The organism is Streptomyces sp. NPDC086519 (assembly GCF_040686075.1).
In the GTDB taxonomy this organism is placed as follows: domain Bacteria; phylum Actinomycetota; class Actinomycetes; order Streptomycetales; family Streptomycetaceae; genus Streptomyces; species Streptomyces shenzhenensis.
Genome location: NZ_JBFBJL010000003.1, coordinates 57,672 through 115,342, shown reverse-complemented (window position 1 = coordinate 115,342; position 57,671 = coordinate 57,672). Strand labels below are relative to the sequence as shown.

Here is a 57,671-nt window from a genome sequence, read left to right as displayed (position 1 = left end):
TGTGTGGCCGTGTGGTTCCGCGACATCGGGGAGCTGTACCGCTTCCTCACCGAGGACCTGAGCGGACGCTCCATCGCCGGCACGGACACCGTGCTGGTCGGACAGTGGATCAAGCGGGCCGGAATCCACCGGTGACCCGAGCTGTGAGGCACAATCCGCTCTGATCACCCGGCTGATGTGCAGGTTCCGCTCGGCAACGGGGGTCTTTGACCGCAACCGCAGCCACATCTGTCGATGATCGTAGACATGCCCGTCCCATCAGCCAGGGAGAGACACATGTCGGACATCGATCTGCTCGCGCCCATGACGGAGGCCGCCCATGAGGTCGGAGACTTCCTGCGGGCCGCCCCCGTCCCGGCGCCGGCCGCCACGTGGGCGGAGTTCGCGCACAACTTCGAGGCGCTCGACAGGCCCGCCGCCGACCAGCTGCGCGCCCGCCTTTCCGGGCTGCGTCCCGGCGCCGCCTGGGGCGAGGAACTGGGCGACGCCGTCCCCGCGGACGGCGAGGTCTGGGTCGTCGACGCCGTGGACGGGGCCGTGCAACTCCTGCAGGACCTGCCGTACTGGTCCGTCAGCGTCACGCTCGTGCGCGACCTGCGGCCGGTGGCGACGGTTCTGCACTCGCCCGTGCGAGGTGAGACCTACACCGCTGCCTGCGGGTACGGCGCCCGGCGCAACGGCCGGCTGGTCGAGCCCTCCCGCAAGACCGATCTCGAGCTCGCTCTGCTGGCGACCAGTCAACCGCCCACCGTGGCCGCCCAGCCGGACGCCGTTCACGCCGCGGGCCGCTCACTCTCGGCACTCCTGCCCCATGCCGGGGCGGTGCGCAACCTCGGACCCACCTCCTGGCAGATCGCGGACGCCGCCGGGGGCCGCATCGACGCCTTCTGGGAGTACGGACGCGACGACGTCAACCTCCTCGGCGGCTCTCTCGTGGCCACCGAGGCCGGCCTGCGGGTGACCGACATCGAGGGCAACCCCTGGCAAGCAGGCGCCGCGAGCTTCGTCACCGCCCCGGCCGCGCTCCACGACCAGCTCCTGAAGCTCCTCTCCTGATCCGGCCCGCAGGGGTTGCCGACGGTCGAGTCCGGGGCTTCGTACATCCGGGGCTTGGCACGGGCGTGCGCGATGCCAAGCGCGAGGCGCGGATCACCGCGCGAGTCCGGCACCCGCGGATCCGGCGTCCATGGATCCGGCGTCCACGGATCCGGCGTCCACGGATCCGGCGTCCACGGATCCGGCGTCCACGGTTGCGGTGGACGCGGAACTCCCCTGGTCCGCGCCCACCGCGGTGTGTGTCAGGCCGCCCGGCGGGCCTGTCCCCGGTGGTCGCGGATGATGTCCGCGTACCGGCGGCCGCTGCCCTTGATCGTGCGGACCTGGGTGCGGTAGTCGACGTGGACCAGTCCGAAGCGCTTGTCGTAGCCGTACGCCCACTCGAAGTTGTCCAGCAGCGACCAGGCGAAGTAGCCGGCCAGCGGGGCCCCCTTGCGGACCGCCGAGGCGCAGGCCGCGAGGTGGCCGACCAGGTACTCCTGGCGCTCGGGGTCGTCGACCGTGCCGTCGGGGCGGACCACGTCCGGGTACGCGGAGCCGTTCTCGGTCACGTAGAGCTTGCGGGCGCCGTACTCCTCGGTGAGGCGCAGCAGCAGCGTCTCGATGCCGCTCGCGTCGATCTCCCAGTCCATGCCGGTGCGCGGGACGCCGGGGCGGTGGACCGAGCGGGCGTAGGGCGCGGGGCCGCCCGGGTCGTCCTCCACGTACGCCGGGAAGTAGTAGTTCAGGCCCAGCCAGTCGAGCGGAGTGGCGATGGTCTCCAGGTCTCCCGGCCGCTCCGGGAGTTCGACGCCGTAGGTCTCGACCATGTCGGCCGGGAAGCCGCGGCCGTGCACCGGGTCGAGCCACCAGCGGTTGACGTGCCCGTCGTGACGGCGGACGGCCGCCGCGTCCTCGGGGCGGTCCGAGGCGGCGAACACGGTGGAGAGGTTGTTCACGATGCCGACCTCGGCACCGGGCGCGGCGGCGCGGATCGCCTGGGCGGCCAGGCCGTGGCCGAGGAGCAGGTGGTAGGAGGCGCGGACGGCGGCCGTGAGGTCGGTCAGGCCCGGGGCCATCTTGCCCTCCAGGTGGCCGATCCAGGCCGAGCAGGAGGGCTCGTTGAGAGTGGTCCAGTGCCGGACGCGGTCACCGAGGCGCCCGGCGACGACGGAGGCGTACGCGGCGAAGTGCTCGGCGGTCGGCCGCTCGGTCCAGCCGCCCCGGTCCTGGAGGGCCTGCGGCAGGTCCCAGTGGTAGAGGGTGAGCGACGGGGTGATGCCGGCCGCCAGCAGCACGTCGATCAACTCGTCGTAGAAGTCGAGGCCCCTGGCGTTGACCGGGCCGTCGCCGCCGGGCCGCACGCGCGGCCAGGCGATCGACAACCGGTAGGCGTTGGTACCCAGTTGACGCATCAGCTCGATGTCCTCGCGCCAGCGGTGGTAGTGGTCGCACGCGACGTCGCCGTTGTCGTCGCCTGCGATCTTCCCCGGGGTGTGCGAGAAGGTGTCCCAGATGGAGGGTCCACGGCCGTCCTCGGTGACGGCTCCCTCGATCTGGTACGCCGCGGTTGCCGTGCCCCACAGGAAGTCGTGCGGGAGGGCGGCGAGGTCGATGGTCACGAAAGTCCCTTCGGAACTGGAGGGTTCACTTGACGGCGCCGGCGGTCAGCCCGGCGACCAGGTAGCGCTGGAGGAGCAGGAAGCCGGCCACGACGGGGACGCTCACCACCAGCGAGGCGGCCATGATCTGGTTCCAGTACACGTCGTTGAGCGTGGAGTAGCCCTGGAGGCCGACGGCCAGGGTGCGGGTGGTGTCGTTGGTCATCACGGACGCGAAGAGCACCTCGCCCCAGGCGGTCATGAAGGCGTAGACGGCGACCGCGACGATGCCGGGGATCGCGGCGGGTACGACGATCCGCAGCAGCGCGCCGAGCGGCCCGCAGCCGTCCACCAGGGCCGCCTCGTCCAGGTCCCTCGGCACCGAGTCGAAGTACCCGATCAGCATCCAGATCGAGAACGGCAGCGAGAAGGTCAGATAGGTGAGGATCAGGCCGCCGCGGGAGCCGAACAGGGCGATGCCGGTGGCGTTGCCGATGTTGACGTACAGGAGGAACAGCGGGAGCAGGAAGAGGATGCCCGGGAACATCTGCGTGGACAGCACGGTGACCGTGAAGACCCTCTTGCCGCGGAACTCGTAGCGGCTGACCGCGTACGCGGCGAACACCGCGACGACGACCGAGCAGATGGTCGCCGCGACCGACACGATCAGCGAGTTCACGAAGTACTTGGCGAGCGGGACCGTCGACCAGATGTCGATGTACGGGCGGATGGTCAGCCCGCTCGGCAGCCAGCGGAACTTGCCGGTGACGTCCGCGAGGGGCTTGAGCGAGCTGGAGATCATCACGTACACGGGGATCAGCACGAACCCGGTGAGCAGCGTGAGGAAGATCCGCCGGGACCAGAGGAAGGAGCGCGGCGGGGCCATCGGCGAGCTGGGGCTAGACATCCGCGGTCCTCCGTCCGCGCGAGGTGAAGACCAGGTACCCGCCGGTCACCACCAGCAGGAAGAGCAGCAGGAGCACGGACATGGCCGAGCCGGTGCCGAAGTTCCAGGTGACGAAGGAGGCCTGGTAGATGTGGACGGAGACGAGGTCGGCGGCCTCCGGGGCGGACCTGCCGAACAGGACGTACGGCGTGTTGAAGTCGTTGAACGTCCAGAGGAACAGGACCAGGATCAGCACCTGGTTGACCGGGCGCAGCGACGGCAGGGTGATGCGGCGGATCTGCTGCCACATGCCGGCGCCGTCCAGGGCGGCCGCCTCGTACAGCTCCCGCGGGATGTTCTGGAGTCCGGCCATCACGATCAGGAAGGCGAACGGCCAGCCTTTCCACACCGACACGGTGAGCAGGGCGTAGAAGCTGTTGTCGCCGATCAGCCAGAAGGACGGCTTGTCGGTGAGGTGCAGCTGGTCGTGCAGGACGTGGTTCACCAGGCCGTTGTCGTGCTGGAACATGAACACCCAGGTGATGACGGCCGCGTAGACCGGCAGCGCGTACGGCACCAGGAACAGGGCGCGCAGCAGGCCCCGGCCGCGGAAGGTGTCCTGCATGAACACCGCGGCCGCGGTGCCGATCAGCCAGCACAGGCCGACCGAGAGCAGGGTGAAGCCGACGGTGACGAAGAAGGAGTGCAACAGGGCTTTGCCGACCGGCGCGTCGAAGTCGACGGACATCCTGTAGTTGCCGAACCCGGCCCAGGGGGCGGTGGTCCAGTCCCGGATGTAGAACTGGGTGAGCTCCTTGAAGCTCATCACGACGCCGATGACCATCGGGATGAGATGGACGAGGAGTTCGAGCAGCAGGGCGGGCAGGAGCAGCAGGTAGGGCAGCCCGATCCGGCGGATCCGCCCGGGGCGGCGGCCTGAACCGTCCGCCGCCCGGGAGGAGTTCGCACGCACCGGCTCTTTTACGGCGGTGGTGGTGGTCGTCATGGTGCTCAGGCCGCCGGCATCTGCTGCTGGGCCTTCTCCAGCTCGGCCTTCACGGAGTCGGTGGTGATGGCGCGCCCGGCGGCCGCGTCGGCGAACAGGTTCTTCACGGCCGTACCGACGGTCGTCTCGAACTGGGACTCCGAGGCCACCTGGGGCAGGGCCGCGGCGCTGGTGGCGAGGGTGTTCTTCAGGACGGAGTTGGCGGGGGTGTTGAAGGCCGCGTCCTGCTGGGCGGTCTTGACCGGCGGGATGGAGCTGTAGGCGGTGTTGAGGATCTTCTGCTCGTCGTCGCTGGTCATGAACTTCACGAACTTCGCGGCGCCGTCGAGGTTCTTGGTGTTCTTGAAGACCGCCATGTTGATGCCGGCGACCATCGAGTTGACCTGGGTGCCGGTGCCGGGGGTGCCGGACTGTACGGGCACCGGCGCGATGCCGTAGTCGCTGTCGCTCATGCCCTGCGACTTGAGGTTGGCGGACGCCGACTGCCACAGCAGCATGGCCTGCTTGCCCTTGGCGAAGTCGCTGACCGACTGGTTCTGCGCGTACTCGGCGTCACCGGTGGGGATGACCTTGTCCTTGGCCATCAGGTCGATGTACTGCTTCACCGCGGTGACGATGTTGTCGTTGGTGAAGTCCGGCTTGCCGTCGGAGGTGAAGAAGTCGGCGCCGTGCTGCTTGGCGAAGACGAAGACGTGGTGGATGTTCTCCGAGACGTTGCCGCCCTCGGCGCCCAGCACCGACTTGCCCTTCGCCGATATCTTCTTGCCGTCGGCGATCAGCTCGTCCCAGGTGGCGGGGGGCTGGGAGATGCCGGCGTCGGCGAAGATCTTCTTGTTGTAGTAGAGCGCGTACGCCATCGAGTACAGCGGTACGGCCGCCGGGTCCTTGCCCGCGGCGCCGGTGGAGCCGAGCGCGGAGTCGACGAACCGGTCCTTGCCGCCGATCTTGGCGAGGTTCTTGGAATCCCAGGGCAGCAGCGCGCCGGTCGCCTGCAGCGAGGCGCTCCAGGTGTTGCCGATGTTCAGCACGTCGGGGCCCTGGCCCGAGGTGGTCGCGGTCAGGATCCGGTTGAGCAGGTCCGACCAGGGCACGACCTCGAGCTTGACCTTGATGCCGGTCTGCTTCTGGAACTTGTCGAGCTCCGGCTGGAGCACCTTCTTGTCGACCTCGATGCTGGCACCCTGGTTGGAGGCCCAGTAGGTCAGCGTCTTCGGGGAGTCGTTGGACCCGCCGCCGGTGGACGAACCGCCACCGCAGGCCGTGGCCGCGAGGGCGAGAGACATGGTGACGGCGCCTACGGCCGCGGCTCGGATGCTGCGCATGGCTCCAGCTGTGCCTTTCCGGGAGTCGAGAACCCCGAGAGGGCTTCGCGAAGGCCGTCGCCCGCGAGTGCGGACGCCTGGGCCGACGTTCGGCTTCAAAGCCCCTCATGGCTTAATTTAGGACGTGAGTTAATCCCCCGGAGGGTAGCTCGTCAAGGGATCCGGCACGGGTGTCGGCGCAGGCGGGCCGGGGAGCAGCCGGTTCCGGAGCGGCGGTACGCCCACGCCCGACGGCGTGACCTGGGCCGAAGCCGGACGGCCTGCGCGGAGAGGGGCCGGCCGCCGTTCCACAACGGTTGTGTTTCGACGGGCGATTGCGGGCGGCCGGAGGACGGTTGGGGGGTGGGGGTGGGAGATGGGGGGCGGGGTATGGCGGTGGGGATCGGTACGGCGATGAGGACCGGGGACGGCACGGGGACCCAGGACAGCGATGACGGCCGGGAACGGCACGAGGACCCAGGACAGCAATGACGGCCGGGAACGGCACGAGGACCCAGGACAGCAATGACGGCCGGAAACGGCGATGACGGCCGGAAACGGCGATGACGGGCCGGGACGGCGATGACGGGCGGGGACGGCGATGACGGGCGGGGACGGCACGAGGGCCGGGGAGGTTGTCCCCGGCCCCTGCCCGGTGTCAGTGGGCGGGTGCCGCGGCCGGCGCGGGTGCGTGGCCGGACGGGCGGCTGGTGAAGGTGCCGCGGCCCTGGGTGCGGCCGCGCAGCCGGGTCGCGTAGCCGAACAGTTCGGCCAGCGGCACGGTGGCGGTGAGCACCGCCGTGTCGCCCCGGGTCACGGACCCGGTGACCCGGCCGCGCCGGGCGGCCAGGTCGCCGAGCACGCCGCCCACCGCGTCCTCGGGCACGGTCACCGTGACCTCGGCGACCGGCTCCAGGAGCGTCATCGCACAGGCCCGCAGGGCCTCCCGGAGGCCGAGCCGGCCCGCGGTACGGAACGCCGTGTCGGAGGAGTCCTTCACATGCGTCGAGCCGTCGGTCAGGGTGACCCGCAGCCCGGTGACCGGATGCCCGCCGAGGGGGCCCTCGGCGAGGGCGTCCCGGCAGCCGGCCTCGACCGCCCGGACGTACTCCTGCGGCACCCTGCCGCCGACGACCGCCGACCGGAACGCGAAGCCGTCCTCGTGCCCGAGAGGTTCGACGTCCAGGACGACGTGCGCGAACTGCCCCGCGCCGCCGGTCTGGTGGACGTGCCGGTGGACGAAGCCGGTCACCCCGCGGGCCACGGTCTCCCTGAGGGCGACCCGTGGCCGCCCCACCGTGACCTCGGGGCCGCCGTCCCGCCGGATCTTCTCCACCGCGACCTCCAGGTGCAGTTCGCCCATCCCGGACAGCACGGTCTGGCCGGTCTCGGCGTCGGTGCGGACCGCCAGCGAGGGGTCCTCCTCGGCCAGCCGGGCCAGCGCCTGCGCCAGCCGGCCGGTGTCGGTACGGCGGCGGGCCTCGACCGCGACCGAGACCACCGGTTCGGCGGCGGCCGGCGGCTCCAGGAGCAACGGGGCGTCGGGAGCGCACAGCGTGGCGCCGGGACCGGCCGACTTCAGCCCGCCGACGGCGACGATGTCACCGGCCACCGCCCGGTCGAGGGGCTGGTGCCGGTCGGCCATGACGCGGAGGATGCGCGCCACGCGTTCGGTACGGCGCGTCGCCGGGTCCCACACGGTGTCTCCCTTCTCGATCGTGCCCGAGTAGACCCGGACGTGGGTGAGGCGGCCGGTGGCGGTCGCGGTCACCTTGAACGCGAGCGCCGCGAGCGGCCCCTCGGGGTCGGCGGATCGCCACTGCTCCGTGCCCTGATGGGTACCGCGCACGGCGGGGACGTCGAGCGGTGAGGGCAGATACGCCACGGCCGCGTCCAGGAGCGGTTCGACGCCCCGGTTCCGGTAGGCGGAGCCGCACAGGACGACGACACCTTCGCCGGTCAGGGTCAGGTCGCGCAGGGCACCGGCCAGGGTGGCGGAGGACAGCCGGCCGGGCGGCGCGCAGAACTCCTCCAGCGCGGCCGGGTGCAGCGCGGCCACCGTCTCCTCCAGCGCGTGCCGCCGGCGCTCCGCCTCGGCGCGCAGCTCCTCGGGCACCGGGCCGACCACCGGTCCGGCCACCGGTCCGGCCGCCGGTCCGGTCACCGCCGTACCGCCGGCGTCCGCCCAGACCAGCGCGCGCATGCGCACGAGGTCGACGACGCCGGTGAAACCGTCCTCCGTGCCGATGGGCAGCTGGACGACGAGCGGGGCCGGGTGCAGACGGCCGCGGATCGACTCGACGGCTCTGTCGAGGTCGGCGCCCGCGCGGTCCAGCTTGTTGACGAAGGCGATCCTGGGGACGCCGTACCGGTCGGCCTGCCGCCACACCGACTCGCTCTGCGGTTCGACGCCGGCGACCGCGTCGAACACGGCGATCGCGCCGTCGAGGACGCGCAGGGAGCGTTCGACCTCGTCGGCGAAGTCGACGTGGCCGGGAGTGTCGATGAGGTTGACGCGGTGGCCGTGCCAGGCGCAGCTGACGGCCGCGGCGAAGATGGTGATGCCGCGGTCGCGTTCCTGGGGATCGAAATCGGTGACGGTGGTGCCGTCGTGGACCTCGCCGCGTTTGTGGATGGTGCCGGTGGCGAAGAGGATGCGTTCGGTGACGGTGGTCTTTCCGGCGTCGACGTGGGCGAGGATGCCCAGGTTGCGAACGGCGGCAAGAGGGGTGACGGAGTTCGGGTGGAGTTCGGTGCGCATGGCCCGATGCCTTTCGAATGACGTTCCCGGAATGGCTCCGGAGGGGGCAGCGCAATTTCCCGTGCGGCGAAGTTGGCCGGCCATGGCTGACGGCACGTCAATACCGAGGCATATGCCGGTAGTTGATTGACCCGGTCGCGCGTCACGGAGTCCGGTGCCGGCCGCGCAGCGGGCACCGGGGGGACGGGGACACGAGGATCACCTCGTAGCGGGAACGGGGAGAGGCGACGGCGGTACGGTCTCGCACGGCCCTCTCCCCTCGTTCGTCCGAACTTGTCATGGAAGTGCACCTGGACCGCGTTCCGCGGCTACGGTGGGTGATATGCGGCGAGTGTAGACAGGGGATGCGGGGCGCGGCACCCGGTTTTCGACCGGCCACCTCGATCCGGCACTTCGGCGGATGCCTCGACGGCGCGGAGACCCGGCGGTCAGGCGGCAGGCCCAGGCCCAGGCCCACCGCGGGGACCCGTGTCCGGAGGGTGACCCCGGGGCCCTTTCGGGAAATACCGGTTCGTTCCTTTTTCTCCACTCCGCGGGGAATGAGAGGACTCGTTGTCCCGACATTTTCCGGACATTCATCTGGCCGGCATCGATAACTCCGCACACCGAGAAGGCGCTTTCCGGAACGGCGAACGGGGGCGGATCAGGGCCACCCGCAGAGACCGCCGCAACTCCAGCGAATGGCCAAAAACACGCTTTACGGCTCCCACACGGACATCGGCACGCCGATCTCCCGCACCGGCGCCGCCGGACCCGGAAAGGACGTCCGGAACGCCCCGGATGCACATCATCCCGGGTGACGTACGGAACGAACCTTCCGGAGTCACCGCGGCAGGAGTTGGTGTGGAACATGTGTGGACATCCGGTGAAGTGCTGCTCGTGGCTGAGAAATTGGGATCCCGCCTCGGGTTCGGGCGGGGCGCGCAATGGCCGGGAAGCAGTCCGTCCCGGTGGCCGGTGGACGCTCTATCACTGTGCGAACAGGCCTAATCTGATGCGCGAGCAGGCTGAATGGGCCCGGCAAGCAGACGGATTGGAATCGATTGGACACGGAAAAGACGCGGAGAGCGCCATTCGCCGTGCTGCGCCCGGGTGCCACGATGCCGGTCGCCGCGCAGGTGCTCATCGCGGGAACGCTCTTCTCCCGTCTCGGTGACACGCTCGCCACCCTGGGCCTGGTGCTGCACGCGGCGGACCGGGACATCCGCTTCGGGGTGACCGAGGTGATGCTCGCCGAGCTCATCCCGACGGTGCTCGCGGCACCGCTGATCGGTTCCGTGGTGGACCGGTTCAGTGCGCGTGCGGTCTGCCTGTGGGCGCTGCTGGTCCAGGCGCTGTCCCTGGGTGCGGCGACCGCGGTCGGCGGGTTCCATGTGCGGGTGGCCCTGGTCGCGCTGTCGGCGCTGGCCGGAGTGGCCTCGGTGGCCGCGGGGTTCAAGATGCTGCCTGCCGTGGCCGGTGAGCAGCACACGGGCCGGGCGAACAGCCTGCTGACGGCCGGCCTGTCCGTCGCGGGCCTGATCGGCCCTCCCATGGCGGGCTTCCTGAACTCCCTGTGGGGTACCCCCGCGCTCCTCGCCGTGGACGCCGCGTCCTTCCTGGTGCTCGCGGGCTGCACCGTGCTGGCGGTGCCCAGCACCGTGGACGTGGCGATCGGCCGCCGCCCCGCCACCAGGCTGGCGGACGGCTACCGGGCGCTGCGCGACGCGCCGGTGGTGGGCACGCTGATGCCCGCGCTGGCGGCGGCGATGGTCGCCACCAGCATCGAGAACGTCGCGGGCGTCTACTACCTGCGGGACGTCGTCAACGGCAACGACACCATGTTCGGCCTCTTCCTGGCGACCTGGGCCCTCGGGTCCGTTCCGGGCGCGTTGCTCGCGGGCCGCGTGGGCTGGTCGGACCGGCACAGCCTGCTCATCATCGGCGGTGTCCTGGGCATCGGCCTGGGGCTGCTGCTCACCGGCCTGATCCCGGTGGCCGCGGTGATCTTCCCGCTGTTCCTGATCGCGGGCTTCGGCAACGGCGCCTGCAACGTCGGCCTGCGCAACGCGGTGCACGCGCGCGTGCCGGCCGAGGTGCACGGCAGCGCCTGGGCCTGCTTCCAGGCACTGTCCCGCAGCTGCATCGGCGTCGGCTACCTGCTCGGCACGCCCAACAGCGTGGTCTCCAGCCAGGGGCAGGTGATCATCTCCGGTGTCATCCCGCTGGCGGCCATGGTGTGGGCGGCCCTGGTGACCCTCCGCCGCGGCGAGTCCACCGTGACCGAGCCCTCCTCCTGAGCGACCGACCGACTGGTCGGAAAGGAGCGGGGAGTGGGGCGGGGCCGCCGCCCCACTCCCCCGCCGCTCCGTAGCCCTCTTGAGGGCACCAGGCCGACCGTCGACGACCCCGACCGCCCGCCGCGGTCGGCCTCACCTCGCCCGGTCGGCCCCAGCCAGGGCCCCGGGCGTCCCCGGCCGGAGCCCCGAGCACCCCCAGCCGGAGCCCCGGACGTCCCCAGCCGGAGCCCCGAGCACCCCCAGCCGGAGCCCCGGACGTCCCCGGCCGGAGCCCCCGAGTACGCACGCGCCGTCGGCATCGCGTTCCACGGCAGCACTCGGCGACATCCGCGTTCCCGGATCCGAATGACAGTCAGTTGGTCTAGTCCTCTTGACGGAAGGGCCCGTCGGCGGTTTGGTATGTACCAAATCCCGGCCCACCCCCCACCGCCCCGCCCTCGATGGGCATCCCGAAAGGGCCACTGTCATGCACCTGGCAAGATTCGCGGCCTCCGCGTGTGCCCTCGCACTCGCGGCCACCGGCGTCACCGTCGCGCTGGCCCCCGCCGGCAACGCCGCGGCGAGCAGCGTCTACTCCGTGGCTCCCTACGTCGACATGTCGAACAGTCAGGAAGGACTGCTCGACACCGCCGTCACCGGACACGGCCTGAAGGCCTACACGGCGGCCTTCGTGCTCGGCGAGGGCTGCACCCAGATATGGGGCGACACGCTCCCCATAGGCAACGACTCCTACACCGACCCCGAGATCGCCAGAGCGAAGTCCGAGGGCGCCTCCGTCATCATCTCCTCCGGCGGGGCGAGCGGTGAGCCGCTCGCCTGGACCTGCTCCACCCAGAGCAGCATCGACGCCGGATACCAGGCCATCATCAACGACTACGGCGTCACCCAGCTCGACTTCGACGTCGAGGGCGCCGCCATCGCCGACACCGCCGCCGCGGCCCGCCAGATGCAGGCGATGAAGGACCTCAAGGCGTCCCACCCGAACCTGCAGTTCTCCATGACCCTGCCGGTGCTGACGAGCGGCCTCACGAACGACGGCGTCAACATCCTCAAGGCCGCCAAGACCGCGGGCATCAAGATCGACGTGGTCAACATCATGACCATGGACTACTACGCGGGCACCGGCACCGAGATGGGGCAGGCCGCCCTCTCCGCGGCCAGGGCCACACTGACGCAGATGCAGTCCGTCGACTCGGGCTACACCTACGCCAACCTCGGCATCACCCCGATGATCGGCAAGAACGACGACGGGTCCACGTTCACGCTCGCGGACGCCCAGACGGTGGAGGGCTTCGCCGCGCAGAACGGCGTCGGACGGCTGGCGTTCTGGTCGGCCAACCGGGACCAGCCGTGCAGCGGCAGCGCCAACTCGCTGTCCACCTGTAGCGAGATCAGCCAGAACAGCCTCGCCTTCACCGACGCGTTCGTGCCCTACGAGGGCAGCTCGGGCGGCGGAGGAACCACCAGCGACTTCTCCCTGTCCCTGTCGCCGGGTTCCGCCTCGGTCGCCCAGGGCGGCTCGGCGACCACGACCGTCGCCACGAACGTCACCTCCGGCGGCGCCGAGTCCGTCAGCCTCACGGCCTCCGGCGCACCCTCGGGCGTCAGCGTCTCCTTCAGCCCCGCCACCGTGAGCTCCGGCGGCAGTTCGACACTGACGGCGACGGTCGGCTCGTCCGTCGCCGCGGGCACCTACCCGATCACCGTCACCGGCACCGCGGCCGGCGGCAGCCACAGCGCGACCTACACGCTCACGGTCACGTCCTCCGGCGGCGGCGGCGGTGGCGGCGGCTCGCTGACCAACGCGGGCTTCGAGACCGGCAGTCCGAGCCCCTGGACCTGCACGGGCGGCAGCACGGTGGTCGCCGGCCCGGTGCACAGCGGCAGCCACAGCCTCCAGGTCACGCCGAGTTCCAGCAGCACCGGCGAGTGCGACCAGAGCGTCACCCTGGCCGCCAACCACAGCTACACGCTCACCGCCTGGGTGCAGGGCCCGTACGCCTACGTCGGAGTCAGCGGCGGTGCCACCGCGAGCACCTGGTCGAACAGCGGCAGCTGGAACCAGCTCACGGTCAGCTTCACCACCGGCAGCAGCGGATCGGTCACCGTCTACGTCCACGGCTGGTACGGCCAGTCCGACGTCTACGCCGACGACTTCACCCTCGCCTGACGGCACCGCGCACACCGAGGACCGGGCGGCAGGGCGGCGAACCGCATCGCCACGCCGCCCGGTCCGCGTGCCCGCGTGCCCGCGTGCCCGCCTGCCCGCCTGCCCGCCTGCCCGCCGTGGCAACGCGCGTGCAGCCATCTTGACTTGCCCTCGTCAACACTGCTTGCCTGAACCACCACACCCCATTGGTCTGCACCATTAGTGCGGCTCGTTTTTGAATCGATTCATGCCACCTCTCCCGTCTCCCGTCCCCCGCTCCACGAGGAGAAGCAGATCGCATGCGCACAGGTTCGAGATCCGGATCCGTAATCGCCGCTCCCACACCGGCCGAAGCCGCCGACACAGCCGGACCGGCCATACCGTCACCGGCGTCCGCGCCGCCCAGCCCCAACCCGCGGCCGGACCAAGACATCCCGCCTCCCATGGACACCCGGCCGGGAAATGTCACCCTGGCCGACGCCGCGAACAGCTACGGCACCAGGTTCTTCACCGTCGCCTTCGCCGACGGACCGGGCCGCCAGCGGACGGCCGACGGGCAGGCGGCACCACAGGCGCCGCGGGACGGTACGCCCACCCGGCCGTCGGCGGCCTGAAATGAAACGTTCCAATCACACCCGGGTCACTCTCGTGCCCGGCCCCTTCCCTTCGACACCGAGGAGAACCATCCCGTGAAAGCCGCGTTCCGCATCGCGCTCGTCGTCGGCCTCGGCCTGGCCTTCGGCGGCGTGGCACCCTTCGAGTCACCGCCCCCGGCGACGGCCGCCACCACGGCCGCCGCCACCCCCGGCGACCAGTACAACGTCGCGCCGACCTCCCGGACGCTGGCACCGGTGTCGGTGTACCGGACCGCCGGGTCGGTGAGCGATCCCACCCATGTGCTCTCGCACCAGGCCACCCGCCTGAACGGCAACGGCTCCGCCGTGACCCTGGACTTCGGCAAGGAGGTCGGCGGCATCGTCACCCTCAGCTTCTCCGGGGCCAGCGGCAGCGGGCAGAGCGTGGGGCTGGCCTTCAGCGAGTCGTCGGCGTACGTCGGCAACAGCAGTGACAACTCGGGCGGCGGGACGGACGGCGCGATCTACGCGACGGTGGGCGGCGCCGGCAGCTACACCATGCCCGCCGACAAGCTGCGCGGCGGCTTCCGCTATCTGACGCTCTTCCTCGACTCCGGTGGCTGGGTGGACGTCAACGGTGTCTCGCTCGCGTTCTCGGCTGCCCCCGGAGCCACGAATCCGGCCGCCTACCCGGACTACTTCTACTCCAACGACACTCTGCTCAACCGCATTTGGTACGCGGGTGCCTACACCGTCCAGATGGACACCATCGATCCGGCCCAGGGGCGGGTGTGGCCCCTGCCCTCCTCCGGGTGGGAGAACAACGGCGTGGTGGGGGTGGGCAGTGAGGTCCTCACCGACGGCGCCAAACGTGACCGCTCCGTCTGGCCCGGCGACATGGGCATCTCCCTGCCCACGGCCTATGTCAGCACCGACGACCTGACCGCCGCCCGCAACTCGCTGACCACCGTGTACCAGATGCAGCAGTCGTCGGGTGAACTGCCCTGGGCAGGACCGGAGTTCAACTTCTTCGGTTCCGACACCTACCACATGTGGACGCTGCTCGGCACCTACACCTACTACCTGGACAGCGCCGACCGGACCTGGCTCGACGGCGTCTGGGCGCGGTACAAGCGAGGCGTCGACTTCATCACCGCCAAAGTCGACGGGAACGGCCTGCTCGATGTCACCGGGACCCTGGACTGGGCCCGTACCGGCCAAGGCGGGGAGAACATCGCAGCCAACGCGATGCTCTACCGGGTCCTGACCACCGGCGCGTCCCTGGCCCGCACCGAGGGCGACAGCACGCTGGCGACCAGCTACGGCAATCAGGCCGCGGCACTCAGAACGCAGATCAACTCCCGCCTCTGGGACGCGTCCGCCGGCGCCTACCAGGACAACCCCACCAGCACCGTCCACCCGCAGGACGGGAACTCCCTCGCCGTCTGGTACGGCGTCACCTCCTCCGCCGCACAGGCCGACAGCGTGACCGCCTACCTGCGCACCCGCTGGGGCAGCCGCGGCTCGCAGACCCCGGAGTGGAACAACAACATCTCGCCGTTCACCGGCTCCATGGAGGTCTACGCCCACCTCGCCGCCGGTGACGACACCAACGCCCTGAACCTCATCAGGACCGAGTGGGGCTTCATGCTCGACTCTCCGATCGGCACCAACAGCACGTTCTGGGAGGGGTATTCGAACCAGGGGGATGTCGGCCCCTACGGCGGTGCCTACACGAGCATGGCGCACGGCTGGTCCACCGGCCCCACCGGCGCGCTCACCTCCGACGTCCTGGGCATCCAGCCGACCAGCGCGGGCGGCACCGCCTACCAGGTGGTCCCGCATCCCGGCGACCTCACCCACGTCGAGGGCACCCTGACCGTCGCCGCCGGGAAGACCGTCCACGTCAGCTACGACCACCCCGCCGCCGGCGACTTCACCATGCAGGTCGACACGGGCTCCGACACCGGCTCCACCGGGGTGATCGCCGTACCCAGGTTCGGCCAGAGCCACACCGTCACCATCAACGGCACCACCGCCTGGAACGGCACCGCCTTCACCGGCGCCGCCGGGATAGCCGGCGCGGACCAGGACGCCGACTACATATACTTCCGCGGCGTACAACCCGGCTCGTACACCGTCGCCTACCCCACCACGGGCACCGTGTCGCCCACCGAGCACTCCGCGCTGCCGGGCACCTGGGCACAGTGCGCGCTGGAGAACGGGACCTGCGCGGTCTCCGGCACGCAGACCCTGGCCTTCGGCGCCCAGGGCCGGTTCACGTACCTCACCGCCACCGGCAGCACCGCCTGCACGAACACGGCGTTCGGCGACGACCCGATCAGCGGCATGGCCAAGGCCTGCTACGTCCAGACACCGCCACCCACGACGAGCGTCTGGGCGCCGTGCGCCACCGAGGGCGGCACCTGCTCGTACGCCGGCGTGATGACCGTGGCCTACGGCGCGAACGGCACGTACGCCTACGCCACCGTGCCGAGCAGCGCCTGCAGCAACTCGGTCTTCACCGACCCCGCCCCCGGCACCGCCAAGTCCTGCTACCTGACGGCCCCGCCGCCCTCGTTCACCACGTGGACAACGTGCGCTGCGGAGAACGGCAGTTGCTCGTTCACCGGCACCCACGAGGTCGCCTACGGGGCCGACGGCCACTACTCCTACGGCAGCTTCACGGGCGGCACGCCCTGCGGCAACACGGTCTTCGGCGACCCGGCCGCCGGCACCGTCAAGGCCTGCTACGTCCAGTGACCCCACACGCCCCCCTCCGCACGCCCCCTTCGCACGCCGTCAACGAGACCCGAAAGACCGAAAGCAGGTGGAACATGGTTGGCTGGAGACCCTTGCGCATCCCCGTCCTGGCGCTGATCAGCGCCCTGCTCTGCACCCTCGCGTTCAGCACGGCCGCCGGTGCCGCCCAGCCCGGGGCGCCCTCCGGCTGGTCGACCGTTTTCGCCGACGACTTCAACGGGGCTGCCGGCACGGCTCCCTCGGCGGCGAACTGGATGTTCGACACGGGCCCCGGCTCCAGCTTCGGGACCGGTGAGATCGAGACGATGACCGCCTCCACCGCCAACACCCGCCTGGACGGCAACGGCAACCTCGCCATCACCGCCCTCAACTCCGGTGGAGCGTGGACGTCGGGCCGCATCCAGACGCCGACCGCGAGCGTGGGCGCACCGGTCGGCGGCAAGCTCATGGTCACCGCGTCGATCATGCAGCCGAACCCGGACGCCGGCTCCGGGTACTGGCCCGCGTTCTGGATGCTCGGTCCCGGCCAGTGGCCGGAGAACGGTGAGATCGACATCATGGAGGACGTCAACGCCCTGTCCCAGGTGGCCGGCACCATCCACTGCGGCGTCTATCCCGACGGACCGTGCAAGGAGGGCACCGGCATCACCAGCGGTCTGCGGGCCTGCGGCGGCTGCCAGACGGGCTACCACACGTACTCGATGATCCTCGACCGCACCGACACCTCGGCCGAGTCCATCACCTTCTACCTGGACGGCAACGCCTACTTCTCGGTCGACGAGAGCCAGGTCGGCACCGCCACCTGGCAGGCCGCCTTCGACCACAACCTGTCGATCATCCTCGACCTCGCCATGGGCGGCAGCTTCCCCAACGGCGCGTGCGGTTGCACCACTCCCTCCGGTTCCACCACCTCGGGGGCCACCATGAGCGTCGACTACGTCGCGGCGTACACGACCGGCGGCACGGGCACCACCGTCCAGGCCCTGCCGGGCACCTGGAACCCGTGTGCGGGCGAGGGCGAGACATGCCTGGTCAACGAGAGTTCGGCCGTGGCGTTCGGAGCGAACGGCAGGTTCGACTACGGCACCGAGAGCGGCCCGACCGCGTGCGGCGTCGGCGCCTTCGGCGATCCCGCGACCGGGGTGGTGAAGTCGTGCTACGCCGAACCCGCACCTCCGACGGCCGACGTGTGGGCGCGGTGCGCGGGCGAGAACGAGACCTGCTCGTACAGCGGCGTGATGACAGTGGCCTACGGCGCCAACGGCAGCTATTCCTATGCCACTTTGGGCGGCAACACGAGCTGCTCCAACGCCGTGTTCGGTGATCCGGCGGGAGGCACCGTCAAGTCGTGCTACCTCGTCGGTGCGCCGCCGTCCTTCGTCTCCTGGACGAAGTGCGGTGCGGAGAACGCGAGTTGTTCGTTCACCGGCACCCACGAGGTCGCCTACGGGGCCGACGGCCACTACTTCTACGGCAGCTTCACGGGCGGCACGCCCTGCGGCAACACGGTCTTCGGTGACCCGATCTACGGGACGGCCAAGAACTGCTGGGTCCAGTAGCGGCGGACGTGAGGAGGGCCGGTTCCCCGGGGCGTGTCCCCGGGGAACCGGCCCTCCTCCTCTTGGCGGAGTTACTGACCGAAGCCGTAGGCGAACAGGTGGTCGGTGCCCGTCGAACCGGTCACCGGCAGCGTCACCGACGCCACCTGCTTGGACGGATCCAGCGCGACCTTGGTGGCGAAGACGTAGGTCTTCACGTTGTCCCGGCCGCCGCTCCCGGTGTTCCGGTAGGCGGTGGCGACGGCCGTCGTGTCGCTCGGCAGCGGCTTGCTCGGTCCGCCGTTGAGCGTCCAGTCCGAGAAGCCGACCGTCGCCCGGGTGGTGGTGCCGTCGGTGTAGGTGACGGTCAGTGTGCCCGAGACCCCGCTGCCGTCGGTCGGCGCGTTGACCGCCGCGCCCAGCAGCCCCAGCGACGCCCCCGAGGTGCCGGCCGGCATCGGGAGGGTCTGGCCGGCCATCTCCAGGTTGTCGAGCTGACCGGACGTCACCGTCGGCCAGGTGTAGGAGATGCCGTCGACCGTGAGGGGGGCGCCGCTCGTGACACCGGCCGCCGACAGCGCGTTCTGCGAGTAGGCCCAGCCGCCGCCGTCGAAGCCGCCCGAGTAGCTGCTGCCGTCGGGGTAGATGCCCTCGTTGGTGGCGTACGGCCACAGCGCGCCGGGCTTGGCGACGGCCACGCGGAGCGCCGCCCCGGACAGTGCCGTACCGGTGCTGTGGTCGGTCAGGGCGAAGGTGACCGGGTACGTCCCCTCGTTCGCGCCCGCGGTCACGTGGACCTTGGCCTCGGCGCTGCCCGAGGCGGGCACGGTCAGCGAGCCGGACGCCGGGTCCGGTGTGACGCCGGAGGGCGCCGTCGCCGTCCAGTCGACCGTGACGGCCTTGCTGCCGAGGTTGGTCAGGTCGAGGGTGCCGTCACCGGCCGCGCCGGGCTGGAGGACCAGGCCGTTGCTCGGACCGGTCGCGGCCAGTACCCGGCCGCCGCCTGTGGTGTCCGACGGCGGCACCGCCGACGCGCCGGACGCCCAGGAGGTGTTCGCGTGGGTGCCGAGCGTGTAGTCGAGCCTGCCCGCGCCCCCGAACTGCCGGTACGTCAGCCAGGACTTCTTCCACGCCTTGCCCTTGACGTTCAGGGACTGCACGTACGGCGCGTCGGGTGCGGCCTGCGGCGCGTTGATCCGCACCGTCCTGCCGTTTCCGAGGGTCACCTGGGCCACCGGGAACGCCGGGCTGCCGAGCACCAGGGTGTCCGTGCCCGGGGTCTCCGGGTACATACCGAGTTCGGACCAGACGTACCAGGAGCTCATGGCGCCCAGGTCGTCGTTGCCGAAGGAGCCGACCGGGGCGTTGAAGTACAGGTCCTGCTGGGCCGCGCGGACGGCTGCCTGGGTCTTCCACGGCTCGCCGGTGTAGTTGTACTCCCAGGGGATCTCCACGCTGGGCTCGTTGCTCAGGTCGGCGTCGGTGCCGCCGGGGTTCGTGATGTCGTCGAGCAGGCTGTCCAGGTAGGACGAGTACGCCTTGGTGCCGCCGCGGGCCTGGATGAGCTGCTGCAGGTTGAAGGGGACCATGGGGGTGTACTGGGCGGAGGTGCCCTCCACGAAGCCGTTGGAGGTGCCGGGGGTGAACCCGCCCGCGAACTGGCCGTCCTTGTTCTTGGCCTGGAGGTAGCCGCTCTGCGGGTTGAAGACGTTCATCCAGTCCTGGGCGCGGGTGGCGAACTTCTCGTAGACGGCCGTCTTGCCGAGCGACTTCGCGAAGGCGGCGAGTGCGTAGTCGGCGGAGTCGTACTCCAGCTGGGTGGAGACCGGGCCGTAGAAGTTGCAGCAGTTGTAGTCGTTCTCGTCCAGCGGGAGGTAGCCCTTGGCGTCCCGTACCGACTCGCCGGGGCGGTCGTTGTTCGGGACGGTGGCCTCGTGCTTGAGGGCGGCGAGGGCCTTGGCCGTGTCGAAGTCCCTCGCGCCGAAGGCGTACGCGTCGGTGATGATGCCTGCGGCCGGGTCACCGACCATCACGTAGCTCTCGCCGTTGTTCGAGGCCCACTTGGGCAGCAGGCCCGTCTGGTCGTAGCCGTTGAGCATCGACGTGACGACGTCACTGGCGACCTTGGGCTCGGCCATCGCCATCAGCTGGGTCTGGGAGCGGTAGGTGTCCCAGCCCGAGTAGTTGGCGTACTGGGCCTTCTGGCCCTTGGCCAGCTTGTGGATCTGGTTGTCCATGCCCATGTACTGGCCGTTGTCGTCCGAGAAGACGTTCGGGTGCAGCAGGGCGTGGTAGAGCGCGGTGTAGAACTGCGTCCGCTGGTCGGCGGAGCCGCCGCCGACCCGGATTTTCCTCAGCACCGTGTTCCAGGCGTCATGGTTGGCCTTCTCCACGGCGCCCACGTTCCAGCTCTTGATCTCCTTGCCGAGGTTGTCCGCCGCGTTGGCGTCACTCGTGTACGAGATGCCGACCTTCGCCGTCACCGTGGGGTTCGCGGAGGTGTCGAAGGTGAGGTACATGCCGTTCGCGCCGGTCGTGGGCGGCTGGGCGGCCTTGGCCGTCTCGGACAGCCGGGAGGCGGCACCGGCGCTCGGTGCCGGGGAGGCCGTGCCGGAGGCCTTGGCACCGTTCCCGTGGACCGTCGGGTCCGGCTTGGCCGGGACGGTGAAGTGCTTCTCCTTCAGCGGCGTCGACGTGGACTTCTGCGGGACCTGCCGGACCTTGCCCGCCTTCAGCGACTTGGCGCCGGGGGTGATGGTGCTGCCGACCCAGGTGCCGCCGGCGGTGAACGGCCGGTCGAACTTGATGTCGAAGTGCAGCGTGTACCGGTTGCTCGCGCCGCAGAAGTGGCCGCTGTCGACGGCGCCGCTGATCTCCTTGCGGTTGACCACCTGGACGCGGGTGCCGTCCACCTGGGTGGCGCCCCCGCTGAGCTTGAACAGCAGGTTCGCCTGCTGCCCGGCGGGGAAGGTGAAGGTGCCGAGACCGGCCCGGGTGGTGTCGGTCAGCTCGGTCCTGACCCCGTTGGCGTCGGTGACCTTGTAGGACCCGACGGCGGCCTGCTCGTCGGCGTGGCCGAAGCCGACGGACGTGCTGCCGAGGTCGCCCGAGAGCGCGCCCGTCACCGGCAGGACGGGCAGGTCGCCCGCGACCGGGCAGCCGGGTCCGGACACGTGGGTGAGGCTGAAGCCGGAGATCTTCTTGTCGGCGTACTCGTAGCCGCCGCCGTCGGGGCGGTCGGGTGTCGTGTCGGGGCCCCACTGCACCATGCCGGCCGGCATGTCGGGGCCGGGGAAGGTGTCCACGGCCCCGGAGGTGCCGATGAGGGGGTTGACGAGGGACGCCGGGTCCGTCACGAGGGCCGGTGTCGCGGTGCTTGCGGCATGGGCGCTCGCGACCGCCGAGAGCGGCAGGGCTGCCATGCCCAGGACGCAGACCACGGCAAGGCGTTGGCGGAATCTTTCTCGGGTGGGGCGTGGTGCGGCTGAAGGTCGGGGTCTCACCATCGGTTGCCTCCGCAGCAGTTCATGCTTCGCACATCAGGTGTCGGCGCGCCGAGAAACACCGGAATGCCGGCGACAGGCAACGAACCCGGTCGCCCCCACGGCGGCCTGACAACGTTGCCATACACGACTGTTGAGTGAAACGCCTGTGCTTGCGGCATGTCAACGAGGCCAACGGAACTTTCTGCGCGCGAAGTTCACGGAAGGTCAGACACGGACCCGGGTGGTCGCACCGCGGCCGACCCTTGCACCCGAGCTCACGTCACACGAGGACGCGAACCCACCCCGAGCGCGAAACCGGCCGGCCGGCCGGGCCGAACCGCCGGAAACTTGCGGTAGTTACGGTTCCCGGCCGAAGGCTCCTTCCGCACCACACCGCACCGCCATCGCCACCGCCATCGCCACCGCCGCCTCCACCGCCACTGCCACCGCCACCACGCACGCACGCACGCACGCACGCACCGGCCAGGACACCCGCCGCGACATGGTTCCGCTCGAAGCCGCGCCACGCGGGCGCAGACCCCCGCTCGCGTGCGCGCCGACCGCGCGAGGCGGACCCCGAGACCGCTGTGACGCGGCGTGCCGCGCGGGGCCGGTGCGGATGGTGAGCGGCCCGGTGCCGCGAGCGAGGCGTGACGGGGGCGCCGTCGCCGGACCGGCAGACCTGCCGCATCCACACCGGGGCGCGGCCCGCTCGGCGGAAGCCGTCACGATGCCGGGCAACCGGTCCGGGATTCGCGGGAGAGGAAAAAACCCGAATAGCCGTCACGGCAATCAATTGACCATCGCTTACCTGTTCTTGACCGAGCATTTTCTCGAACTTTTTCGAATTCAGAAGTGCGTTGTGTACAGCGACCCCACTCGCGGCGGACGCTCTGCCGCGAGCCGCCAGACCGCCCGGTCACCCAACTGGCCTGCATCTACGTGGACTTGACCCTCCACCAGCGAAAGCTCCGGATGCGCGACGACTGGACGATCCGGTCCGGAAGGGCGCAGAACAGCTTCCTGTGAGAAAGCTATTCGTTTCCATTGACCTGAACCCGTCAACTCTGCTTTGCTTCTCCGCGTCTGACAACGCATCACCATTCCGATGGCAAGAAGCCGTAGTGCGAACGCTTCTCGCTGCCTTTCCATCAGTCCGGTCCAGGACGAGAGTTCCCCGCGGATCGCAACACCGTGCGTGAGTTCCCCAACTGCCGAGCACATCGCCCGTGCAGTCACCCGGTGCCGCTCGGGCCTCTCCTCCTGCTCTGCGACGAAACGGGCGTCAACGTCGACGGCCGGAGCAGGCCGGCGGTGATGCGCCTCGTCGACGTTCCATGCACCTCACCTCCGCCGGACCGACGGCGGAGTCCATGCGAAGAAAGGGCCCCATCACCCATGGGCACTCCCCACCTCCGCGGCGCAGCCCGAGCGACCCTGACCGGTCTAGCGTCGTTGTCCCTCGTCACCGCCGCGGCACTCGCCTCCATACCCCAGGCGACAGCCGCCCCCCAGGCCACGGGTCACACGGTGAGATCCAACCCCTACAGCCCGGCCTACCGGCACTCCTACCGGCACGGTGTCATACCGACCATCCAGCGGAACGCCAAGATGAAGTCCTGGGCGGCCAGCCACCCGGCCGCCGCCGCGGCGACCGGCCCGGAGACGCTGTCCTACGGCGGCGGCATCGACGGCATCGGTGTGCAGAGCGGCCACTCCAAGGTCTACCTGGTCTTCTACGGCTCGCAGTGGGGCACGCAGAGCACCAACAGCAGCGGCGACGCCACGTTCTCCGGCGACCCGGACGGCGCGGCCCCGGTCGCCCAGGAGATGTTCAAGGACATCGGCACCGGGAACGAGCGGTGGTCCGCGGACCTCACCCAGTGGTGTGACGGCCCCAACGTGTCGTCGGGCGCCACCAGTTGCCCGTCCAACGCGAACTTCATCCCGTACCAGAGCGGCGGCGTGCTGTCCGGCGTGTGGTACGACAACTCGGCGGCCTCGCCGAGCGCCGCGACCGGGCACCAGCTCGGCGTCGAAGCCGTCAAGGCGGCCGGACACTTCGGCAACACCACCGCCGCGTCCAACCGTGACGCCTACTACGTCGTCCTCTCGCCGCACAACACCAACCCGGACAGCTACCAGGGCCAGTACTGCGCCTGGCACGACTACAACGGCGACAGCACGCTCACCGGCGGTGCGGTGTCCTCCTCCTACGGGGACATCGCGTTCAGCAACCAGCCGTACAACATGGACTCCGGCTCCGGTTGCGGCGTCGGATTCGTCAACTCGCCCGGCACGCTCGACGGCTGGACCATGACGCTCGGCCACGAATGGCACGAGATGATGTCCGACCAGAACCCGGCCGGCGGCTGGACCAACCACACCGGCAGCTCGTACAACGGCCAGGAGAACTCCGACGAATGCGCCTGGCTCTCGCCCGGCAGCACGGGCGGGGCGGCCAACGTCACCATGGGCACCGGTACCTTCGCCGAGCAGGCCAGCTGGTCCAACGACACCAACAACTGCGCCATCTCCCACGCGATCGTCGGCGGCGGCGGCAGTGGCGGTGGCGGCACCCTCACCAACGGCACCTTCGAGGCCGGCAGCCTGTCGAGCTGGACCACCAGCGGCAGCACCTCCGCCACCGCCTCGGCGGCGCACAGCGGCAGCTACGGCGCGCTGGTCGGCTCGACCAGCCCGACGAACGCCTCCTCGGTCTCCCAGTCCTTCACCGCCCCGTCCGGCACCAGCAAGGTCTCCTTCTGGTACGACGTCACCTGCCCGGACACGGTGACCTACGACTGGGCGACGGCCACCCTCCAGGACACCACGGCCGGCACCACCACGACGCTGCTCGCCAAGACCTGCACCCAGGGTGCGGGCTGGAAGCAGGTCTCCGGCACCGTGACCCCGGGCCACACGTACACGCTCACCCTCACCAACAACGACGACAACTACGCGGGTGACGCGACCTACACCTACTACGACGACGTGACCGTCTCCTGACCCCTCGAACCGTACGGTGGGGGCGAGCCGTCGGCTCGCCCCCACCGCCGTCCGAGCGCCCGTACCGGGCGGCATCCACCGGAGGGCCCGTGTTCCGTTCGCCAGTCCGCATGTGCCCCGCCCGGCGCGCACTGCGCGCCGGGCTCGCCGCCTTGGCCGCGGCAGCCGCGACGGCCGCCCTGGGCGGCTGTTCGTCCGGCCCCGCCGGACCGGCGGTTTCCCCTCCGCCGTCGCCGACTCCCGCCTCGTCCGCGTCATCCGCACCGTCCGGATCCGCCACCCGGTCGGTCGTGCTCGACGAACGGGCCCGCGGAACCACGGTCCGGGTGGCCACCGGCACGCTCGTCGTGGTGCGCCTGCACAGCGCCTACTGGTCGACCCCGGCCGGCTCGGACCCGCGGGTGCTCGCCCCCGTCGGCGGCGGAACCACGGCCACCGCGAGCTGCCCGCCCGGCCGCGGCTGCGGCATCTCCTCCGCGCGGTTCACCGCCCTGCGGCCCGGCACGGCTCAGGTCACCGCCGGACGCGATTCGTGCGGGGAGGCCATGCGCTGCCCGCCGGGCCAGGGACGCTACGACGTCACCGTGACGGTCACCCGATAGCGCGGGGCGGCCGCCGGGCACCGCTTCCGTCGGCGCGCGGCAGCCCGTCCTCACGGGACGGCGTTCGCCGACAGGTCCGCCGCGGAGGCGGAGTGCGCCCGCAGGCATCACCGTTGCCCGACGGCTGCGGTGACGAGCCGCAGGCCGTCGGCGAGCTGCTCGCGGTGCCGGCGCAGCGCCTCGGGGGTGATGCCTTTCTCCGCCACGGCCACGGCCAGGTCGTCGGTGGCCACCTTGAGCACGGCGCTCATGGTGGCGGCCCGCATACGGATGCCGAGCGAGTCGGCCGACCCGCCCGCGCGTTCGGCGAGCACTTCGGTGAACGTCTCCTCCGCGCGCTCCCGGAGCACCAGATAGACGGCCCGCAGCGCGGGCTCCTCGTGAGTCATCCGGATCACGGTGAGAACCGCCTCGGTGTCCTCGTCGGACGACGCGTCGGGCGCGGGCCGGTAGGCGGCGCGCAGGTGCTCGGTCAGATCGACGTCGGGCGGCCAGGCGTACAGCACCGCCTGGAAGGCCGCGAGGGACTGGCTGAGCAGCGGCTCCACACAGCTTTCCTTGCTCGGGAAGTGGCGCCACAGGGTGCGTTCCGAGACCCCGGCCGCCCGCGCGATCTGCTCGCCGGAGGTGGCGGCCACACCCTGCGCCGCGAACAGCCGGACCGCGTGACGGGAGATGCCGAGGCGCTGCCGCTGCCGTTGCCGGTCGCTCACCGGGGGCCGTCCCCGGCGGGGCGCTATCGGGCCACTGTCCGCCGTCACGTCCTTCATCGGGCGATCCAATCACGCCCCGGCCACGGGGCGACTGGCCGAAAACATTATTGGCAGTGACTGACAATAAAGTGTTACCGTCGAAGTGCCGGAAGATCACGTTCCGAGGTCCAGGAGGAGGACCATGAACGGTGCCGCCGAGCATTCCCGCCTGCCCTTCGCACGGCCGAACGTGCTCGATCTCGCTCCCCTGTACGAGGTGCTGCGCCGCGAGGCGCCGATCACGCCGGTCACCACACCGGCCGGGGATCCGGCCTGGCTGGTCACCCGCTTCGACGAAGTGCGCGACCTCCTGAGCGACAAGCGGCTCGGCCGCTCCCATCCCGAGCCGGAACGGGCGTCCCGCATCACCACCGCCGCGGTGCAGGAGGGCCCTTCGGGCAACTACGCCACCGAGGAGGCCGACCACACCCGGATGCGCCGGCTGCTCACCCCCGCCTTCTCCGCCCGACGCATGGTGATGCTCTCCGATCACGTACGGCAGCTCGTGGACGGCTGTGTCGACCGGCTGCTCGCCGAGCGGGCCGTCGCACCCGACGGGGTGGTCGACCTGCATGCCGGACTGGCCTTCCCGGTGCCGGTCGCGGTCATCTGCCGGCTGCTCGGCGTACCCGAGAGCGACCGCGAGCACTTCGCGTCGCTGTCGGAACGCATGGCGAACTACGCCATCGGGGACGATGCCGAACGGGCGCGGGAGGAGTTCAACGACTACATGAGCACGCTCGCCGAGGCCAAACGCGCCCGGCCGGGCGAGGACGTCATCTCCGACCTGGTACGCGCCCAGAGCGCCGACGCGGACTTCGACCACTCCGAAATGATCAGGCTCTGCGTCGGCCTGCTGTTCGCCGGGCACGAGACCACCGTCAACCGCATCGGGCTGGGCACGCTCTTCCTGCTCACCCGCCCCGAGCAGTGGCAGGCGCTGGTCGCCGACCCCGCCGGCCGGGTCAACGCCACCGTCGAGGAGATCATGCGCCTGGGCGCGCCCGGTGACCTCGGTCTGCTGCGCTACGCCCACACCGACGTCGACGTCGCCGGGGTCACCATCCGATGCGGCGACGCCGTGATCCTCTCCGTCAACTCGGCCAACCGCGACGCGGCCGTGTACACCGACGCCGAGACGTTCGACCCCGACCGTCCGGAACGCAACCATCTCGGATTCGGCCACGGCCCGCACTTCTGCATCGGAGCGAGCCTGGCCCGCACGGAACTGCGCGTCGTCTTCGCCGCCCTGGCCGAGCGCCTGCCCGGGCTGCGGCTCGCCAAGGACGTCGACGACCTCCCGATGCGCACCACCCTCACCGGCGGGGTCAGCGTGCTTCCCGTGACCTGGTGACGGTACCGGCCGGGGGTCCGGTCAGGGCGACCGGTGCCAAGGCCGGGGTGGGACGCCCCCGTTCGGGAGCCTCCCACCCCGGCCGCCTTCGACGAGTCCTACTTTCTCTTGAGGGTGAAGTCCTTGGTGACGGTGGAACGCTTCTTGATCTTCACCGTCGCGACGGTCGGCTGGAAGCCGTCCTTGGCCACGATGACCTGAAGCGGGTTGTTGCGGACGTCGAGCCACAGGGCGTACCCGCCGTGGGCGTCCGTCGTCAGCGTGTAGCTCGTGGCCCAGGTGTCGATCTGGACGGTCGCCCCGGCGATCGGCGCGGTGCCGCCGCCGGCGGTGACCCCCAGCACCGTCCCGGTGATCTTGCCCCAGGTGCTGGGCGGGGCGACCTGCATCTCCACCGGGAGCCTGGGCACGGAGTACGGAGTGTCGGTGCTGAAGGACAGCTGGGCGGTGAAGTCTCCCGGCTGGGTCACCTCGGCCACGGAGGCGTCCAGGGTGACCGTCACCTTCGAGCTCTTACCGGGCTGAAGGGTGAGCTGTTGTTCGCTCTCGCTCAGCCAGCTGACGTCGCTCGACTCTCCCTGGTCGTACCCCGGCAGCACCTCCACCGTGGTCGCGGGGGTTGCGAGCGCGACGCCGCCACCGACCTTGAAGAAGCCGAGCGCGCCTCCGCCGCGGTAGGCGGCGGTGTCGGCGTTGGGCAGGGCGGTCCAGGTGCCGGCCTTCGGGTCGAGGGCGAAGCCCTGGTTGGTGATGCTGTTCTGGGTGACGCCTCCCGCGGTGACGAGCAGACCGTTGGCGGAGGTGTACGCGGCGCCCCAGAGGGTGACCGGCAGGTCGGCGACCTGTGACCAGGCGTTGGCGGCGGGGTCGTAGACGTAGGTGTGCTTGACCTCGCTGCTGCCGTTGAACCCGCCGGCGCAGTACAGCTCGCCGCCGATGCCGGCGCACGAACTCCACGAGATCTGCTCCGGGTAGGCGGCCACCGTGGACCAGCTGTCGGCGGCCGGGTCGTAGACGGTGACATCCGTGGAGCCGCAGGAGTCCGCCCCGCAGCCGCCGACCACGTAGAGCTTGCCGTCGAGCACGGCGCTGCCGGAGCCCGCGTACGGCTTGGGCGAGGCGGCGCCGGTGGTCCAGGTGTCGCTTCCCGGGTCGTAGATCTCCAGCTTGGAGTCGGGGTCGCCGCTGGCTCCCCAGCCGCCGACGGCGTAGAACTTGCCGTCGATGAAGCCGTGGGCGGGAGCCTCCCGGGTGTCCGCCGCCGCGGCCAGCTCGGTCCAGGTGCCGGCGACCGGATCGAGGACGTACATGTCCTTGGTGTCGGCGCTGCCGTCGAAGCCGAAGGCGGAGTAGACCTTCCCGTCGTCGGAGGCGACAGCGTTGTCCATCAGCTTCACCGGCAGGTCGGCGGCCGCCTGCCAGGCGTCACCGGCGGCCCCCGGGACCACCTTGGCCGTGGTGCCCGCGGCGGACGCGGCGGCCTTGCTCGACAGCGGGGAGTACGTGCCCTTGACCAGCTTCAGCGGGGCGCCGCCCGCGGACTCGATGCTGAACCCGCCGGGCTGTTCCCCCAGTTTGACGGTGGCGGGTGCCGTGCCGGTGTTCTTGACCGTCAGGGTCTTGGTGGTCTGCTCGCCCCAGCCCACCGACGCGGTGATGGAGGTCTTGTCCAGCGTCAGCTGCCCGGCGCCGAGTGCGAAGTCCGCGCCGACCGCGCTGTCGGCCTGCACCTTCACCGTCTTGTCGAGCCCGGTGTAGTGCGGCTTCGCCGCGGTGAAGCCGTGGCTGCCGAGGGAGGAGAACAGGGCGTAGACGCCGTCGCCCAGGGCGGGGTCGTCGGGGGTGGCGACGGTGACGGTGGTCTGCTTGCCGTCGTCCTTGTTCGTCACGGTGGCGCCGGTAAGCCCCGTGGAGGTGTTGGCATCCGTCACGGTGCCGGTGAGCAGACCGCCCGGGAGGGGCGTGACGTGGCGTTCGCCGACGAAAACGTTGTCAACCTTCCACCACCAGCCGAACGAGCCGGTGAAGTGGAAGCGCAGTTGCACCGATGCCGCGCCGGCGTAGTCGGTCAGCGGGAGTTCGACCTTCTCCCCGCCGGAGGTGCTACCGGTGGCGGACCAGAGTGTGGTCCAGGTGGCGCCGCCGTCGGTGGTCGCGTCGACGTCCGCGCTCTGGCCCCCGATGGCCCAGTAGTCATCGGCGAAGGTGATCTCGGGTGCGGAGTTGTCGGTGAAGTCGTACACGGGGCTGAGCAGTTGCGAGTCCTGGGTGGCTCCGCCGCCGTAGTGGTCGCTGTCGACGATGGCGAACCCGCCGTCACCGCCGGTGGTGTTGCCGCGCGAGCCCGGGTCGTCGAAGGTCCAGCCGCCGGTCGTCCCGTCGGCGTTGACCACACTCCAGCCCTTCGGGGCGGAGTCGGTCGAGTCGAACGTCTCGGTGGTGCCCTCGTCCTTCACCGAGTAACCGGCGGGCGCGGTGGGCGCCCACGAATCGACCGGAACCGCTACGTTCAGGCTCTGGTCGGAGTCCGCGACGGTGATCTTCCTGGTGGGCGACGTGTACCCGGGATAGGCGCTGTCCACGTGCAGCGTGTAGTCGTGGCCCTGGGGCAGTTTCAGGTCGAAGGCACCGGTGAGGGGGTCCGTCCACACCGGGCCGCCGGGGACGCCGTCCGCGGTGATCTTGGCGTAGAGCGGCCACCCGTGGCCGGAGCCGTCGGTGACCTTGCCGGAGACCGTCCGGCTGGGGACCGGGGTCAGGGCGAAGTCCTTGGTGAGGGCGTCGCCGTCGGCGAGGGACACGCCGGAGGCGGTGCCGGTGGCGTAGCCGTAGGCTTCGACGGTGATGTCGTAGCTGCCGACCGGCAGGACGAGCGAGTAGGTCCCGTCGGCAGCGGTGTGCGCGGTGCCGCCGCCCTGGGTGGTGACGGTGGCTCCAGCGACCGGCTTGCCGGTGCTGTCGTCGGTGACGGTGCCGGAGAGCTTCCCGTGCGGGCCACTGCGGAACGCGGCCAGCCCGTCGGGCGTGCCCAGGCCGGTCGGGCCGTCGTAGCCGGCACCGGCGGTGCACAGGTACGCGGGGGTGCAGGTGCCGTTGTCACCGCTGGTCACGTCGTTGAGACCGGTCCCGGAGGCGTACGGGTAGGAGTTGGGGTAGGTGCCCGCGACGGGGGTCCCGGCGTCGGCGTACACACTGGCGATGATCGGAGAGGCGGCGCTGGTGCCGCCGTACACCTGCCAGCCGCCACCGCCGTAGGTCTGGTAGACCGCGACGCCGGTGGCCGGGTCGGCCACGGCGGAGACGTCCGCGACGGTGCGCTTGTCGCATCCGGTGTCCGTCTGGAAGGCCGGCTTGGGCTCGTAGACGGAGCAACCGGATCCCGGGCCGTAGCCGTTGCGGTTCCAGACCGACTCGGACCAGCCGCGCGCGGAGCCGGAGTCCCGGACCAGTGAGGTGCCGCCGACGGACGTCACGTAGGGGGAGACGGCAGGGTAGGCCACCCCGTAGTCGCTGTCGCCCGAGGAGGCGACCACGGCGACACCGGGGTGGTTGTAGTGGGTGTCGTACGTCGTCTCGTCCGGGGTCTCACCGCTGCCCGGGGTGCTGCTGTAGTTGGTGCCATAGGAGTTGGAGACGTACTTGGCGCCGAGCGCGACCGCCTGGTCGACGGCGGCTCCGAGGTCCTCGAAGCTCGGCTGGTCCGCCTCGACGAGCAGGATGTGCGCGTTCGGCGCGGCCGCGGAGACCATGTCGAGGTCGAGCGAGATCTCGCCGGCCCAGCCGGCGTCGGGCGCGGGGTAGTCGGTACCGCCGCGCTGGTCGACCTTGGTGAAGCAGCCGTTCGCGGCGGTGCAGGCGGGCAGCCCGTACTGCTCGCGGTAGACGGCGAGGTCGGCCTCGGCGCTGGGATCGTCATAGGCGTCGACGATGGCGATCGTCTGCCCCGCACCGCCGTCGGCGGGAAGGCTGTAGGCGCTCTGCAGGTCGGCGGGGCCGTAGCCGCTGGGGGTGACGGAGGCTGCCAGCAGGCCCTTGACGGCTCTGGTGTCGGTGCGGCGCAGGGCGAAGCAGGCGGCCTCGCCCTTCTTGGGCGTGGCGCAGGTCGGTTCGAGGGCGGCCTTCTTCTTGGCCGAGGCTGCCGACGAGGCCGAGGACGCCGGTGAGACCGACGGCGCCGCCGCGTGGGCCGGGATCTGCATGCCCACGACCGTGATTGCGGCGGCGCTCAGGACGGTCAGGCAGGCGGCGGCTCTTCGTCGTAAAGCTGAGGCGGTTCTCGGTGAGAGGCGCAAAACGTTACTCCTCAGTTTGCACTGCAAGGGTCGACTCGTACGTGGTTGCCGGCCGACAGCGAATACGCGTAGCCGCATTCGCCGACTTCAATTGGCGTACCTCAAAGCGCAATTGACAATAAACGGCGTGTTACATGCGCATGTCATTGGGTGCGCAATGAGATTCGGGCCCAGGGCCGAAAACAAATCTCCATGCCAATGGGGCCCTCCGCCGAAAACATGCGGGGCCATTTCTGCTCGGTAATTGAGATTCGGTCGGCTGCGGGTATCCGGGGGTCGGGTGTACACCCCGCGGCGGCCACCGGAGTCGGCGGACCGGAACATGTGGCGGAACGGAGATCACCACGCTGGTGACCTGTGATAATCCTGACCTCGGCAGTCCCGCCTGACAAGATCCGCCGTCTGCGAGCCCGCGCAGTTGCGCACTTGCGTAGCATCGGCGTGAACCTCGTTCCGATCTTCCGAGGAGTCGCTGATGGACGTGTCCTCCTCAGACGCGTTGTGGGCCGGCACCGGCCTGGTCGCTACCGCCCGGCAGGCGCTGGAATACCTGGTCGGCCACCCGGAAGCGGACGAGGACGCGGTCGCGGCGGGAATCGGTGTGCCGGCCACGGCGGCCCGGACCGCCCTGCGATCCCTGGAGGCCGAACTCCTGGCCGTGCGCGTCGGGGAACGGCCCACGCGCTGGAGCGCCAGCCCGCCCCGCTCCTCGCTGGGCGCCCTTCTGGGCCGTAAACGCCAGGAGTTGGCCAGAGCGGAGCTGTACGCGGAACAGCTCCACGAGATCTATCGCACGGCCCCGGGCCGGCAGATCGCCACGGATCTCTTCGAGGTGGTCGAGAGCGACGAACAAGTCGGCGCCCGCTACTCCCACCTGCTGCGCAGCAGTCGGCACGAGGTGCTGCATTTCGCGAAGCCGCCGTATGTGACCTCGCGGATCGCCCCCGCCGACGCCTCCACCGCGACGGGCGCCACGGTCCGTCCCGGCGTCCGGCTCCGGTCCGTGTACGACAGCGACGGAATCTCGGACGACGGTTGCCTGGAGGCGGCCCTGCGGAGCACCACCGCGGAAGGAGAGCTGCGGCTCCTGCCCGGACTTCCCATGAAACTCGTCATCTTCGACGGCGTCGCGGCGATCATGCCACTACGAAGCGACGATCCCGCCGCGGGCTCACTCGTCGTGCACTCCTCGACGCTGCTGGACGTACTGACCGCCCTTTTCGAGAGCGTATGGGAGCGTGCTGTGCCCCTCGCGCTGGAAAGCCGGCCCGCTTCGCCCACCGCGAGCGCGGAAAGACACGACGGCGTGGTGCACAGCCGGACGCGGGACATCCTTCGCCTGATGTCCGCCGGGATGAAGGACGACGCCATCGCGCGCGCCTTGCGGCTCAGTCGCCGGACGGTTCAGACCCATATCAGCGATCTGGGCAGGCAACTGGGCGCGCGGACCCGCTTCCAGATAGCCCTGCTGGCCCAGGAACGCGGCTGGCTCGGGGACCCGAAGGGGTAGACGACGCTCCCGGTGCGTTTCCGTGCGCCCTTTCCGCGCGGAAGCCGACCCGGTGCGCCCGCGGTGGCTGACGAGGCGACGTCCAAGCCGAGGTCAGCGACGCGGGAGGGGTGGTAGCCCCAGCGGGGCCCGGAGGCAGTCCCCCCACGGATCCGGTGGCTGGCCCGCTGTCGGCGCGGTGCGGCCATGCCCAGACTCGGCGGTATGACGTTCTCCATCGACGCTCCCGTCACGGCCGCGACGCCCGCCGCCCCTGCGCGGCCCTCCGGTCCCGGCAGCGACTTCGCCAGACTCTCCCGACGCATCGGCGAGGCAGGCCTGCTGGACCGGCGCCCGGGCTACTACACGGTGCGGCTCGGCCTGGTGATCACGGCTCTGCTCGGTGGCGGGACGGCCTTCTTCGCGCTCGGCGACACCTGGTGGCAACTGGCTGTCGCCGCCGCCATGGCCTTTGTCTTCGGCCAAGTGGCGCTCGTGGCACACGATCTGGCGCACCGGCAGGTCTTCCGCCGGCGCCGCCCGAGCGAGGCGTGGGGCCGTCTCTTCGGCAACCTCGCCATCGGCATGAGCTACGGGTGGTGGATGAACAAGCACACCCGGCACCACGCCAATCCCAACCACGAGGAACTCGACCCCGACGTCGCTCCGGACATCCTGGTGTGGTCCACCGACCAGGCACGCGGCAAGCGCGGCCTGGGCCGGGTCATCGGCGGCCACCAGGCGTTCCTGTTCTTCCCCCTGCTGACGCTGGAGGGTTTCAACCTGCATGTGTCGAGCCTGCGGGCGCTGCGTTCGCCGTCCATGAAGAACCGGGCGCTGGAGGGGGCGCTGCTCCTCCTGCACCTGGCGGCCTACCTGTCCGCGCTGTTCCTGGTGCTCTCTCCGGGCAGGGCCGTCGCGTTCCTCGCCGTGCACCAGTGTCTCTTCGGTGTCTATCTCGGCTGTACGTTCGCCCCGAACCACAAGGGCATGCCCACCATCACCGGTGACGAGCGACCCGACTTCCTGCGGCGCCAGGTGCTCACCTCCCGCAACGTGAGGGGCGGTCGGTTCACCGACGTGATGCTGGGCGGCCTCAACTACCAGATCGAACACCACCTGTTCCCGAGCATGCCCACGCCTCATCTGCGGCGGGCCCGGGTGATCGTGCGGGAGTACTGCGCGGAGATCGGCGTGCCGTACCACGAGACCGGGCTGCTGAGGTCGTACCGGGAGGCCCTCACGCACCTGCACCGGGTGGGAGAGCCCCTCAGGCGGCGGCACAAGCCGTCCTGACGGCACGGCGAGGACGTGGAGCGCGGAGCGCCCTTGACGGACCACTCGTCAGGGTGGCGGGGAGCGCGTCGATCCGGCGTCGCGGGACCGGGCCGCCGGGCTCGTCGCGGTCGGCGGGCTCCTCTTGGCCGTGCGCGTCGTACCGATCCTCTCCCGCCCGGTGCGGCTGGATGCGTCCTTCGCCGAAGCGTCGCCCGCTGCTAGCGTCGAAGCGAACCAGGAGACGGGGGGGCCATGTCAGCCGAGGTGATCGATCTGGTCGCGATGGGCGAGGACTTCGTCCGCGATCCGTATCCGGTCTACGCGGCGCTGCGGGAGCGCGGCCCCGTGCACAGGGTACGGATCCCGGAGGGTACGGAGGCCTGGCTGGTCGTCGGGTACGAGGCCGGCCGGGCCGCGCTCGTGGATCCGCGGTTGTCCAAGCAATGGAAGAACGCCTCGCCCTCCTTTCCGCTCCCCAGTCCGTCGGCGGGGCCGCACATGCTCAACTCCGACCCGCCGGACCACGAGCGGCTGCGCAAGCTGGTCGTCCGCGAGTTCACTCCGCGCCGGATCGAGCAGCTCGCCCCACGCGTGCGGCAGATCACCGACGAGTTGCTCGACGCGATGACGGCGCTTCCGGAAGGGCGGGCCGATCTGGTCGAGGCACTCTCGTTCCCGCTGCCCATCTCGGTGATCTGCGAGCTGCTCGGCGTCCCGATGCTGGACAGGGCCGCGTTCCGCGCCTGGACCGGCACGATACTCACCGACCCGGACCCCGACGCGCGGCTGGCGGCGACGGCTGAGGTGTCCGCCTATCTCGCCGAGTTACTGGAGCGCAAGCGCCTGGCACCGGGTCAGGACCTGATGAGCGCACTGATCCGGACCACCGACGAGAACGGCGACCGGCTCTCTCCGGACGAACTGCGCGGCACCGCCTGGCTGCTGCTGGTCGCGGGGCATGAGACCACCGTCAATCTGATCTCCAACGGCGTGTTGGCGCTGCTGACCCATCCCGACCAACTCGCCGCGCTTCGCGAGGACATGACGCTGATGGACAACGCGGTGGAGGAGATGCTGCGCTACGACGGGCCGGTGGAGACGCCGACGTTCAGGTTCACCACCGAGCCGGTCGAGATCGGCACCACGGACATCCCCGGCGGTGGTGAACTGGTCCTCGTGGCTCTGGCGGACGCGAACCACGACCCGGCCCGCTTCCCCGACCCGGGCCGCTTCGACGTCCGGCGGCCCGCGGGCGGTCACGTCGCCTTCGGCCACGGCATCCACTACTGCCTCGGAGCGCCGCTCGCCCGCATGGAGGCTCGGATCGCGATCCGTGCCCTGCTGGAGCGCTGCCCCGACCTCGCCCTGGACGCCCACCCGGCCGCCCTGACGTGGCGCCACGGCATGCTCATCCGCGGCCCACGTCAGCTGCCGGTCCGCTGGAAGTCCTGACCTCGCGTCTGCCGAGTGCCTCATCCGGTGCCGGCCACGCGGCACGCGGCACGCGGCACAGAGGCCCGTCCATGGCCTGTGACGTGCGGGTTCGCGCGAACTGATCTTGGCCACCGAGTGGGCGTGCCAGGCCGGCCGCGCGTGCCGTCGCGCCCGCGCCACCCCGCCGTGTCGAGCGGGCTCTCCTTCCTCCGGTTCAGCCGGCTGCCGCCGGGCGGCCGCCGAGGACAGGACGCGGGCACCCTGGAGGAGGAGGCGCGGCGGCGGGAGAGGAGGCGTGATGCGAACCAGCGACGAGATCTATCACCAGGTCCGCTGGGACCCGCGGTTCGACCCGGCCCGGTTCGTGCTGGGGATCAGCCGGCGTGGGGGTGCCCTGAAACGCATCGCGCTGCCCTCCTTCGTGCCCGGGGGCGACGTCCCGTGGCACCGGGTGGTGTTCATCGAGGCGGACGGGGAGGTGGTCTGGGACCGGGCGACAGGGGTGGACCGCGTCGACGTGTCGGGCGCCGGCCGGGTGCGGAACCCGCAGGCGGACCCGGGCTTCGGCCGGGGAGCGCCCGTCGGCGTCCTCGGCCTGCCCCCGACGGCCCGCACAGCGGTGGCCTGGATCCCGCCCGCGGAGCTGTGGCCGCCGGTCCAGGACATCCGCCGGGACTACGATCCGCAGATCCACCGCTGGCCGCCGCACGTCAATGTGCTCTTCCCCTTCGTGCCGGAGTCCGACTTCGGGCGGGCCGCCTCGCCGCTCGCCGCGGCGACGGCTGAGGCGCCGGTCTTCACCGCCCGGCTGGACGGGGTGCGGACCTTCCGGCACCGGGCGTACTCCACCGTGTGGCTCGACCCCGCGGCGGCCGGCAGGGCACCGTGGGCGGACCTGCACCGCGCACTGCGGCAGCGGTTTCCGCACTGTCATGGGCCCGCCAAGAACTTCACCCCGCATCTGTCCCTGGGCCGGACCCGGGATCCGCGGCGCGTCAGCGCCGACTGCGCCGCCCGGCTCGACGCCATGACGGCGACAGTCTGGGAACTCGTCCTGCTCTCGCGCAGGGGTGACGGGCCGATGCGGCCACGGGCCACGATCGCCCTGCGCACGGGCGAGATCCGCCGACTCCCCCCGCCCGGCGCCGAAGCGCCCGGCCCGGAGGACACGGCATGGCTCTCCGAGATCTCCGACAGGTGAGGCCATGACCAGGTGGGGCGAAACGCCGCCGGGCGTCCGGGTCGGGTGGGCGGGGTGTCCGAGCCGCCGCTGACGAGCCCGCCGTTCGCGCGTCTCCGCCGCAGATCGGCTACGCACCGTCCGGCCGCCGGGCAGCTCCCCGGTGACGCCCTCCCCACGTGGACTTCGACACAATTAGCCCACTTCGGGATGGATGAATGCGTAAATATGTTCTTTGAAGCCGGTTGCACTCCTGCGGTAACCAGCTCCGGGGGGTACGACGACAACGGCACGGGAGAAGCGTTTGATCACGGTACGTAAGCGAAGCACAGGGCTGATGGCCACGGCCGGCCTGCTCGGCGGCATACTCTCACTCACGGCCCTCGGCGGTACCAGCAACGCTGCCGCCGGCGGCAGCAACACCGGGAACCAGCCGACATCGCAGGCACAGGCACCGGCACCGGCACCGGCAGGCCAGGCGGGCGCCCCGGACACCTCCGACGCCCGAATAAGGATCACGCCCGGTCAAGGTGCCTACGGCGTCGGGATCAACGCCCCCGTGGAAGCCGCCGTCAGCAACGGCAGGCTCACCAAGGTGACCATGACCGACGTCGCCACCGGTACCGAGATCCCAGGCACCCTGTCCACGGACGGCACGTCCTGGAAGCCGAACGGCTCCCTGCAGCGGGCTGCCAGATACCAGGTCGCCGCAGAGGCCGAGGACGCCCAGGGCCGCGCCGTCACCGGGAACGCCACGATCACCACGGTCTCCCCGGCCAACGACTTCCTCGGGCACGTCTCCCCCGCGGACGGCTCGACCGTCGGTGTGGGCATGCCGGTGACGGTCAGCTTCGGCAGGGCGATCACCGACAAGACCGCCGTGGCGTCGGAGATCCAGGTCAGCTCCAGCAGCGGCCAGCGGGTCGTCGGTCACTGGTTCAACGACCACCGCCTGGACTTCCGCCCCGAGAACTACTGGAAGTCCGGCTCCACCGTCACCGTCAGGCTCACTCGCGACGGCATCCGGAAGACGGTCACGTTCAAGATCGGCAGGAGCCAGATCAGCACCGTCGACGCCAGGACGAAGCAGCTGACCGTCGTACGGGACGGCAAGACGATCAAGACCATCCCGATCTCGTCCGGCAGCCCCGAGCACCCGACGTACAACGGCCGGATGGTCATCTCCGAGAAGTTCCGGCAGATCCACATGAACGGTGCGAGCGTCGGCCTCACGAAGGACGGCGGCAAGCCCGCGTACGACATCGACGACGTACCGCACGCCATGCGCCTGACCGACTCGGGCACGTTCATCCACGGCAACTACTGGGGCGCCGACTCGGTCTTCGGCAAGGTCAACACCAGCCACGGCTGCGTGGGCCTGAAGGACGTCAAGGGCGGCGGCGACGGCAGGCAGCCCGCCGCGTGGTTCTTCGAGAACTCGATGACCGGTGACGTCGTGATCGTCAAGAACTCCGCGGACAAGACCGCGCTGGCCCCGGACAACGGCCTCAGCGACTGGAACATGCCGTGGACCGAGTGGGTCTCGGGCAGCGCGGCCCACTGACACCGCGTCACCGCACGCCCATGAACCCGGATCCCTTCCGCCGGGCGGCGGGGCAGTGGTCGCGATCTGTGGACCGCCGTACGGCGCGACTCGTCCGCCCGCTCTTCAGGCAGCTACCGTGTCCGCCATGAAGGGCGTATTCCGGCACCGGCGCTGGCCGCGGCGGCACGTCGGTTTCGACGGGCGCGCCGGGCAGGCGGCCTTCGAGGCGTTGCACCGGACGTCCCTCGCGGCGCCGGCGTTGCGCGGCGGCCTGACCGAGGCGTCGGCCGGCGCGGCCGCGCGGCATCTGCGGCAGCTGCTGGGCGTCCCGGTGCTGGCCATCACCGACACCGAGCGCGTCCTCGCCTGGGACGGCGCCGGCAAGCACCATGGCGCGGCGGCGGTGGACCTGGCCGCCGACGTGCTGGCAGGCGGCGGGAGCGCCGTACTGAGGGCCGACCGGGTGTGGTGCGGGCAGGTGCGCTGCGAGCTCAGGGAGGCCGTCGTCGCGCCTCTGGTGGTGGAGGACCGGGTGGAGGGCACGCTGATCGCGCACGCGCCCGGAGTGTCGGCGGGCCTGGTCCGCGCGGCCGGCGAGGTGGCCCGCTGGACGTCCGGGCAGCTGGAACTCGCGGAGCTGCACCGTTCCCGCACCCGCCTGGTGGAGGCCGAGCTGCGGGCGCTGCGCGCGCAGATCTCCCCGCACTTCTCGTGCAACGCGCTGACCGCGATCGCCTCGCTCGTGCGCACCGATCCGGAGCGGGCCCGCGAACTGCTGCTGGACTTCGCCGACTTCACGCGCTACTCCTTCCGGCGCCACGGCGAGTTCACCACACTGGCAGAGGAGTTCCGCTCGATCGGCCAGTACCTGGTCCTGGAGCAGGCGCGCTTCGGTGACCGGCTGCGCGTCGACGTCCAGGCGGCCGTGGAGGTGCTGCCGGTCGCGGTGCCGTTCCTGTGCGTGCAGCCGCTGGTGGAGAACGCCGTCCGGCACGGCTTCGAGGGCCGGACCGGGCCCGGGAAGATCACGGTGCTCGCATGGGACGCGGGGGCCGAGGCGCACATCACCGTGGAGGACGACGGAGTCGGCATGGACCCCGAGGAGCTGCGGCGCATCCTGGCCGCGGGGGGTGCCGGGGCCTCCCCTTCCACCCGTTCGGGAGGCGTCGGGCTGGGGAACGTCGACGCCAGGCTGCGGCAGGTGTACGGGGACGCGTACGGCCTGGTGGTGGAGACCGCGCCCGGGGCGGGCACCAAGGTGCGGATCCGGGTGCCCAAGTACCGGGCGGGGGTGACGGCCCCGGCGGGGGGCGGCGAAGGGCCGGACTCAAGGGTCTGAGCGCTCAGGTGAGCGCCACCCGGTCACGCATGTGGCGCATCCCACAGCCGCAGGGAGATTGACCCGCTGTGCGGGAAATGTACACACTCACGCATGCTGAGCATTCTGGTGGCCGACGACGAACCGCACGCTCTGGAGGAACTCGTCTATTTGCTCGGCCTGGATCCGGGCGTCGGCCGCGTGGACTCCGCGCCGGACGGCGCCGCCGCGCTGCTGGCACTGGACCGCGCGCTTCAGGAGAACAGGCCGGTGGACGCGGTCTTCCTCGACATGCGCATGCCCGGCCTGGACGGGCTGGAGGTGGCCAGGGTCCTGTCTCGCTTCACCGACCCGCCGCCGGTGGTGTTCGTCACCGCGTACGACGACTTCGCAGTGCACGCCTTCGAGGTCGGCGCCCTGGACTACCTGCTCAAGCCCGTGCGCGCCGGGCGGCTCGCCGAGACCGTCCGGCGCATAGCCGAGCGGCGGGCCGATCCGGCCCCCGCGGCCCCGGACTCCCCCGCCGCCGCGCCCGCGACCCCGGCCGAGCAGCCGGCGGAGAACGACGCCGAGACGATCGCCGTCGAGCTGTCCGGTGTGACACGGTTCGTGCGGCGCTCGGAGGTGCGGCACGTGGAGGCGTGCGGCGACTACGTGCGTCTGCACCTCGCGTCCGGCAGCTGCCTGCTGCGGGTGCCGCTGTCCAGCCTGGCGGACCAGTGGCAGAACGCCGGATTCGTGCGGGTGCACCGCCGCCATCTCGTCGCCACCGGTCACATCGAGGAGTTGCTGGCCGACTCCGGACGGCTGTCGGTCCGCGTGGCCGGCGCCGTCCTGCCGGTCAGCCGCCGCAGCAGCCGCAGACTGCGGGAACTGCTGCTGCCCCCGTCCGGCCCGCCAAGGGGAAGAGGTACCGCCGATGGCTGAGCCGGCCCGGCGCGTGACCGTCACCCATCCGCGTACCCGCGCCGCCCGGCCCGGCCGGCCGCACGCCGCGGTACGCGACGTGCACGAACAGACCCCGCTCGGCGAGGTGTACGTCAGGGCGCTGATGCGCACCCAGCTCCGGCTGGCGCTGCTGGTGTGCGGCGCGGTCTGCCTGCCGCTGGCCTGTCTGCCGCTGCTGCTGCTCGGGCACGTGGGGGTGCCGTCCGGGGTACGGCTGTGGGGTGTCGGCCTGCCCTGGCTGGTCCTGGGGCTGCCGGTCTACGTGCTGCTGGTGACCGCCGGGCTCTGCTACATGCGCCGGGCCGAGCGGCACGAACGCGACTTCGTCGAACACGTCCACCGCTCATGAGCACAGCGGAGAACCTGACCGCCGTCCTGCTGGTCGTCGTCCTGACGGTGGCCGTCGGCGGCTACGGCCTGAGGTCGCGCTCCACCCCGGACTTCTACGTCGCCTCCCGTACGGTCTCGCCGCTGCGCAACGCGGCCGCCGTCAGCGGCGAATACCTCTCGGCCGCCTCCTACCTGGGGATCGCCGGACTGCTGGTGGCGTACGGAAGCACGATGCTCTGGTACGGCATCGGATACACGGCCGGCTACCTGGTGCTGCTCGTCCTGGTGGCCGCGCCGCTGCGCAGGTCGGGGGCCTACACCGTCTCCGACTTCGCCGAGGCACGCCTGGGCTCGCAGGCGGTGCGGCGGACGGCCACCGCTTTCGTGGTGCTGATCGGGTGGCTCTACCAGGTGCCGCAGCTGCAGGCCGCGGGACTGGCCCTGCACGCGGCCCTCGGAGCGCCGGCCTGGTCGGGAGCCGTGCTGGTGACGGCGGTGGTGCTGGTGAGCGTGATCGCCGGGGGCATGCGCAGCGTCACGCTCGTCCAGGCCGTCCAGTTCTGGCTGAAACTGGCCGCGCTCGCCGTCCCGGCGATCGTCCTGCTGCTCGTCTGGCAGGGCGCCTGGCACCCGTCCGGCAGCCCGCCCGCAACCCCCGCGCCGGCCGCCCGCACAGCGGCGGACCAAGGCGGCGGCCAGGCGCTCTACGGCGTGTACTCGCTGATGGTGGCCACCTTCCTCGGGGCGATGGGCCTGCCGCACGTCATCGCCCGCTTCTACACCAACCCCGACGGCCGCGCGGCCCGCCGCACGACCGTGGGCGTCCTCGGTCTGCTGGGCGTGTTCTACCTGCTCCCCGAGATCTACGGCGGGCTCGGGCGGCTCTACACGCCCGGCCTGGCCGCGGCCGACCGGGCGGATGCCGTGGTCCTGCTGCTGCCCGGACGGCTGGTGCCGGGCGCCACGGGCCAGCTGCTGACGGCGCTGGTGGTCGCCGGCGCCTTCGCCGCCTTCCTCTCGACCTGCTCGGGGCTGGCCCTGTCGGTGGCCGCCGTGCTCTCCCAGGACCTCCTCGGCGGCGACGTGCGCGGCTTCCGCCGGGCCTCCGCGCTGGCCGTGCTCGCCCCCTGCGCCATCGCGCTGCTGCTGTCGGAGAGCGGTGTGTCCGTGGCCCACGAGGTCGGGCTGATCTTCTCGGTGGCCGCCTCCACGTTCTGTCCGCTGCTGGTGCTCGGCATCTGGTGGCGGCGGCTGACCCCGTCCGGAGCCGTCGCCGGGATGCTCGTCGGCGGCGGGCTGTCGGTGTCCGCGCTGACGCTCACCCTGCTGGGCGCGGGCGGGCCGGGCTGGGCCGGCATCCTCCTCGCCGAGCCCGCGGCCTGGAGTGTGCCGGCGGCGTTCCTGACCATGGTGGGCGTGTCGCTGGCCACGCCCGGCAGGGTGCCCGCAGGAACCTCCATGATGCTCGCCCGCCTGCATATGCCGGAGGCGCTGGACGTGGGCACCGCCGGCCGCTCAGCGGCAGCGGACGACCGTTCGTCCCGTACCCCCGTCCGTCCGTCGCGCGACGGACGCCACTGACCGACAAGTCCCGTACCGGGGCTCCCCGTCGTGGCGCGGGTGCAGCACAGTAACCGGCCAGAGCGGGAAAACCACGGAACCGCCCGGCCGCCAAGCCGCGCTCCCGGACCGGGAGCGGCAGCCGGACGTCCCGCGGGCTGCGCCCACGGGCGCGCGACCGCACGGCCCCGACCCCGAGCCGACCCGCCGCCCACACCGCACACCACGCCGTCTGCCACCGTGCGCGCCCGCAGACGGCGCCCCCCTCCGTCGCAGGACGTGCCGAGCAGGCACCCCGACCCAAGGACCGCGCCATGACCCAGACCCAGACGCCCGTCACCGACGAGCTGCCCGCCGCTCCCCAGGAGCAGACCCCGGCCGCGCCTGAGGCGCCGCGCCCGCAGATCGCCGATCCCGGACCCCTGGGTCTGGCGGCGTTCGCCCTCACCACCTTCGTGCTCTCCGTCTTCAACGCCGGACTGATCAAGGACGCCTCGCTGGAGGCCGTGGTGCTGCCGCTCGCGCTGTGGTACGGCGGCATCGCCCAAGTCCTCGCCGGCATGTGGGAGTTCCGCAAGAACAACACCTTCGGCGCGCTGGCGTTCACCTCGTACGGCTCCTTCTGGCTGTCGTTCGCGGCCTACGTCCAGTTCGTCGCCCCGAAGCTGCCGGCGGCCCACGCCTACCAGGCGACCGGCCTGTTCCTGCTCGCCTGGACGATCTTCACGGTCTACATGGCGGTCGTCACCACCCGGATCAGCGGTCTGCTGCTCGCCGTGTTCGCGGTGCTGTCGGTGACCTTCGTGCTGCTCACCGCCGGAGAGCTGGGACAGCGCGCGGAGCTGAGCCACGCGGGCGGCTGGGCGGGCCTGCTCACCGCGCTGCTCGCCTGGTACGGCTCGTTCGCCGGGGTGGCCAACGCCACCTGGAAGAACCGGTCCCTGCCGACGTGGCCGTTCCAGGCCTGATCCGCCACCTGCCGACCGACCGACCGAGCACGAGGGAGTCCCCATGAGCAACGAGAGCCTGGCCAGCCTGCTGAAGGAGGAGCGGCGGTTCGCGCCGCCCGCCGGCCTGGCCGCGCACGCCAACGCCGGTGCGGAGGCGTACGCACAGGCCGAAGCCGACCGGCTCGGCTTCTGGGCGGCCCAGGCCCGCCGGCTGACCTGGGCCGAGGAGCCGACCCAGACACTGGACTGGTCGAACCCGCCCTTCGCCAGGTGGTTCGAGGACGGCAGGCTGAACGTCGCGTACAACTGCGTGGACCGGCATGTCGAGGCGGGCCTCGGCGACCGCGTCGCCATCCACTTCGAGGGCGAGCCCGGCGACAGCCGCTCGATCACCTATGCGGAGCTGAAGGACGAGGTCTCCAAGGCGGCCAACGCCCTCACCGAGCTGGGCGTCGGCGCGGGCGACCGGGTCGCCGTCTATCTGCCGATGATCCCCGAGGCGGTCGTCGCGATGCTGGCCTGTGCCCGCATCGGCGCCGCGCACTCGGTCGTCTTCGGCGGCTTCTCCGCCGACGCCATCGCCACCCGGATCGAGGACGCCGACGCCAAGGTCGTCATCACCGCCGACGGCGGCTGGCGCCGGGGCAGGCCGACCGCGCTCAAGCCCGCCGTGGACGAGGCGCTCGGCCGCACCGCCGGCGTCGAGAAGGTGCTCGTCGTCCGCCGCACCGGGCAGGACGTGCCGTGGACCGGGGACCGGGACGTGTGGTGGCACGAACTGGTGGACCGGCAGCCCGCCGAGCACACCCCGGAGGCGTTCGGGGCGGAGAACCCGCTGTTCATCCTCTACACCTCCGGCACGACCGGTAAGCCGAAGGGCATCCTGCACACCTCCGGCGGCTACCTCACCCAGGTCGCGTACACCCACCACGCGGTCTTCGACCTCAAGCCGGAGACCGACGTCTACTGGTGCACCGCGGACATCGGCTGGGTCACCGGGCACTCCTACATCGTGTACGGTCCGCTGGCCAACGGCGCGACGCAGGTGCTGTACGAGGGCACACCGGACACCCCGCACCAGGGCCGCTTCTGGGAGATCGTGCAGAAGTACGGAGTGACTCTCCTGTACACGGCGCCCACCGCGATCCGCACGTTCATGAAGTGGGGCGAGGAGATCCCCGCCAAGTTCGACCTGTCGTCCCTGCGGGTGCTGGGCAGCTGCGGCGAGCCGATCAACCCGGAGGCGTGGGTGTGGTACCGCGAGCACATCGGCGGTGGCCGCTGCCCGATCGTGGACACCTGGTGGCAGACCGAGACCGGCGCGATGATGATCTCCCCGCTGCCCGGTGTGACGGAGACCAAACCGGGCTCCGCACAGACCCCGCTGCCCGGCATCGCCGCGACCGTCGTCGACGACGAGGCGGCGGAGGTCCCGAACGGATCCGGCGGCTACCTGGTGCTCACCGAGCCCTGGCCCTCCATGCTCCGCACCATCTGGGGCGACGACCAGCGGTTCATCGACACCTACTGGTCCCGCTTCAAGGGCCGCTACTTCGCCGGGGACGGCGCGAAGCGGGACGAGGACGGCGACATCTGGCTGCTGGGCCGGGTCGACGACGTGATGGTGGTCTCCGGACACAACATCTCCACCACGGAGGTGGAGTCGGCGCTGGTGTCGCATCCGGCGGTGGCGGAGGCGGCCGTCGTGGGCGCCAAGGACGAGACGACCGGCCAGGCCATCGTCGCCTTCGTCATCCTGCGCGGTTCGGCCTCGCAGGACGAGGGGCTCGTCGGCGAGCTGCGCGACCACGTGGGCGCCACGCTCGGCCCGATCGCCAAGCCCAAGCGGATCCTGCCGGTGGCCGAGCTGCCGAAGACCCGCTCGGGCAAGATCATGCGCCGGCTCCTGCGGGACGTCGCGGAGAACCGCCGGCTCGGTGACGTCACCACCCTCACCGATGCCGGCGTCATGGACCTGATCCAGGCCCAGCTCCCCGCCGCGCCCACCGAAGACTGACCACGGAACAGGAACACAGATGCGTATCGTTCTGATCGGCCCTCCGGGTGCGGGCAAGGGCACCCAGGCCCGTGTCCTGGCCGGCCTTCTGTCCGTCCCGGCGATCTCCAGCGGGGACCTGTTCCGCGCGGAGACCAGCCGCGGCACCGCCCTCGGTGAGCTGGTCCAGCGGCACACGGACGCCGGTGAGCTGGTGCCCGACGAGCTCACCGCGGCCATCGTCACGGGGCGCCTGCGCGAACCCGACGCGGCGGACGGCTTCCTGCTCGACGGCTTCCCCCGGACCGTACGGCAGGCCGAGCTTCTGGAGGAGACCCTGGGAAAGGACGGGACCGTGATCGACGCGGTGCTCGCCCTCGACCTGCCGGACGACGAGATCGTGCAGCGGCTGACGGGCCGGCGCATGTGCCCGGCGTGCGGGACGACCGTGCACACGGTGTTCTCCCCGCCCCGCGTCCCCGACAGGTGCGACGGGTGCGCGGGCCCGCTCGTCAGGCGCGCCGACGACACCGAGGAGACCGTTCTGCGGCGCCTCGCGCTGTACGCGGAGCAGACGGTCCCGCTGCTGCGGTGGTACGCGGCCCGGGAACTGCTGTTCCCCGTGGACGCGGCGGGTACGGTGCGGGAGGTCTCCGACCGGATGAGCTCGGCCCTGGCGGCGGTGACGCGGTGAACCCGGTCCCCCGGCCCCCCGCGCACCACGAAACGGGCGACGCCCCGGCGACGGCGGCCCCCTACGGGCCGCCGCCCGCGGACCTGCGCGAACTGCGCCGCCTGCGCCTCGCCTTCGGGACGCGGGCGTCGGTCACCGTCGTGGGCGGCTATCTGCTCGTCATCCTGCTGTCCGGATTCGCGCCGGGGCTGATGGCCGCCGCGCTGTGGGGACATCTCACCTTCGGACTGACGTCGGGTCTTGCGCTGTTCGCCGCGCTGTTCTTCACCGCGTGGCGCTACGACCGGCACATGCGCGCCCGGTTCGACCCGCTCGCCGGCAGACTCCGCGCGCACCGCGACCGTACCGGCGCCGGAAGGGGTGAGCGGTGACCACCGCCTGGGGCGTCATCCCCCTCAACCAGGTAGGGCTGCCGCTGGTCCTGTTCCTCGTCTTCCTCGTCGTCACCATGTTCACGGCCATCGTCAACAGTCCCCACCGCGACGAGGTCAACGAGTTCTACCTCGGCAGCCGCACGCTGTCACCGCTGCGGTACGGCATGGCGATGTGCGGTGACTACCTCTCGGCCGCGACGCTGCTGGGCAGTACCGGCCTGGTCTGCCTGACCGGCTACGACGGCCTGCTGTACCTGGTGGGCACCGCCATCGGCTGGATCACGGTGCTGCTGCTGATCGCCGAACCGCTGCGCAACACCGGCCTGTTCACCCTCGGCGACACCGTCGCCCTGCGGATGCGGGACCGGCAGCGGCCGGTCCGGCTCGCCATCGGGGTCTGCGCCCTCGTCGTGTCCGTCCTCTATCTGGTGGCCCAGCTGTCGGCGAGCGTGGCTCTGCTGACCCAGTTCACCGGGATGCCCGGTGGCGCCGCGCGTGCCCTGTGCGTGATCATCGTCGGCTGCCTCGTGGTCTTCTACGTCGCGGTCGGCGGGATGCCCAGCACCACGTTCATCCAGGTGGCCAAGACCGCGCTGCTGGTGGTCGTGACCCTGGTGGCCGTCGTCCTGGTGCTGAGGCGCTTCTCCTGGAGCGGCGACGACCTGCTCGGCGCGGCCGCCGCGAACAGCGGTCACGGGGACGCCTATCTTCGGCCCGGCCTGCGGTTCGGGGTCAGCACCACCAGCAAGCTGGACTTCCTGAGTCTCGCGCTGTCCATGGCCCTGGGCGTCGGAGGGCTCCCGCACATCGTCATGCGCCTGCTGTCACCGGGCACCGCACGCCAGTTGCGCACGGCGGTGCTGTGGACGGTCGGCCTGGTGGGCGCCGTGTGCCTGGCGCTCGGCATCCTGGGCCTGGGCGCGGCCGCGGTCGTCGGCACCGACACCGTCAGGGCCGCTGACTCCACCGGCAACTCCGCGGTGCTCCTGCTCGCTCAGTCGATGGGGGGAACCCTGCTGGTGGCGGCCTTCTCCTGCCTCGTCTTCGCCACGATCCTCTCCGTGGCCGCCGGCGTCACACTGGCGGCGGCCTCGGCACTGGCCCACGACGTGTACGCGCACGGCATCCGCAAGGGCCGGGCGGAGGACCGTCAGGAGGTCGCCGTGGCGCGCCTGTCGGCCGGCGCGGTCGGCGTGCTGGGAATCTTCATCGCCCTGCTGGCCTGGGACTGGAACGCGGCCTCACTCGCCTTCCTCGCCTTCGCCATCGCCGCCTCGTCCCTCGTGCCGACCATCGTGTACACGCTGTTCTGGCCCCGCTTCACCGCGGGCGGCGCGCTCCTCGGTCTCTACGGCGGCCTCGGCTGCTCCGTGCTGCTGGTCGCCTTCAGCCCGCTCGTCTCCTCCACACCGACGTCACTGCTGCCCTCGGCGGACTTCGCCTGGTTCCCCCTGCAGAACCCGGGCATCGTCGCCATCCCGGTCGGGTTCCTGCTGGGCTGGCTCGGCACCGTCCTGAGCTCCAGGACGGCAGACGTCGCCACGTACCGCGAGTTCGAGGAGCGCTGCCTGACCTCCGTCGAGTGACGCGGGGACGCCGGCAGGGTGCTGGGCGCCGTCGAAGGAAACGCGACGGCGCCCGGGCCGCGACCCTCACCGCCCGGTCCGGTCCGCTCCCCCGCCCTCTTCGGATATCGCCCGGTCAGGTGCCTCGCGCAGGCCCCGGAATCTGCGGTAGCGGGCCTCTCGGTGCCGTGTTGAACTGAGCACAGCGCGCGTCAGTACGGCGCCGATCGACGCCGCGGTCCGGCATCGGTCGCATGCGGGCACATGTCGCACCTCGCGGCATCGAGGATGTGGAGGCGGCTCATGGCGGAGTCGCGAGACGACGAACAGCTCGGTCTGCGCCTGGCCGCCGTGGCGGCGTTGGGGTTCGTGCTGATGGTCCCGCCGTTCCTGGCGCGGTTCGACCGCATGGGCCTGGTCTTCGGCGTTCCCGTTCTCGCGGCTTACCTGTTTCTCGTCTGGGCGGTCGTGATCGGTCTGGTCGCCGTGATCGGCGGCAGATCGGGGTAGGCCGTGCTCCAGACCTGGTTCATCGCCGCGGTTTCGGCCGGATACCTCGGTCTTCTCTTCGCTGTGGCCTTCTACGGTGACCGGCGGGCGGATTCTGGTCGGAGCATCATCAACAACGCCACGATCTACGCACTGTCCTTCGGCGTGTACGCCACCTCGTGGACGTACTACGGCAGCGTGGGCTGGGCCGCCAGGGCCGGAGTCGGCTTCCTGCCGATCTACCTGGGTCCGACGCTCATGCTGGCGCTGGGCTGGCTGGTGCTGCGCAGAATCATCCGGATAAGCCACCGGCACCGGATCACCTCGCTGGCCGACTTCGTCTCCGCCCGTTACGGCAAGAGCACCGCGCTGGGCTGTCTGGTGACCGTCATCGCCGTGGTGGGGGTCGTCCCCTACATCTCGTTGCAGCTAAAGGCGGTCTCCATCACCTTCGCGGTCATTCGGCGATACCCCGTCACCTCCAGCCCGAAGCTGAGCCATATCCCGCTGCTACAGGACACCGGGTTGTACGCGGCACTGGTGCTCGCCGCGTTCACCATCGTCTTCGGCACCCGCCATCTGGACGCCACCGAACGCCACGAGGGCATGGTCGCCGCCATCGCGTTCGAGTCGGTGGTCAAGCTCGTGGCGTTCCTCTCGACCGGGATCTTCGTGGTCTTCTGGATGTTCGGAGGGTTCCACGACCTGTTCTCCCGGGCCGCGGGCGCCGGCCTCACCACGCTGTTCACGCTGCGCGAGCAGACCGGCTACGGCACGTGGGTCTGGCTCACGGTGCTGTCCATGCTGGCGATCGTGCTGCTGCCCCGGCAGTGGCAGATCAGCGTCGTCGAGAACGTCGACGAGAGGCACCTCAGACGGGCGATGTGGCTGTTCCCGCTGTATCTGCTCGCGATCAGCATCTTCGCCCTTCCCATCGCGGCCGGCGGGCTCCTGCGGTTCGGAAGGGCCGTGGACGCCGACACCTATGTGCTGACCCTGCCGATGGCCGGAGGCCAGCAGGCACTCGCACTTCTCGTCTTCATCGGCGGCCTCAGCGCGGCCACCAGCATGGTCATCGTCGAGACGACCGCGCTCAGCACCATGGTGTCGAACTCACTGGTGATGCCGCTGCTGCTGCGCAGCGGGTCCCGGGTGACGCACCGGGACAACCTCGCCGGGCTGGTGCTGGGCATCCGCCGGGCGACCATCGTGCTGGTCCTGCTGCTCGGGTACGCGTACTTCCGGGTTGCGGGCGAGCAGACGGCACTGGTGTCGATCGGCCTGGTGTCGTTCGCGGCCGTGGCACAGTTCGCGCCCGCCATCCTGGGCGGCCTGTTCTGGAAAGGCGGTACCCGCCGGGGCGTCCTGGTCGGCCTGGTGGCGGGGTTCGCCGTGTGGGCGTACACCCTCGTGCTGCCGACCTTCGCCGATGCCGGGTTGCTGTCCGCCTCCTTCCTGCGGGAGGGCCCTCTCGGCTTGGGGCTGCTCCGGCCACGGCAGCTGTTCGGCCTGGCGGGAATGGACCCGATCAGCCATGCGATGTTCTGGAGTGCGCTGCTGAACTTCGGCGGGTATGTCGCGGTCTCCCTCGCGGACCGACCGGACGCCGCCGAGCGGGCGCAGGCGGAACAGTTCGTCGACATCCTCGGAGAGCCTGTCAGGGAGCGGCGCTGGCAGGTCCGTGCCACGGTCGGTCAGCTACAGACCCTGCTGGAGCGCTTCCTCGGGCGGGAGGGCGCCCTGCGGGCGTTGCGCTCCTACCCCGGAAGGAGACCCGACTCACTGGCGGCCGAAGCGCCGCCGGAGCTGGTCCAGCACGCGGAAGCCCAGCTCGCCGGTTCGGTGGGCACCGCGTCCGCGCGGCTCGCGGTCGCCGCGGTGGCCGGAGAGGAGGAGCTCGGCACCGAAGAAGTGATGGAGATGATCGGTGAGGCCTCGCAGCGGGTCGAACTGGTCCGCTGGCGGCTGAAGCTGCTCTACGACGCGACCGGCGGCATCGGCACCACCCTCGATGTGACCCGCACAGCCGAAGAGCTGACGCAGGTCGCGGTTCCGCGCTTCGCCGACTACGTCACCGTCGACCTGGCCGAGTCCGTGCTGAGCGACGCGGAACCGGAGATAAACGGCACGGGCACCGGCAGTCAGCGGATGCGGCGCGCGGCCGTCAACGGCATCCGCGACAACGCTCCCTTCATCCCCGTCGGCGACCTGATCACTTACGGGCCGTCCACACCACAGGCCCACAGCGCCGAGAGCGGGCAGGCGGTCCTGGTACCTCGTCTGCGTGATGCCACGCGATGGATGGAGGTGAGCCCCGCGCGGGGCTCCCGCATCATCGACTACGGGATCCATTCGCTCATCACGGCGCCGCTGTCCGCCCGCGGCGTGCTGCTGGGCGTCGTCCACTTCTGGCGCTCCGAGAAGCCCGAGCCCTTCGATCAGGACGATCTCTCCCTGGCGGCCGAACTGGCCACCCGGGCCGCCGTGTCCCTCGACAACGCACGCCGCTACACCCGCGAGCACGGCCTGGCCGTGGCGCTACAGCGGAGACTGCTGCCCCACACGCTGCCCGAACAGAACGCCGTGGAGGTCGCGTCCCGTTACCTCCCCGCAAAGGCGGTCGGCGGCGACTGGTTCGACGTCATCCCGCTGCCGGGCGCCAGGGTGGCGCTGGTCATGGGCGACATCGTCGGGCACGGACTGCACGCCGCGGCCACCATGGGGCAGCTGCGCACCGCCGTGCACAACTTCTCCACCCCCCTCGACCTGCCGCCCGACGAACTCCTCAGCCACCTCGACGAGTTGGTCACCCTTATCGACAAGGACGCGATAGCGGCCGGCGACCGGACCACCGTCACCGGCGCCACCTGCCTGTACGCGGTCTACGACTCCGTGTCCGGCACCTGTTGCATCGCCGGCGCCGGCCACCTCGCGCCCGCGCTCGTACACCCCGACGGGACGGTGGAATTCGTGGACGTGCCGTCCTGCCTTCCCCTCGGCATCGGCGGACTGCCCTTCGAGTCCACCGAGTTGCGTCTGTCCGAGGGCAGCATGCTGGTCCTGTTCACCGACGGCCTCGTCGAGCGCCGCGACCTGGACGTCGACGCCGGGCTCCGGCTGCTCCGCGAGACGCTGGCGCACGCGGACCAGTCCCCCGAGGAGACCTGCGACGCGGTGCTGGACGCCCTGCTCCCGAAGCTCCAGAGCGACGACATCGCGCTGCTCGTCGCCCGTACGCGGGTGCTGGGGCCCGGGCAGGTCGCCGAATGGGACGTGGAGAGCGACCCCGCCGCCGTTCGCCGCGTACGCGCGGCCGTCTCCGCCCGGCTCCTGGAGTGGGAGCTGGAGGACCTCGTGTACACCACGGAACTGATCTGCAGCGAACTGATCACCAATGCCATGCGCCACGCCACCGGGCCGATCAAGGCGCGGCTGATCCGCGACCGTGCGCTCATCTGCGAGGTCTCCGACCACAGCAGCACCTCGCCGCATCTGCGCTACGCGGCCAGCACGGACGAGGGCGGACGGGGCCTGTTCCTCGTGGCCCAGTTCGCCGAGCGCTGGGGCACGCGCTACACCAAGGACGGCAAGGTCATCTGGGCCGAGCAGACGGCGCCGGGAACGCTCGGCGGCTGACCGGGACCACGACCGTGAGGTAGGCGCCCTCATCACCGTGTCAGTGCGAAAGATCATCCTTCGGTGCCGTCCGCGTGGTTGCCGGACGCCGGAAGCGCGGTCCGCCCGCCGCCGCTCGGACGGCGGGTGGACCGCGCCTCTTCCCGTGTTCACCGCGGGGCGCTCGGCACGGCGCGCAGGGGTGTCGGCCGAGTTCGGGCGGGTGTCAGGCGCACCCGGCCGGGGTCGCCCGCGACGCGTCGTCGATCAGCGCCTGCTGGGCCGCCCTGAGCCGTGTGACATCGGGCTTGACGACCTTGCGGTCGTAGGTCAGCAGGCCGTTGAGCTCGCCCTCGACGTCCGAGATCTGGGTGTAGACCGCGCCGTTGCCGCCCTGACAGGCCAGCGCGTGGACCTCGGAGAGCTTGGTCAGGTAGTCGTCGGTGTAGGTGGCCGGGTCGACGTCCACGTACGACTGCTGCACCGACCAGGCGTGCCCGGGCACGCCGAGGCCGAGGCCGCCGTACTCGCCGCTGACCAGGGCGCGTCGGCCGTCGGGGTGGGGTGGCAGGGCGGGCGAGGGGTAGCCGTGCTCGTCCATGATGTCGCCGGTGCCGCCGTCGGCCCCGAGGTTGAGCCCGGACATGGAGTTGACCAGCCGGGTCGGGTCCCAGGCCTTGGCCTGGTCGGCGATACGGGCCATGTCGTACTGGCCCCACCCCTCGTTGAAGGTGACCCACATGATGACGGACGGGCTGCTGATGTGCTCGTCGATCATCTGCCGCATCTCACGCTCGTACTCGGCGCGGGCCGCGGCACTCGGGTTCACCCCGGCTGCCATCGCGGGCATGTCCTGCCACACCAGCAGACCCAGCCGGTCGGCCCAGTAGAACCAGCGGTCGGGCTCGACCTTGATGTGCTTGCGCACCGCGTTGAAGCCCATCTTCTTGTGCATCCTCAGGTCGTAGGCCAGCGCCTCGTCGGTCGGCGCGGTGTACAGACCGTCGGGCCAGAAGCCCTGGTCGAGGGTGGCCATCATGAAGACGGGTCTGCCGTTGAGGACGGTGCGCGGCACGCCGTTCACCTTCTCGACGGCGATGGAGCGCATCCCGAAGTAGCTGCCGACGCGGTCGGCGCCGACGTTCACCTTCAGGCCGTACAGGAACGGGTCGTCCGGCGACCACAGGTGCGGCTTGCGGATGTGCAGGGTCAGGGGTGTGCCGGTGCGGCCGACGACGGTGGCCACCTTGTGCTTGCCCTCGTACGCCGTCGCCGTGACCGGCACGCCGTCGCGCACGCCCCGCGGCTCGACGGTCAGGGTGCCCGCGGCCACGTCCGGGGTGAGTTTGAGGGAGTCGACGTGGTCGGTGGCGACCGGTTCCATCCACACCGTCTGCCAGATGCCCGAGGTCGGGGTGTACCAGATGCCGCTGGGGTCCAGGCGCTGCTTGCCCATGGGCGGGTTCTCGCCGTTCGCCGCGTCGGTCGGGTCGTAGACGCCGACGATCAGTTCCTGGGTGCGGCCGGGCCTGAGGGCGTCGGTGACGTCGGCGCTGAACTTGTCGTAGCCGCCCTGGTGTTCCGCGACCCTGGTGCCGTTGACGTACACCTCAGCCTTCCAGTCGACGGCGCCGAAGTTCAGTTGCAGGCGCCTGCCGGAGCCGATCCTCCAGCCGGACGGGACGGTGAAGGTGCGCCGGTACCACATGCGGTCCTCGTGCCGTTCCAGACCGGAGAGCTGGGACTCGACGGGATACGGGACGAGGATCCTCTCGCCGAGGTTCTTGCCCACCGGCGGCTGCTCGCCCGCCTGGGCCGCGGCGAACTGCCAGGTGCCGTTGAGGTTCTGCCAGGCGTCGCGCGTGAGCTGGGGCCTCGGGTACTCGGGGTGGGCGTTGCGCGAGGAGACCTGATCGGCCCACTTGGTGCGCAGCTCGTAGGTGGACCTGTTGGCGCCGCTGCTCCAGAAGGCGCTGACAACGTTGCCGTCGGTCCTGGCCAGGCCGCCCTTTCCGTCGTAGCGGACGTCGGCTGTGCCGCGCGCGGTGCCGGTCTTGTTGCCCACGACCGGTTCCTTCAGGGCGACCAGCACCGTCCTCGGGTCCGCGGGGTCCGACACGGCGTCGCCCAGCGGCCACTTGGCACCGCCGATCACCGCTTCGAGGTGGTCGGTCAGGCCGGCCGGGGGTGCGGCGAGCGGCTGCGCGAAGTCGAGCTTGAGGGTACGGCCGGTGCCCAGGACGGTGGTGGCGACGGCACCGTCGTAGTCGAAGCCGTCGGGCAGCCGGAACGCCGACTGCGGGACGGCCTCCTTGCTGCCGCCGGGCTCGGTCCAGCGCAGATGGAGGTTGGAGCCGCCGTAGTGCTCGAAGTACTCGACCTTGATGTCGTAGGCCTGACCGGCGGTCAACTCTACCGGCTGGCCAGTCTGTTCGCGGTCCCAGTCGTCGACCCAGTGGTCGATGACCAGCGTCCCGTCGACCCACAGGCGGAAGCCGTTGTCGCCGATGATCGAGAAGGTGGTGGGACCGGTCTTCTCCGGCACGATCTTTCCGGTCCAGCGGACGCTGACGTCGTCCGACTGGCCGGTGGTGAAGGCGAGCCGGGGCTCGAGGTTGTCGAAGTCGAGGTTCGGGTCGAAGCCGGTCGCCTTGAGCTCGTGGAAGTCGAAGGCGCCAGGAGCGGACTGGGTGTAGTACTCGCCCTTGAGCCCGTGGATCTCCACGGGGTCGTCCGCCGCGGTCGCGACGGGCGCCGCGGCGAGTCCCGCGGCTCCCAGCACTGCGGCGAGCAGCAGGGCGAGGCGTTGTCCGAGAGGTCTGATGCGCACGAATCCTCCTTGACTGAGGAAGGGTGGCGGCTCGTTGCTTCAGTCTGTACAACGTTGGAAGGAACGGCAGTTGGCATGAGAGCACGGCTCCCGGTCGCTGTCCAGGGTCACGGCGAAGCCCCGTGGGCGGGACCGCCCATCGACGCTGAGGAGATCCCTTGCGGGTCAGCCTGAAGGACGTGGCGGAACGCGCGGGCGTTTCGATCAAGACCGTGTCCAACGTGGTGAACAACTATCCGCACGTCACGCCGGGGATGCGGGCCCGGGTGCAGGCAGCCATCGACGAGCTCGGCTACCGGCCCAATCTGACCGCGCGTCATCTGCGCAAGGGGCGTACCGGGATCATCGCGCTGGCCGTTCCCGAGCTCGGCAACCCGTACTTCGCCGAGCTGGCCGGCGCCGTGATCGACGCGGCCGCCGAGCACGAGTTCACCGTCCTGCTCGACCACACCCGCGGCGAGCGCGAGCAGGAGATCCTGGTCAGCCAGGGCTTCCGGGCCCGGGTGATCGACGGGTTGATCCTCAGCCCGCTGGCCCTGGAGGCCGAGGACCTGCAGGGGCGGTCCGGCGACGTACCGCTGGTGCTGCTCGGTGAGCGCGAGTACAACCTGCCCTTCGACCACATCGCCATCGACAACGTGGCGGCGGCCCGCTGCGCGGTGCGCCATCTGCTCGGCCGCGGCCGGACCCGGATCGCCTACCTCGGCGCACGCACCGACTCCGTGAACCAGCCCGCCCACCTGCGACTGGACGGCTGGCGCGAGGAGTTGGCGGCGGCCGGGGTGCCCGCGCCGGACAGCCTGGTGGTGCCGGTCGGCGGCTGGGACCGCGACGCCGGGGCGCGGGCGATGGCCGAGCTGCTGGACTCCGGCGTGCGCCCGGACGCCGTCTTCGCGCTCAACGACCTGATCGCGATCGGGGCCATGAGGGTGCTGCACGAGCGGGGCCTCAGGGTGCCCTGGGACGTGGCGGTGGTGGGCTTCGACGACATCGCCGAGGGGCGCTTCGGCGCCGTCACCCTGACCACCGTCTCGCCGGACAAGCAGGCCATCGCCAAGATGGCCGTCGCCTCCCTGCTGCGCAGCCTGTCGGGCCGCGAGGAGCCCGGCGGACGCGAACTCACCGCCGAGTTCAGGCTCGTCGAGCGGGAGAGCACCTTGGGGCGGCGGTGAACGAGATGTCGGACGGAAGGGTTTACAGGGTTTATCCAACGATGTAAGAACCTCCCCCGAACGACGCGCACGCCGAGTCGACCGCAAGAGCCGGCCTCCCCGAGGGCGCGCTCGGCTCATGGGGGCCGCGCCGTCCGGGGACTCCCGTGAAGCCCGTCGCACTGGTCCGTCACGCCTCCGCACGACACCTCCTCGCCGCCGGCCTCGTGACGAGCCTCGCGCTCGCGACCGGATACACCAAGTCCGAAGACGACTCCGGCACGGAGAGCCCCGCCTCGCGGCAGGACGACACCGGCCAGGTGGTCGCCTCGCCCGGCACCGCCACGGGGGCCGGACGCCCGCCCCAGGCAACAAATCAACTCCTCTGACAACGTTGCCTGTTACGGGCGTGGACAGAGGAAAGACAGCGTGGTGTCATTCCTGAGGACGCCTTTACATCGTTGCAGGCGCCCGGCCGCAGCTCGGGCGCAGTCGTCACCGCATGTCCGTTGCGCTCTCCAGAGCGCCGCCGTCGTGAGATGGAGCGTGCCGTGAGACCTTCATGGTCCAGATCATTTCGCAAGTTACGCAGACCCGCCGTGGTACACCTCGCGGCCGGTGCGGCGGTGGCCCTCTGCCTGGCCGCCCCAGGCGTCGCGGCAGCCGATACCGCGCACCGGCCGGCCCGCACCTCCACGGTGACGGTGCAGAACGCCCGGTTCGAGGTACTGTCACCGACGCTGATCCGGACCGAGTACGCCGGGGACAACCAGTTCGAGGACCGGCCCACTTTCAACGCGGTCGGCCGGGACTCCTTCACCCCGCCCCAGTACAGCTCGTCCGTCCGCGACGGGGTCCTGACCATCACCACCAGCGCCCTGACCCTGCGTTACCGGGTCGGCTCCGGTCCCTTCACCGCGGACAACCTGACCACCGAGTTCACGGCGGGGAACACACCGGTGACGGCGGCGCCTTGGCGCCATGCCGTCTGCGGCGTCGGAGCCCTGTGCGAGGCCGAGGACCAGGTGTACGACGGTCCCGGTCTGGCCACGGACCACGGCGGATACACCGGCAGGGGCTTCCTCGCGGGTTTCGAGGTCGACAACAACTCCTTCTCCGCGGACGTGCAGGCGCCGTCGGCCGGCTCCTACGAGTTCGCCGTGCGGTACGCCAACGCCGTCGGCAGCGACGGCCGTCACGAAACCCGTACCCTCAGCCTCAGCGTGGACGGCGGTGCCGACCGGACGTTCTCCCTTCCCGAGACGTCCGACTGGAACACCTGGGACGTGGCCCGCCTGCCGTTGGCACTCGGCGCCGGCCCGCACACCGTCAGGCTGCACCGCACCGCCACCGACTCCGGAGACGTCAACATCGACAGCCTCGCCCTGCTCAGTCCGGGAGCCACCTATCCCTCCCGGGAGCAAAGCGCGCTTCCCGGCTGCCGGTTCGGCACCAGTTGCGAGGCCGAAGACGCCCTGCTGTCGGGTTCCGCGACCATCGCCACCGACCACAGGGGCCATGCCGGCTATGGCTTCG

37 protein-coding genes and 1 pseudogene (2 of these 38 cut by a window edge) are annotated in these 57,671 nt (G+C 70.9%); 29 read left to right on the top strand and 9 right to left on the bottom strand.

Annotation, left to right across the window (positions count from 1 at the left end):
• Positions 1-135: the 3' portion of an Lrp/AsnC family transcriptional regulator gene (locus AB0P24_RS04825; protein WP_365790768.1), read on the top strand. It extends 825 nt beyond the left edge of the window; the window shows 135 of its 960 coding nt (coding positions 826-960); the start codon falls outside the window, past its left edge; the stop codon is at positions 133-135.
• Positions 136-276: 141 nt separating this feature from the next.
• Positions 277-1,056, top strand: a complete 780-nt coding sequence (locus AB0P24_RS04820) for an inositol monophosphatase (RefSeq protein ID WP_365790767.1) — start codon at positions 277-279, stop codon at positions 1,054-1,056.
• Positions 1,057-1,298: 242 nt separating this feature from the next.
• Here AB0P24_RS04820 and AB0P24_RS04815 read toward each other — a convergent pair whose 3' ends face one another.
• From AB0P24_RS04815 to fusA, 5 genes are all read right to left on the bottom strand, one after another.
• Entirely contained in the window at positions 1,299-2,657 is a 1,359-nt protein-coding gene (locus AB0P24_RS04815; RefSeq protein WP_365790766.1) for a GH1 family beta-glucosidase, read from the bottom strand.
• Positions 2,658-2,682: 25 nt separating this feature from the next.
• Positions 2,683-3,543 (bottom strand): carbohydrate ABC transporter permease, encoded by an 861-nt coding sequence (locus AB0P24_RS04810; protein ID WP_365790765.1) that lies wholly within the window; start codon positions 3,541-3,543, stop codon positions 2,683-2,685.
• Positions 3,536-4,528 carry a sugar ABC transporter permease gene (locus AB0P24_RS04805; RefSeq protein WP_365790764.1) on the bottom strand — a complete coding sequence of 331 codons (993 nt, stop codon included), beginning with the start codon at positions 4,526-4,528 and terminating at the stop codon, positions 3,536-3,538. Before AB0P24_RS04805 ends, AB0P24_RS04810 begins: the two co-directional genes overlap by 8 nt.
• 5 nt (positions 4,529-4,533) lie before the next feature.
• Complete coding sequence (locus AB0P24_RS04800) at positions 4,534-5,850, bottom strand: sugar ABC transporter substrate-binding protein (protein WP_365790763.1); 1,317 nt, start codon at positions 5,848-5,850, stop codon at positions 4,534-4,536.
• Positions 5,851-6,487: 637 nt separating this feature from the next.
• Entirely contained in the window at positions 6,488-8,590 is a 2,103-nt protein-coding gene (fusA, locus tag AB0P24_RS04795) for an elongation factor G (RefSeq protein WP_365790762.1), read from the bottom strand.
• 1,100 nt (positions 8,591-9,690) lie between these two features.
• Between fusA and AB0P24_RS04790 the strand changes: the two genes are divergently transcribed.
• From AB0P24_RS04790 to AB0P24_RS04770, 5 genes are all read left to right on the top strand, one after another.
• Entirely contained in the window at positions 9,691-10,869 is a 1,179-nt protein-coding gene (locus AB0P24_RS04790; protein WP_365790761.1) for an MFS transporter, read from the top strand.
• A gap of 466 nt (positions 10,870-11,335) precedes the next feature.
• Positions 11,336-13,039 (top strand): carbohydrate binding domain-containing protein, encoded by a 1,704-nt coding sequence (locus AB0P24_RS04785; RefSeq protein ID WP_365790760.1) that lies wholly within the window; start codon positions 11,336-11,338, stop codon positions 13,037-13,039.
• Between the two features lie 422 nt (positions 13,040-13,461).
• The gene (locus AB0P24_RS04780; RefSeq protein WP_365790759.1) at positions 13,462-13,632 is read left to right on the top strand and encodes a hypothetical protein; all 171 of its coding nucleotides are present in this window, start codon (positions 13,462-13,464) and stop codon (positions 13,630-13,632) included.
• 75 nt (positions 13,633-13,707) lie between these two features.
• Positions 13,708-16,356: a trehalase family glycosidase gene (locus AB0P24_RS04775; protein ID WP_365790758.1), complete on the top strand. Its 2,649-nt coding sequence runs from the start codon at positions 13,708-13,710 to the stop codon at positions 16,354-16,356.
• Positions 16,357-16,448: 92 nt separating this feature from the next.
• Positions 16,449-17,915, top strand: coding sequence for a family 16 glycosylhydrolase (locus AB0P24_RS04770; protein WP_365790757.1), 1,467 nt, complete (start codon positions 16,449-16,451; stop codon positions 17,913-17,915).
• 71 nt (positions 17,916-17,986) lie between these two features.
• Here the strand turns inward: AB0P24_RS04770 and AB0P24_RS04765 are convergent, their stop codons facing one another.
• Positions 17,987-21,316 carry a lectin gene (locus AB0P24_RS04765; protein WP_365790756.1) on the bottom strand — a complete coding sequence of 1,110 codons (3,330 nt, stop codon included), beginning with the start codon at positions 21,314-21,316 and terminating at the stop codon, positions 17,987-17,989.
• A 1,593-nt stretch (positions 21,317-22,909) separates the two neighbouring features.
• On the opposite strand from AB0P24_RS04765, the gene AB0P24_RS04760 reads away from it, so the two are divergent.
• Both AB0P24_RS04760 and AB0P24_RS04755 read left to right on the top strand, forming a co-directional pair.
• The gene (locus tag AB0P24_RS04760) at positions 22,910-24,388 is read left to right on the top strand and encodes a hypothetical protein (RefSeq protein WP_365790755.1); all 1,479 of its coding nucleotides are present in this window, start codon (positions 22,910-22,912) and stop codon (positions 24,386-24,388) included.
• A 290-nt stretch (positions 24,389-24,678) separates the two neighbouring features.
• The gene (locus AB0P24_RS04755; RefSeq protein WP_365790754.1) at positions 24,679-24,990 is read left to right on the top strand and encodes a hypothetical protein; all 312 of its coding nucleotides are present in this window, start codon (positions 24,679-24,681) and stop codon (positions 24,988-24,990) included.
• Positions 24,991-25,097: 107 nt separating this feature from the next.
• On the opposite strand, the gene AB0P24_RS04750 is transcribed toward AB0P24_RS04755, so the two are convergent.
• Entirely contained in the window at positions 25,098-25,703 is a 606-nt protein-coding gene (locus AB0P24_RS04750; protein WP_365790753.1) for a helix-turn-helix domain-containing protein, read from the bottom strand.
• A gap of 181 nt (positions 25,704-25,884) precedes the next feature.
• On the opposite strand from AB0P24_RS04750, the gene AB0P24_RS04745 reads away from it, so the two are divergent.
• Positions 25,885-27,096 (top strand): cytochrome P450, encoded by a 1,212-nt coding sequence (locus tag AB0P24_RS04745; protein WP_365790752.1) that lies wholly within the window; start codon positions 25,885-25,887, stop codon positions 27,094-27,096.
• A 98-nt stretch (positions 27,097-27,194) separates the two neighbouring features.
• Here AB0P24_RS04745 and AB0P24_RS04740 read toward each other — a convergent pair whose 3' ends face one another.
• Positions 27,195-31,295 (bottom strand): carboxypeptidase regulatory-like domain-containing protein, encoded by a 4,101-nt coding sequence (locus AB0P24_RS04740; protein WP_365790751.1) that lies wholly within the window; start codon positions 31,293-31,295, stop codon positions 27,195-27,197.
• A 568-nt stretch (positions 31,296-31,863) separates the two neighbouring features.
• Between AB0P24_RS04740 and AB0P24_RS04735 the strand changes: the two genes are divergently transcribed.
• The 16 genes and pseudogenes from AB0P24_RS04735 (at position 31,864) to AB0P24_RS04660 (ending at position 52,175) form a co-directional block, all read left to right on the top strand.
• Positions 31,864-32,898, top strand: coding sequence for a LuxR C-terminal-related transcriptional regulator (locus tag AB0P24_RS04735; RefSeq protein WP_365790750.1), 1,035 nt, complete (start codon positions 31,864-31,866; stop codon positions 32,896-32,898).
• A 204-nt stretch (positions 32,899-33,102) separates the two neighbouring features.
• Entirely contained in the window at positions 33,103-34,173 is a 1,071-nt protein-coding gene (locus tag AB0P24_RS04730; RefSeq protein ID WP_365790749.1) for an acyl-CoA desaturase, read from the top strand.
• A gap of 234 nt (positions 34,174-34,407) precedes the next feature.
• Positions 34,408-35,607 (top strand): cytochrome P450, encoded by a 1,200-nt coding sequence (locus AB0P24_RS04725; RefSeq protein WP_365790748.1) that lies wholly within the window; start codon positions 34,408-34,410, stop codon positions 35,605-35,607.
• 280 nt (positions 35,608-35,887) lie between these two features.
• A pseudogene (locus AB0P24_RS04720) lies at positions 35,888-36,712 on the top strand (RNA repair domain-containing protein); the annotation flags it as partial.
• A gap of 394 nt (positions 36,713-37,106) precedes the next feature.
• On the top strand, positions 37,107-38,333 hold the full coding sequence (locus AB0P24_RS04715; protein ID WP_365790747.1) for an Ig-like domain-containing protein: 1,227 nt from the start codon (positions 37,107-37,109) through the stop codon (positions 38,331-38,333).
• Positions 38,334-38,460: 127 nt separating this feature from the next.
• Positions 38,461-39,654 (top strand): histidine kinase, encoded by a 1,194-nt coding sequence (locus AB0P24_RS04710; protein WP_365790746.1) that lies wholly within the window; start codon positions 38,461-38,463, stop codon positions 39,652-39,654.
• Positions 39,655-39,747: 93 nt separating this feature from the next.
• On the top strand, positions 39,748-40,560 hold the full coding sequence (locus AB0P24_RS04705; RefSeq protein ID WP_365790745.1) for a response regulator transcription factor: 813 nt from the start codon (positions 39,748-39,750) through the stop codon (positions 40,558-40,560).
• Complete coding sequence (locus AB0P24_RS04700) at positions 40,553-40,930, top strand: hypothetical protein (protein WP_365790744.1); 378 nt, start codon at positions 40,553-40,555, stop codon at positions 40,928-40,930. Before AB0P24_RS04705 ends, AB0P24_RS04700 begins: the two co-directional genes overlap by 8 nt.
• Entirely contained in the window at positions 40,927-42,492 is a 1,566-nt protein-coding gene (locus tag AB0P24_RS04695) for a cation acetate symporter (protein WP_365790743.1), read from the top strand. Before AB0P24_RS04700 ends, AB0P24_RS04695 begins: the two co-directional genes overlap by 4 nt.
• Positions 42,493-42,785: 293 nt before the next feature.
• On the top strand, positions 42,786-43,439 hold the full coding sequence (locus AB0P24_RS04690; RefSeq protein ID WP_365790742.1) for an acetate uptake transporter: 654 nt from the start codon (positions 42,786-42,788) through the stop codon (positions 43,437-43,439).
• Positions 43,440-43,482: 43 nt separating this feature from the next.
• Complete coding sequence (gene acs, locus AB0P24_RS04685) at positions 43,483-45,438, top strand: acetate--CoA ligase (RefSeq protein ID WP_365790741.1); 1,956 nt, start codon at positions 43,483-43,485, stop codon at positions 45,436-45,438.
• A gap of 19 nt (positions 45,439-45,457) precedes the next feature.
• On the top strand, positions 45,458-46,111 hold the full coding sequence (locus AB0P24_RS04680; RefSeq protein ID WP_365790740.1) for an adenylate kinase: 654 nt from the start codon (positions 45,458-45,460) through the stop codon (positions 46,109-46,111).
• On the top strand, positions 46,108-46,482 hold the full coding sequence (locus AB0P24_RS04675) for a DUF485 domain-containing protein (RefSeq protein ID WP_365790739.1): 375 nt from the start codon (positions 46,108-46,110) through the stop codon (positions 46,480-46,482). The genes AB0P24_RS04680 and AB0P24_RS04675 overlap by 4 nt, the downstream gene beginning before the upstream one ends.
• Positions 46,479-48,071 carry a cation acetate symporter gene (locus AB0P24_RS04670; protein ID WP_365790738.1) on the top strand — a complete coding sequence of 531 codons (1,593 nt, stop codon included), beginning with the start codon at positions 46,479-46,481 and terminating at the stop codon, positions 48,069-48,071. The genes AB0P24_RS04675 and AB0P24_RS04670 overlap by 4 nt, the downstream gene beginning before the upstream one ends.
• A gap of 282 nt (positions 48,072-48,353) precedes the next feature.
• Positions 48,354-48,560 (top strand): hypothetical protein, encoded by a 207-nt coding sequence (locus AB0P24_RS04665; RefSeq protein WP_365790737.1) that lies wholly within the window; start codon positions 48,354-48,356, stop codon positions 48,558-48,560.
• 3 nt (positions 48,561-48,563) lie between these two features.
• Positions 48,564-52,175, top strand: coding sequence for a SpoIIE family protein phosphatase (locus AB0P24_RS04660; RefSeq protein ID WP_365790736.1), 3,612 nt, complete (start codon positions 48,564-48,566; stop codon positions 52,173-52,175).
• 205 nt (positions 52,176-52,380) lie between these two features.
• Here the strand turns inward: AB0P24_RS04660 and AB0P24_RS04655 are convergent, their stop codons facing one another.
• Positions 52,381-54,984, bottom strand: coding sequence for a PA14 domain-containing protein (locus AB0P24_RS04655; protein WP_365790735.1), 2,604 nt, complete (start codon positions 54,982-54,984; stop codon positions 52,381-52,383).
• A 158-nt stretch (positions 54,985-55,142) separates the two neighbouring features.
• Here AB0P24_RS04655 and AB0P24_RS04650 point away from each other — a divergent pair, with 158 nt between their 5' ends.
• The 3 genes from AB0P24_RS04650 to AB0P24_RS04640 form a co-directional block, all read left to right on the top strand.
• Entirely contained in the window at positions 55,143-56,156 is a 1,014-nt protein-coding gene (locus AB0P24_RS04650; RefSeq protein ID WP_365790734.1) for a LacI family DNA-binding transcriptional regulator, read from the top strand.
• 146 nt (positions 56,157-56,302) lie between these two features.
• Positions 56,303-56,524: a hypothetical protein gene (locus tag AB0P24_RS04645; protein WP_365790733.1), complete on the top strand. Its 222-nt coding sequence runs from the start codon at positions 56,303-56,305 to the stop codon at positions 56,522-56,524.
• A gap of 150 nt (positions 56,525-56,674) precedes the next feature.
• Positions 56,675-57,671: the 5' portion of a TIM-barrel domain-containing protein gene (locus tag AB0P24_RS04640; RefSeq protein ID WP_365790732.1), read on the top strand. 2,306 nt of this gene lie beyond the right edge of the window; only the first 997 of its 3,303 coding nucleotides appear in the window; its start codon is at positions 56,675-56,677; its stop codon lies beyond the right edge, outside the window.

Bases quoted from the DNA above. Each gene is read 5' to 3' on its own strand.
- AB0P24_RS04740 (WP_365790751.1), bottom strand. From the start codon at position 31,295: ATGCAGATCCCGGCCCACGCGGCGGCGCCGTCGGTCTCACCGGCGTCC.
- AB0P24_RS04690 (WP_365790742.1), top strand. From the start codon at position 42,786: ATGACCCAGACCCAGACGCCCGTCACCGACGAGCTGCCCGCCGCTCCC.
- AB0P24_RS04780 (WP_365790759.1), top strand. From the start codon at position 13,462: ATGGACACCCGGCCGGGAAATGTCACCCTGGCCGACGCCGCGAACAGC.
- AB0P24_RS04820 (WP_365790767.1), top strand. From the start codon at position 277: ATGTCGGACATCGATCTGCTCGCGCCCATGACGGAGGCCGCCCATGAG.
- AB0P24_RS04745 (WP_365790752.1), top strand. From the start codon at position 25,885: ATGAACGGTGCCGCCGAGCATTCCCGCCTGCCCTTCGCACGGCCGAAC.
- acs (WP_365790741.1), top strand. From the start codon at position 43,483: ATGAGCAACGAGAGCCTGGCCAGCCTGCTGAAGGAGGAGCGGCGGTTC.
- AB0P24_RS04665 (WP_365790737.1), top strand. From the start codon at position 48,354: ATGGCGGAGTCGCGAGACGACGAACAGCTCGGTCTGCGCCTGGCCGCC.
- AB0P24_RS04700 (WP_365790744.1), top strand. From the start codon at position 40,553: ATGGCTGAGCCGGCCCGGCGCGTGACCGTCACCCATCCGCGTACCCGC.
- AB0P24_RS04765 (WP_365790756.1), bottom strand. From the start codon at position 21,316: ATGGCAGCCCTGCCGCTCTCGGCGGTCGCGAGCGCCCATGCCGCAAGC.
- AB0P24_RS04730 (WP_365790749.1), top strand. From the start codon at position 33,103: ATGACGTTCTCCATCGACGCTCCCGTCACGGCCGCGACGCCCGCCGCC.
- AB0P24_RS04705 (WP_365790745.1), top strand. From the start codon at position 39,748: ATGCTGAGCATTCTGGTGGCCGACGACGAACCGCACGCTCTGGAGGAA.
- AB0P24_RS04810 (WP_365790765.1), bottom strand. From the start codon at position 3,543: ATGTCTAGCCCCAGCTCGCCGATGGCCCCGCCGCGCTCCTTCCTCTGG.
- AB0P24_RS04790 (WP_365790761.1), top strand. From the start codon at position 9,691: ATGCCGGTCGCCGCGCAGGTGCTCATCGCGGGAACGCTCTTCTCCCGT.
- AB0P24_RS04785 (WP_365790760.1), top strand. From the start codon at position 11,336: ATGCACCTGGCAAGATTCGCGGCCTCCGCGTGTGCCCTCGCACTCGCG.
- AB0P24_RS04735 (WP_365790750.1), top strand. From the start codon at position 31,864: ATGGACGTGTCCTCCTCAGACGCGTTGTGGGCCGGCACCGGCCTGGTC.
- AB0P24_RS04710 (WP_365790746.1), top strand. From the start codon at position 38,461: ATGAAGGGCGTATTCCGGCACCGGCGCTGGCCGCGGCGGCACGTCGGT.
- AB0P24_RS04695 (WP_365790743.1), top strand. From the start codon at position 40,927: ATGAGCACAGCGGAGAACCTGACCGCCGTCCTGCTGGTCGTCGTCCTG.
- AB0P24_RS04715 (WP_365790747.1), top strand. From the start codon at position 37,107: ATGGCCACGGCCGGCCTGCTCGGCGGCATACTCTCACTCACGGCCCTC.
- AB0P24_RS04725 (WP_365790748.1), top strand. From the start codon at position 34,408: ATGTCAGCCGAGGTGATCGATCTGGTCGCGATGGGCGAGGACTTCGTC.
- fusA (WP_365790762.1), bottom strand. From the start codon at position 8,590: ATGCGCACCGAACTCCACCCGAACTCCGTCACCCCTCTTGCCGCCGTT.
- AB0P24_RS04680 (WP_365790740.1), top strand. From the start codon at position 45,458: ATGCGTATCGTTCTGATCGGCCCTCCGGGTGCGGGCAAGGGCACCCAG.
- AB0P24_RS04800 (WP_365790763.1), bottom strand. From the start codon at position 5,850: ATGCGCAGCATCCGAGCCGCGGCCGTAGGCGCCGTCACCATGTCTCTC.
- AB0P24_RS04805 (WP_365790764.1), bottom strand. From the start codon at position 4,528: ATGACGACCACCACCACCGCCGTAAAAGAGCCGGTGCGTGCGAACTCC.